The following is a 57,671-nucleotide window of genomic DNA, read 5'->3' on the forward strand; positions in this document are numbered from 1 at the left end:
TTATATTATCAACCATTAAACTATCATGATGGCTAGATATATATTTTTATTGTATAAACAGGACTAAAACACATATTTATTAAGGTATTTTTAAATGAAAAAGAATTTTATTTTGGCTTCTTTAGTGACAATATTAGGGATTTTTAGTAGTTTCAGTGCGTTATCTTATGATGGAACAATTAGATTCCAAGGTTCTATTATTAATGAAGGATGTACAATAGATACCAAGGATGTTGTAGTAAACTTCGGTAAATTGTCGAAAAAATCATTTGGAACTAATACCGGTATAGTTGGTATAAGTAAAGATTTTTCTATCTCCTTATCATCCTGTAATAAAACAGGAGATTTAGGTATCTACTTTAATGGTGAACCTGATATTCATAATAGAAATGTTTACAGTTCAGGAGTTGCCGGCGTAGGTATTCAAATACTCAAGGCAAGTGATAAAACCAACATAAAACCGAGAGAAAATACCGCTGGAATTGCAACAATAGCAAGTAACAACGCTACTATGAATTTCATAGCAGAGCTGATTTCAACACAGGATGCAGCTTCAATTGGTAATGGTAAGATAGATAAAACATTCAATTTCACAATCATATATCCATAATAATCGAATAAACATCTTTAATATAATTATATATTTTTATAACCAAAGGAGTAAAAATGCTTCGCTTTATTACTCCCTTTTTGCTTGTCTTTTTTATGGGACAAGTACAAGCAGGGATTACTTTAGGCGGCACTCGCCTGATCTATAACGGCTCACAAAAAGAAGCCACAATTTCCATCACCAATTCGGATACAGACAGACCTTATCTCGTACAGTCGTGGGTAGATAATATCGATAACCGTCAAAATAAAGTACCGTTCGTTATTACACCACCATTGTTTAAAATGTCGAAAGAGAGCGAACACCAGATTCGAGTTTCATATATCGGTAATCAACTGCCAGCAGATCGGGAATCGATATTTCTACTCAATGTCAATGCGATTCCGGCAATTGAAAAAAATGACAATAGCAAGATGATCATCACGATAAAAAACATTATCAAATTGATTTATCGTCCATCAGGGCTATCTGATAACGATGCTAATGATGCCATTAATCGTTTGGAAGCATCACGTAATGCCAATGGTGTTCAACTAACTAACCCCACGGCTTATTACATTAATCTTAATGAGATGAAAATTGACGGAACATTAATACCTAGACCCGGATTTATTCCCCCTTTTAGTCAAAAGGTATTTTCAGCCAAAAATGGCATAAAAAACGTGACTCTGACTGCTATCAACGATTACGGTGGCACAACAGAAGAGCGCCAGTTTAATTTCTGATAATATTGTCTGATGAGTGTATTGTGAAAAGAATAATCAGTTTTGCTTTAATGATTTGTTGTTTATCGTTGCCAGCATATGCAGATCTGTATTTCGATATCAATGCATTACAATTATCAGACGAAGACAGAGAAAATATTAATCTGGAGAGCCTGGCAAAAACAGATTCCCAAATTCCAGGTGTCTATAAAGTTAACGTTATCGTCAATAAAAAGGATATTGGCATCAAAAGCCTATCCTTTATTGACTGCGGTGAGAAACTTTGCCCTGAATTATCTATCAGTTTACTGAAAGAAATCGGGGTAAAAATAGCAAGCTTCCCAGAATTAGCATCCCTTGCTGAACAAGAAATCATTTCTCAACCTGAGAAATATATTAAACAGGCGTCAGCAGAACTGGATTTAAGTGCTCTCACGCTGATGTTGAATTTCCCGCAAGCTGCCATGCAATCGCAAATCAGGGGGGATATCTCTCCTGATCAGTGGGATGATGGTTTGCCTATGTTTTTCACCAATTATCATCTAACAGGAATGCAATCCTGGAATAAAAATCAAAGTGAGCAGAATCAATATCTGAATTTACGTAGTGGCTTTAATTTAGGTCCGTGGCGAATTCGTCATAATAGTTACTACAACCATACGGGTACGACATCTGAATGGAAATCGCTTAAAGCCTATGCTGAACGGGATATTCGTCCATTAAGATCTCGACTGGTATTAGGAGAAACATCCACCGATAGCATGGTATTCGATAGTTTCACTTTTAATGGCGTTAAATTGATGTCCGATAGCCAAATGTTGCCAGATAGCCAGCAAGGGTTTGCACCTGTCGTCCGCGGTATTGCCATGACTCACGCAAGAATAGAAGTGCGCCAGAAAGATAATATTATTTATCAGACTTTTGTTCCACCCGGTGCCTTTGAAATTACCGATATTTATCCCAGTAACCTGAATGGTGATCTGGAAATATCTATTTATGAGGAAAATGGCAATGTCAGAAAATTTACCCAACCTTTTGCTGCCTCACCATTAATGATCCGTGCTGGTCAAATGAAATATTTTGCTAATATTGGTAAATTCAGCGGCGGCAAACAAGCCAGTAAGAAAAGATTTATTCAGACAGAAGCTATTTACGGGTTATGGGATAGCACCACCATTTATGGTGGAGTTATTGTTTCTTCTGACTATCAAAGCCATGCATTAGGTTTAGGGCATAATCTGGGAAAAATTGGCGCAGTATCAATCGATGTCACCAATGCAGCAACCCATTTCCCAAACGGAGAAAAGAAAACCGGGCAATCTTATCAGATACGCTACAGTAAAGGTTTTACTGAAACCAATACAACGGTGACATTAGCGGGTTATCGCTACAATACCAATGGTTATTACAGCTTTAGCGATGCTAATAATAAGTACCAATTTACTGATAATAACAGAAATAGCGCGCCTAAAAACCGGATGCAAATAACGATGGGCCAAAGCTTAGGACAATATGGCAGTCTTTCATTATCGGCCTGGCAGCAAGATTACTGGCAAGATAAAACTAGTAAGAATCAGTCATATTCTATGTCCTATAATACCAATATTCATGATATCTCTTTATCATTGAGCTACAATTACCACCGTAATCGCTCAAGCATTAATAACGATCAAGTGTTTTCATTCAATATCAGTATTCCTCTGGATAAATGGCTGCCATCAAACAATCACAGTGCATCGGTAGATTATGATACCTCTTATAACACCCGCGGTAGCAGCCAGCATTCAATGACATTATCCGGCTCCTTACTGGAACAACAGAATCTGAACTATACCATTTCTCAAAATTACAGCTACGAAAAATCAGAGAAAGAAAAAGAATCAGGTAATGCCGCCAGTTTATATTACAGAGGCTCATATGGTTCAATGAATGTGGGCTACACCACTGATCATAGAAAAAATCATCGGGTTAATTATGGATTAGAAGGAGCGATTATTGCCCATCCCTATGGCGTTACCCTGGCGCAAAATATTAGCGAAAGCGGCGCCAGCGCCTTAATTCGTGCCCCTGGGGCAACCAATGCCAAAGTACTGAATAATACATCTATCAGTACAGATTGGCGAGGATATACCGTTGTGCCTTATATATCGCAATATCGGGAAAATATGTTATCTCTTGATACCAATACATTCGGTGATGACGTAGATATTGATAATCCAACCACTAAGGTCATTCCAACCAAAGGGGCATTGGTGCTGGCGGATTATTCTATTCGTGTTGGTCATCGAGTATTTTTAACTTTACAACATCACGGTAAGAAACTCCCATTCGGTACAGTAATTACGGGCCCAAATGGTGTTAATGGTATGGTGAATGAAAGGGGAGAAGTTTTCCTGAGTGGTGTGAGTGATACAGTAAAATTAACAGCCGATTTAGGCGATAAACAAAGCTGTCATACTCAACTCGATAGTAAATTATATCAAAAAATTAATGGTATTATTCTGGCTTCATTGCGTTGTCAGTAATTAAAATAGTATTTATCCAGGAAAAGTATGAAAAATAAATTAATTATATTAACACTATTATTATTAACACTATTCAGTATTACAAAATCAATTGCCTCATGTGAATTAAACCCAGATTTTAAAGCGATTGATTTAAATGTTGATATAAATAAAATCATCAACTCCTCCAATAATCATAGAGCCTATATTCTTATCGCGCAATATGGACCAATGGAGCTAGCCAGTAACATAAACAGTAAAAAAACCTTTAAAGCTGACTCAACTATTGCTAATTGTGACAATAATGAAGCTGTATATTTTAAAACAGCATCAGATAAAATAGCATCTGCTAATAATCCTAACGATAGCGGCATAATAAGAACAAGTGCAAATAATATATATTATTACATAAAATACCTTGGAAATGGAAAAAGTAATCCTGAAAATAAGAAATTAAGTTTAAAGGATATAGGTGAAGTACAGGTGTACCTTTACCAAAGCGGAGATTTAACACCAGGAGATAAATTAAAAAAAGGATTAATTTCATCTTTATCAACATATGATGGTAAAGAGTTAATAAGAATCAAATATAACAAAGAAAATGTCATCGAAAATACAAGTTGTATGACATCAACGCCATACCAAAAACTGGTTTTAGGCCGTCATAAACCTTCTGATTTTAATGGAAAATGGCAAGCAGCAAGAAAAATCTCTTCCTTTAATATATCGATTGAATGCAAAAATAATATTCTTCCTACCATAGTTTTTTCAGGAGAAACTATTGACGAAGTGGATGAAAAAGATAAGGGTAGTGTTATTAGATTAAACAAATACGGTTCAGGAAAAGAAGCTAAAGGCGTTGGTGTTCAAATGATCCATAAAGGAATACCTGTTGCTATGCGAAAACCGATTACAGTCACGCCTTCCGGTAGGATCGGGGTTTATTCTATTCCCCTCTCCGCTCATTACTATCAAACTGGTGATACCATAACAGGTGGAACCGCTAATGCATCAGTACAATTTACAATTGAATACAAATAGCTTTACAAACTATCCAATTTAACTTAAATTATTAACATCACACTAACATGAGAAAAAAGAGAAATTTTCCTCCGTGATGTTAATAATACAGCAGAATTAAAACCTGATTTAAACGATAAATAAATCTGCCATATTAATCTCACTAATAAATTATACCCAAAAGATAATGGCACTACTCTCACTTCATTATGTTATTAATAATGGTGTTATTAGTAAATTGCATTGTCAGCAATTAAGAATAAATCTCAACAGGCATAGATATGAAATCTTATTTACGGTTATTAATTTTTGCTGTTTTACTTTTCAATATCAATAAAATACATGCTGCTTGTGTTTTAGAATCCACAACGAGTAACGGCACTGTCTTTTTTGATTTAAATTCACTTAAATTAAACTTAAATACATCAAACACTAAAAGTATTCATGTCGCCAGATTCAGTGCCGAACAATTAGCTAGCAGTATGGGGCTCAATATAAATGACCCTATTTTTTCATGTGATGACAACGGATATTTGGTTTTTGGTGAAAGTATCTATCTTGGCATGTCAGGTAATACGGAGCATGGGACAGGAAAGTTAACAACAGGTATAGAGAATCTCTATTTATATTTTGTTGCTCCTACCGGGAACCTAAATAATATGAGATATCCCACAACAAATGGCAGAACTTATATATATTACCCGCCAGAAAAGAAAAAAATCACTTGGAAAGATATCGGTGATATTGATGTTTATCTCTATAAAGAAGGTGAAATTAAATCAGGAAAATCATTGCATGCTGGAATAATTGCCATATTACAAACATCGAACGGCATCCGCCTAATAACAATAAGAAACAAAACAAGATATCATGTTACTGCTCAAGGTTGCATGGCTCTATCTGGCGATCAAACCGTTAGATTTCATGATGTTTACAGTTCTGCGTTTAAAGGAATAGGAACAACCGCGGGTCATGCTGATTTTAATATCGGCGTTGAATGTACAGAAAAAATCAAACCGACAATTACATTTTCAGCAAGAACAATCAATGGCACGCCAGAGAGTATTATTCAATTAGACAGAGCTAATACAACAAATACAGCTAAAGGGGTTGGTGTGCAAATCTTATATATGGGAACTCCCGTTCCTATTGGAAAACCATTTGTTGTAGGTTATTCTGACAGAAATTCTCGTTATAATTTACCTTTCACTGCCCGCTATTACCAGACCGATGATCGAATAATAGGTGGAAAAGCTAACGCAATAGCACATTTTACCGTTCAATATGAGTGATATTAAGTATAAACTATATATACCCGTTATCTTTCAAGTTGCCTCTTTGTTGGCTGCACTCGTTCACCCCGGTCACATAGTTCGCTATGCTCCCGGGGATTCTCTCCCTTGCCGTCGCGATGCATCTTGAAATCCATAGGATATAGTATTTTCTTACCTGGATAATCAACATGGAACAAACAGTTATACACACCAAACAAGCACCGCTGCCAAAAGATGGCAGTAGATTTATCACCCAAATCGAGTATGGAACGGTTGTTAAACACCCTCAAGTGCATTTCTGGCAAGCTCGCTTTGAACTTTCATATTATCACGATGAATTGTTCAATCAATTAAATCTCCCCTTCCCTGACACATTAGCTAAAGCCGTCAAGAAACGGCGAGCTGAATATCTGACAGCACGTTATTGCGCCAGACAACTTTTAGCGCAATTAGGGCAACCTGAATTTAATTTGATCTCTGGTAATGATCGCGCTCCAATTTGGCCGCAAGGTATTTGCGGTTCTGTTTCTCATTCAACTTATTGTGCAATTGTGCTGGCTGCGCCGCAAATTAATAACAGATTAATTGGTGTCGATGTAGAAGCTATCGTTGATCGTCAAAATATAGATGAAATCACAAAAATGATTGTGAATGACAGGGAAATTCAACTTCTGAAACATTGTCATTTACCATTTGAACAAGCGTTTACTCTTGCCTTTTCAGTAAAAGAGAGTTTGTATAAAGCGCTTTATCCACAAGTAAAACGATTCTTTGGTTTTGAAGCGGCTGAAATTACTGCCCTATCCCTCGAAAATAATGAAATAACGTTGGTGTTGCGGGAAACTCTCACCGATCATTACCCAACAGGCACAATATTTCGTGGGCAATTTATTATCTACCCACAGGAAATATTAACGCTAATTATTCAATAGCTAAAACTGATAATTGCTGATTTTGCTCAGCAATTTCACTATTATTCATTACCATCATTTTCAATAAAAACTCTATTTATTTAATATCCTTTTCTGTATTTATCAGCGAGTTATTGCCCACAGCAATTAATTCTTCCAGCAAAGCTGAAAGTTGAACTAGCTTTTCCGGCGAAAAGGCTTTTTCAATAGCCTGATATCCCTGCTCTACCTGCTCTTTCGCCTTGTCATAAAGTTTCTGACCATCCGGTGTTAAAGAAACATAAAGTTTGCGCTGGTCATTCATCGGTTTAAGACGAAAGATCAAGCCATCACGCTCCATGCGAGTCAATATCCCAGTCAAACTTGGGCGAAGAATACAGGTCTGGCAAGATAAATCATAAAAATCAATCGACCGATTATCAGACAGTACACGGATAATACGCCACTGCTGTTCAGTCAAATTATGACTCTTAAGGATTGGGCGAAAAAAACCCATCGCGGTTTCTCGCGCCTGAAGTAGTGCAATTGTCAGAGATTCATGCATGGGTAATTAAGGCTCTTATCTTAGAGCCTATCCCATTAGGCTATTTTATTTGCCATTGTTTGCAATAAATATGTTCATTCATAAGAATGGTCTGCAACAATAACGCCTATTGGGGTAGGCAGTTAATCACTGATTTACTCTCTGTCGAGAGTGCTATCTCACTCTATAACCACAATAAAAAGACTAGCACGTCCCCCAATCAACCACAAAGAAAAAATCATAAAAATATTAATAAGTAAATAAAAATAAACTCTGAAAATCAAGTTAATAAAAGGTTAATGCAGAAGCAATCGCTTTATCCAAAAAAATATTAATTAATTGATTAATAAAGATAAAAAATAAATTTAGTAGAGATATTGTTACTGAGATCACAATTAAAATTAACAAACACATTAACATATTGCAACAATGCGCCTTGTAGTTTATTAATATATTAATAAATGCATCTTAAAACCACCCGTTTAAGTTCATGAGGAATCGTTAATGAAAGGCACTGTCTTCGCCGTAGCCCTCAACCATCAGAGCCAGGTAGATTTCTGGCACAACTCATTTCAGCAAGCACCTTATAACACTTTACCTAAAACACCAGTGTGGTTTATTAAACCACGGAATACCGTTATCACCTCCGGTGAAGCGATTCCCCACCCTGTCGGTGAAGAGGTTCAAAGCGGTGCGACGCTGGCATTAATAATAGGTAAAACCGCCCGCAAAGTTGCTATTGAAAACGCAGCCGAATATATCGCAGGTTATGCATTAGCGAATGAAGTCAGCCTGCCTGAAACCGCTTTCTATCGTCCAGCAATAAAAGCTAAGTGTCGTGATGGTTTTTGCCCTATAGGCCAAATGACCAATCCTGAATCAATTGATGCGTTAGATATTATTACCGAAATCAATGGTCAGGAGGTCGATCGCTGGTCAACAGCCGATCTGGTGCGTTCAGCCACAGAATTAGTTGCAGCATTAAGTGATTTCGCCACCCTTAAAGAGGGAGATGTGATCCTGCTTGGGACTCCACACCAACGTGTTGCTATCAAACCAGACGACAAAGTTGTTATTCGGGCAGCAGGTTTCCCATCACTGGAAAATCAGGTTGTGCAAGCGGGAGAAGAAGCATGAAACACGCAAGAGTTCACTATCAAGGTTGCGATTTAATCGTTACTGTCGACGAACAGGAAAATGTCTGCCTGCCAGATGGCAGTAAAGTCAGCGGCGAATCCGTTCAATGGTTGCCGCCCGCAAACGGCACCCTGTTTGCCCTCGGCTTGAATTACGCTGATCACGCCACTGAGCTGGAATTTAAGCCCCCCGAAGAACCTTTAGTTTTTATCAAAGCCGCTAATACGCTAACCGGTCATCGTCAGGTTTCTGTTCGTCCTGATAATGTGGAATACATGCATTATGAAGCTGAGCTGGTTGTTATCATCGGCAAAACCGCCCATAAGGTCACCAAAGAACACGCGATGGATTACGTTGCCGGCTACACCGTTTGTAACGATTACGCAATCCGTGACTATCTGGAAAATTATTATCGCCCTAACCTTCGGGTAAAAAGCCGCGATACATTAACCCCCATCGGTCCGTGGTTCGTTGATAAAGAAGATGTATCCGATCCGCATAATCTGACATTAAGCACCTGGGTTAATGGCGAATTACGTCAACGTGGCACAACCGCTGATCTGATCTTCAATATTCCATTCTTGATCGCTTATCTGAGCGACTTTATGACGCTGCAACCGGGAGACATGATCGCCACCGGCACGCCAAAAGGATTATCCGATGTGGTACCGGGTGATGAAGTTATTGTTGAAGTTGAAGGCGTTGGGCGTCTGGTTAACCGTATTGTCAGCCAGCAAGAGTATGAGGAGAGTCTGTAATGACCATAATTAACCATTGGATCAACGGCAAAAACGTCAGCAGTAAAACCTATTTTGAAACTACCAATCCTGCTACCGGCGAAGTGCTGGCTGAAGTCGCTTCCGGCGGGCAAGAAGAGATTGATCAAGCCGTCGCCGCCGCAAAGGCAGCCTTCCCTAAATGGGCCGATCTGCCGATGAAAGAGCGTGCACGTCTGATGCGCCGTTTGGGTGAGTTGATCGATGAGAATGTGCCTGAAATCGCCGCAATGGAAACCAAAGATACCGGTCTGCCCATTCATCAAACACAAAATGTTCTGATCCCACGCGCTTCTCACAACTTCAACTTCTTTGCTGAAATTTGTCAGCAAATGAACGGCCATACCTATCCCGTTGATGACAAGATGCTCAACTATACGCTGGTGCAACCCGTTGGCGTTTGTGCGCTGATTTCTCCGTGGAACGTGCCATTTATGACTGCTACCTGGAAAGTCGCACCCTGTCTGGCGCTAGGTAACACCGCAGTGCTAAAAATGTCAGAACTTTCCCCATTAACGGCAAACCGTTTAGGAGAATTGGCTTTGGAAGCCGGTATCCCTGCCGGTGTGCTGAATGTGGTTCAGGGATATGGCGCTACCGCGGGTGACGCGCTGGTGAAACATCACGATGTACGCGCGGTTTCGTTTACCGGCGGCACCGTAACTGGTCGTCAGATTATAAAAAATGCCGGCCTGAAAAAATATTCAATGGAACTAGGAGGGAAATCTCCGGTTCTGATCTTCGAAGATGCGGATATTGAACGTGCTCTGGATGCCGCCCTGTTCACCATTTTCTCTATCAACGGTGAACGTTGCACCGCAGGTTCACGTATTTTTATTCAGGAAAGCATCTATCCTGAGTTTATTAAACGTTTTGCTGAACGGGCTAATCGTTTACGGGTTGGTGATCCACAAGATCCAAATACTCAGATCGGCGCACTTATCAGCAAGCCGCATTGGGAGAAAGTCTCCGGTTACATCCGTCTGGGAGTAGAAGAAGGCGCAACCCTGCTGGCCGGAGGCCCGGATAAACCGATTGATTTGCCGGCACACCTAAAAGAGGGCAATTTCCTGCGCCCAACGGTGCTGGCGGATGTTGATAACCGGATGCGGATTGCTCAAGAGGAAATCTTCGGCCCTGTCGCCTGCCTGCTGCCATTCAAAGATGAAGCAGAAGGTCTGCGTCTGGCAAATGACGTGGAGTATGGTCTGGCTTCTTACATCTGGACGCAGGATGTCAGCAAAGTCCTACGTCTGGCCCGTAATATTGAAGCCGGCATGGTATTCGTCAACACCCAAAACGTCCGTGACCTGCGTCAGCCATTCGGCGGCGTGAAAGCCTCCGGCACCGGCCGCGAAGGCGGCGAATACAGTTTTGAAGTGTTTGCTGAGATGAAAAACGTTTGTATCTCGATGGGGGATCATCCAATCCCGCGTTGGGGGATATAACCGTTTCATCAGCGTTAACCACGGCGAATTTCGGTTCGCCGTCCTGATATCAAATGAGGATTTTATGGGTAAGTTAGCGTTAGCAGCCAAAATTACACATGTGCCATCCATGTATCTGTCTGAGCTACCGGGGAAGCATCACGGTTGTCGTCAGGGAGCTATTGATGGTCACAAAGAGATCAGTCGCCGTTGCCGTGAAATGGGGGTCGATACCATCATTGTGTTTGATACGCACTGGCTGGTGAACAGCGCCTATCACATCAATTGCGCCGACCATTTCTCCGGCATTTACACCAGTAATGAATTACCCCACTTCATCCGGGATATGAGTTATGAATATGACGGCAATCCCGAATTAGGGCAAATAATCGCAGAAGAGGCGCGCAATCTCGGCGTGCGTGCTCAGGCGCATGAAATCCCGAGCCTGAAACTGGAGTATGGCACGCTGGTGCCGATGCGTTACATGAACAGCGACCGACATTTTAAAGTCGTCTCTGTCTCCGCATTCTGTACGGTCCACGCTTTTGAAGATAGTCGTCGTCTTGGGGAAGCGATTCTGAAAGCGATTGAGAAATATGATGGCACCGTTGCAGTACTCGCCAGCGGTTCCCTTTCTCACCGTTTTATTGATGATCAACGCGCCGAAGAGGGTATGAATAGCTACACCCGAGAATTCGACGAACAGATGGATCATCGGGTGGTTCAGCTCTGGAAAGAGGGCAAATTCAAAGAGTTTTGCAAGATGCTGCCGGAATATGCAGATTATTGTTATGGCGAAGGCAATATGCACGACACCGTGATGCTATTAGGTCTACTCGGTTGGGATAAATATGACGGTAAAGTGGAATTTCTGACTGAACTGTTTGCCAGTTCCGGCACCGGACAAGTCAACGCCGTATTCCCGCTGCCTGACTACATCGCCAATAAACCCGCTATCGCCTGATTAGGAGCAACCTATGCCACATTTTTATGCTGAATGTACAGAAAATATCCGTGAACAAGCCAACTTGCCAGGATTGTTTGCCAAAGTGAATCAGGCGCTGGCGGATACTGGCATTTTCCCATTAGGCGGCATACGCAGCCGCGCCATCTGGCTGGATACCTGGCAAATGGCCGATGGTCAACATGATTACGCCTTTGTCCATATGACCCTAAAAATCGGCGCAGGACGCAGCCTTGAAAGCCGCCAACAGGTTGGTGAGATACTGTTTCCCCTGATCAAACAACATTTTGCTTCGCTGATGGCGCAACGTTACCTTGCTCTCTCTTTTACAATGGAAGAATTAGATCCGGTATTGAACTACAAACAAAACAACGTCCACGCCCTGTTTCGTAAGGAGTAGTGATGCCGAAGCCTTTTCATCAGCATCCTCCTCGTTGGTTAATCCCTTTATTAGGCGCATTGGTGGCCTTCGGGCCTCTGTCGATTGATATGTACCTGCCAGCCTTGCCGGAAATGGCAAGGCAATTACAGGCAACACAAGGGCAGATGCAACATACCTTAGGCGTATTTTTCGCCGGCTTCTGTATTGGCATGCTGTTATACGGCCCACTGAGCGACCATTTAGGACGAAGAAAACTGCTACTCAGCGGTATCGCATTATTTGTCGTTGCCAGTGCGTTGTGCACATTGGCGACACAAGTTGAACACCTGATTTTACTGCGCGCATTACAGGCATTCGGCAGCGGCGCCGCCGTGGTCATGGGCCGAGCGATCGCCCGTGATATTTATGGTCCACAGCAATTACCACGCGTGCTATCACTCATGACTTTAGTGACCATGATAGCGCCGCTTATCGCCCCATTACTTGGCGGCTTACTGTTAACCTATTTCAATTGGCAGGCCATATTTACGCTATTGAGCCTGTTTGGTTGTATCAGTGGAATATTATTACTATTTTTATTGCCAGAAACGCTACCTGCTCAGAGTAACAATGGAAAACTTATCACCGCTTTTAAAAATTACGGCAAGTTACTGACTGACGGCGAAGCTATGGCAACTATCGGCACATTGGCATTCACTTGTGCCGCCATGTTCGCATTTATCAGTGGTTCCCCCTTCGTTTATATCAATTACTTTCAGGTTCCGGCGAATTACTACGGCTTACTGTTCGCCTGTAATGCGCTAGGCATGATGGCAATCGTGCTGCTCAATGTCCGTTTACTAAAAGTCTACGATCTTTCTCGTCTGTTATTTATCCAAACCAGTGCTCAACTACTGTTTGGCATCTTACTGGTTATCTTTTATCAGCAAAGTCTGACTGTGATCGTCATTTTAGTCGTACTGTTTATCTCGCTAGTTAATGCCATTGGCACTAACAGCCTCTCTTTATTACTTCAACATCGCGGTCAACTTGCCGGTAGCGCCAGCGCACTCGCTATTTCCGCGCAATTCGCTATGGCGGCGCTCGCCAGTGTCGCCGTCTCTTTACTACAAGATGAAACCCCTTTTGCTATGGCCCTTGTGATGGCAGTTTGCGCTGGATTGTGTTGGCTATGCCAACAGCTAGCCACTTTCTACCAGCGAAAACCACTCACCCAAGCGTCTTCAGGAGAAAAAAATTATGACAAATAATGTAAATACAGAATTTAATGTAAATAGAGAATTATTACGTCAACAAGCTTATATCAACGGACAGTGGGTTGATGCCGACAACCAAGCAACTTTTAAGGTGACTAACCCGGCAAATGGTGAAGTTATCGCACACGTCAGTAATATGGGCGCCGCTGAAACAGAACGCGCAATTGCCGCCGCTCAACAAGCCTTGCCTGCCTGGAGAGCAATGACAGCCAAACAACGCAGCCAGATTCTGCAACGTTGGTTTCAGTTAATGATGGCAAATCAACAGGTACTGGCTGAATTGTTGAGCCGGGAGCAAGGGAAATCGCACGCAGAAGCAATGGGCGAGATCGCTTATGGCGCCAGCTTTATCGAGTGGTTTGCGGAAGAAGGTAAACGCACCTACGGCGAAACTATTCCAAGCCCGATGCCCGGCCGACGGATCGTCACGATCAAACAACCTATCGGCGTTGTGGCCGCCATCACACCGTGGAACTTCCCCAATGCCATGATCACCCGCAAGGTTGGCCCTGCTCTGGCCGCTGGCTGTACGGTGATCCTAAAACCGGCCTCAGAAACCCCGCTTTCCGCTCTGGCTCTGGCCGCGCTGGCGGAACAAGCTGGCGTTCCTGCTGGCGTATTCAATGTAGTGACAGGCGTCGACGCGAAAACCATCGGCGGAGTGCTGACCCAAAGTCCGATTATCCGCAAACTCTCTTTTACTGGTTCAACCGGTATCGGCAAGCTATTGATGGCGCAAAGCGCCGACACCGTGAAAAAGCTATCGCTGGAATTGGGCGGCAATGCGCCATTTATCGTTTTTGATGATGCCGATATTGATGCCGCGGTACAGGGGGCGTTAATAGCTAAATTCCGCAACAGCGGCCAAACCTGCGTTTGCGCTAACCGAATTTTGGTGCAGGAAACCATTTATGACACCTTCGCCGAACGTCTGGCGCAAGCCGTTAATCAATTACAGGTTGGCCCGGCTAGCGATGCCAAATCACAACAAGGCCCGCTGATCAATCAAGCCGCCGTCGATAAAGTAGAAGAACATATCAGTGACGCCATTTCCCACGGCGCACGCATATTAGCAGGAGGTAAACCACACGCTCTGGGCGGTCTGTTCTTCGAACCTACCGTACTGGCTGATGTCAATGAATCCATGCTTATCTCCCAAGAAGAAACATTCGGGCCTATTGCGCCGCTCTTCAAATTCCGTGATGAGGCAGAAGCCATCCGTCTGGCAAATGATACTGAATTTGGTCTGGCGGCTTATTTTTACTCCCGCGATATTGGTCGGATCTACCGTGTGGCCGAAGCACTGGAAAGCGGCATGGTCGGGATCAATGAAGGTTTGATTTCTAATGAAGTTGCCCCATTCGGCGGCATTAAACAATCGGGCCTGGGACGTGAAGGTTCACGTTACGGCATCGAAGATTATCTGGAAGTGAAATACCTCTGCTTTGGCGGCATCGAGGACACAGGAGTTTAACTGCATGTTACAGAAAGAAGTCGTATCACAGGTTGCGCATCGTCTGCATCAGGCAGAAAAAAGCCGTGAACAAATACGCCAGATCTCACTGGATTACCCTGAAATCACCATTGATGATGCTTACGCTATTCAGCGTCACTGGGTGGAATTGAAAATTGCCGAAGGTCGTGTCCTCAAAGGCCATAAAATTGGCCTGACCTCAAAGGCCATGCAAGCCAGTTCACAAATCAGTGAGCCGGATTACGGCGCTCTGCTGGACGATATGTTTTTTCCTGATGGCAGTGATATTCCATGCGATCGCTTTATTGTGCCTCGTATTGAGGTCGAACTGGCATTTATCCTGGCAAAACCTTTACGTGGCCCGAACTGCACACTGTTTGATGTTTACAATGCGACCGATTACATCATTCCAGCGTTGGAATTGATCGATGCCCGTTGCCATAACATCGATCCGGAAACCAAGCGTCCACGCAAAGTGTTCGATACGATTTCTGACAATGCCGCCAACGGCGGCGTCATTATGGGCGGCCGCCCAATTAAACCCGATCAGTTTGATCTGCGCTGGATCAGCGCCCTGCTCTACCGCAATGGCGTGATTGAAGAATCCGGCGTCGCGGCTGCGGTACTTAATCATCCGGCTAACGGTGTCGCATGGTTAGCCAACAAACTGGCCCCACATGGCGTTCAGCTTGAAGCGGGACAAATCATTCTCAGTGGATCTTTTACCCGCCCGGTTCCAGCCAATAAAGGGGATACCTTCCATGTGGATTACGGCCCCATCGGCGCTATCAGTTGCCGTTTTGTTTAAGGAGAAAAAATATGGATCGGTTAACCAACACATTTAAACAAGCGTTAAAAGCAGGCCGCCCACAAATCGGCCTATGGTTGGGGCTTTGCAGCCCCTATAGTGCTGAATTAGTGGCTGGAGCCGGTTTCGACTGGCTACTTATTGATGGCGAACACGCACCGAACGATGTTCAGACGATTTTAAGCCAATTGCAAGCCATCGCCCCTTACCCAAGCCATCCCATTGTGCGCCCGCCCTGGAATGATCTGGTCATCATCAAGCAGCTACTGGATATCGGCGCTCAAACGTTATTAATCCCCATGATACAAAACGCCGAGCAGGCGTATGAAGCTGTTCGCGCAACCCGTTATCCACCGGAGGGTATCCGTGGTGTAGGTAGCGCTCTGGCAAGAGCTTCCCACTGGAACAGAATCCCTGATTATCTGCATCGCGCCAACGATGAAATCTGCGTTCTGCTTCAAGTGGAAACCCGTGAAGCACTCCGTAACCTGCCGGAGATCCTCGAAGTAGACGGTGTGGATGGCGTCTTTATCGGCCCAGCGGATCTGAGCTCCGATATGGGCTTTATCAATAATCCGCACCATCCTGAAGTGAAAGCCGCAATTGAGCAGGCAATCGCTCAAATCAAAGCGGCGGGCAAAGCGCCGGGCATTCTGATGTCAGCACCCAATGTTGCTGAACATTACCTAAAACTCGGCGCCCTATTCGTTGCTGTCGGTATTGATACAACTTTACTGGCTCGGACCGCAGAAGCGCTGGCGGCACGATTTATTGCGGACAAAGAGTTGCCGGCAACACCTTCATCCGGTGTTTATTAATCTCAGCAATCACCATTTAACAACCGATTTATTCAACAAGCTTTTAATTTCCTAAACAACGTAATACACATAAAACAGTAATTAAGGAAAATGATAATGAGCGATTCATCAACTGCCGTACAACAGCCGGATCTTCCGGTCGGTCAACATAAACCGTTAACGGCACAACAGCAATCCGTCATTAACAAGCTATTCCGTCGCCTGATTATTTTCCTATTCGTCTTATTTGTATTTTCGTTTTTGGATCGAATTAATATCGGGTTTGCCGGCCTGACAATGGGTAAAGATCTTGGATTGAACGCCACAATGTTCGGTCTGGCAGCAACGCTGTTCTATGTCACTTATGTTATTTTCGGTATTCCTAGCAATATCATGCTCAGCATTGTCGGGGCGCGACGCTGGATAGCCGCGATCATGGCGCTCTGGGGGATTGCCTCCACCGCCACTATGTTCGCCACCGGACCAACCAGTCTGTATATCTTGCGGATGCTGGTCGGTATCGCCGAAGCAGGTTTCGTTCCGGGTATCCTGTTGTATCTGACTTACTGGTTTCCGGCTTACTATCGCGCCCGCGCCAATGCGCTGTTTATGGTGGCTATGCCGGTGACGATGGCGTTTGGTTCTCTGGCTTCCGGTTATATTCTGGAAATGGATGGCTTATTGAACCTTCACGGCTGGCAATGGTTATTTCTGCTGGAAGGTTTTCCTTCGGTATTATTGGGAATTGTCGTTTGGTTCTATCTTGATGATTCACCCAAACGCGCTAACTGGCTAACAGATGAAGACAAAAAATGCTTACAAGAGATGATGGATAACGACCAGTCTGTTCAAATTCAACCGGCAAGTTCATCAACTCATCAGGCAATACAAAAACACAGTATATGGAGTGAGATTTTCGCGCCGATCATGTTGATGTATATCCTGGCCTACTTCTGTCTAACCAATACGCTGAGTGCGATTAATATCTGGACGCCACAGATTGTGCAAAGCTTCAATCAAGGCAGCAGTAACATTATGATCGGCATTCTGACTGCCATTCCTCAATTTTGCACCATCATCGGGATGGTTTATTGGAGTCGCCGTTCAGACCGATTACAAGAACGTAAAATGCATACGGCTCTACCCTATTTGTTCGCCGCCGTGGGCTGGATATTAACCTCATTGACCAACCATAGCGTCATTCAGCTCATTGGAATTATTATGGCTTCAACCGGTTCATTTACCGCAATGGCGGTCTTCTGGACCACGCCGGATCAAGCTATTAGCTTACGGGCAAGAGCAATCGGCATTGCGGTTATTAGCGCTACAGGTAATATAGGTTCAGCCCTCAGTCCGTTGTTAATCGGCTGGCTGAAAGATCAAACAGGAAGCTTTAATACCGGTCTCTACTTCGTTGCCGGGTTACTGGTCATTGGCGCAGCCATTATCTGGCTAATTCCGATGAAACACGCTAGACAGAGAATAGCGCAGTAATTTCAATAAAAAGGAAAAACCATCATGACTGAGCCTATCATTGCCAATATTGATATCAGCAAGGATTATGATGAAACCCAAGGCACTAATGATGTGCATTATCAGACCTTTGGCCGGATGGCGGCATTTTTTGGTCGTAATATGCAAGCTCATCGTCACGATGGTTTCTTCCAACTTCATTTTTTGATCACCGGCCATATTGAATTACAGTTGGATGCTCAACATTATTCTGTACAAGCACCGCTGTTTATCCTGACTCCTCCCTCTGTTCCTCACGCTTTTTTCACTCAAGATGATAGTGACGGATATGTCCTTACCGTGCGGCAAGATCTGATATTACCGTTATTAGAATCCCTCTATCCGGCTAATAAAGATATTCTTGATATTCCGGCTATTTGCCTATCCGTTGCTGATAAACCGGAAGAGCTAGCCGCTTTTAATCACTATTGGGCGTTAATCGCCCGCGAATCATCTAACAACTTTATTGGTCGAGAGCAATCGCTGACATTTTTAGCGCAAGCCATATTTACCCTGTTATTGCGTAATATTCCTCTTGATGATCACCCGACAAATGGCGTGCGAGGAGAGATTAAATTATTTCAGCGCTTTAACCAATTAATAGATAATCATTATCATCATCATCTTTCCGTACCGGAATATGCCCATAAGTTAGGTATTACAGAATCGCGATTAAAAGATATGTGTCGTCGGTTTACCAATCGTCCGCCGAAGCGACTCATCTTCGATCGTCAACTGCGTGAAGCCAAACGACTATTATTATTCAGTGATTGCCCAGTATTTGAAGTTGCTTATCAGCTTGGATTTAAAGATCCCGCCTATTTTGCCCGCTTCTTTAATCGATTAGTCGGCAGCTCGCCTAGTTATTGGCGAGAAAGAAATATTCACGAAAAATAAATATCCATGCTAATTATACCAAGCCCGGCATTTTATTCTGCTTGTTCAGCAAATCTCGCGCTATTAATTCGTGCTAAACTTACTCATTTTTATTACGAAATCGCTTCCAAGAATTAAAATTCTGAATATACTGAGACTCTGTAACTCACTGGAACTTTTTGAAGGATAAATGATGGCAACTGGAGTGCCGATATAAATAAATTTATTTAAGAAAAGGAAACACAACACATGCAAGGCCCTCACTATACGGCAGATAAATTCAGATCCCCACGTTTTGGCGTCACCGATTTCATACGTTATAAATGGCGATCCAGCAATCTACATGGTGTAAATGGTCAACATTATTTATGGGCGCACGGGATACTCCACGTACAATACAACAAGAAATTAATAACAAAATCTGCTCACCGAGAAAAAACACCTGTTTTATTATTTGCAGGATTAAAACCAAGACAACGCATTTAATCATGAGAATTTCAGAATGAGCAAATCAGCCATAGTTTTAAATATCACTTATGCTATCTTTTGTGCGTTATTTATATATATGATGTCATACTTAGAAGAAGAGCATTATATCGGTGGTCAGGATACAGATAATCTCTGTACTGTTTACAGAGAGCTGATAGATGATAATCGTGATGTATTTGCTCCAACATGTTTACTGATTATGTCTCCCCTAATTTATGTAACCGTGAAGAAAAGATTCAAATCCCTTTCTCTTAATGTCATTACATTTGCTTTGCTTGGATACTGGGTGTGGCGGTTCTTTGTCAGATTAATCGTATGCGTTTAGAATAGTTTCAAATATTCAGGTAACAGTTACTGGGCGTTACCTGAATGTCAATTCACGCTATGTCAACTCACACTATATCAATTCACACAATGTCAATTCACACTATGCGATTATTACAAACATGCCATCTGGATAGTCGAGATATTTAAGTCCCTTTTAACACTTTGATGCCACATTTCTAAGTATTCTGGTTTTAAATATTTACTCTTCTTACAAATGTAAATTATCTTAAATTTATAAATTTTTAATTGCTTTTTGCACACACCCTACAGCAGGATAAAAAAAGCACATTAAGAGGAGCAACCAGTATGGCAAATATCATTTATTTAACATTAAAAGGCAAAAAACAGGGGCTGATCTCCACTGGCTGCGGTTCCTTAAACTCTATAGGAAATAATTACCAGCACGGCCATGAGAATGAGATTTTTATTTACTCTCTTCAACATTTAATGACGAGGGAACAACACGTATCCCATCATCCGGTTATGGTAGTAAAACCCGTCGATAAATCTTCGCCTTTACTGACGCGAAGCTTCGATGAAAATGAAGAGCTGGAATGCCTGTTTGAGAATTATCGAACATCACCAACCGGAGGATTAGAAAAAAATTATTCCATCAGGCTAGGCCACGCCTTTATCTCCAGCATAAAATGCCATTTTCCGCATTCCAGAGATAATAATGCCGGCGTACCACAAGAAATTATCTGCTTCACTTATAAAAATATCACGTGGAACAATCTGGCCTGCTCCACCGGTTCTTATAGCTTCTGGGATGACAGGGTTTATTGACGATGAATAATGCCGCTTATTTAACTGATACCCCTGTTGATTCAGAGTCTGAGAATGGGTTACGTATTGTTTTATCGCCTGTGCAACTGGCGGCGATCCTATCGGATAATACCATTACCGAGGAAGAGACCTGGAGTAACAGAATATTAGGAGGGGCGAGTTTGGCGGCAGGAGTCGTTGAACTGATTGGCGCTGGCGCTCTTTGTCTGGCGCCTGATCCTTCAACGCTAACTAAAGCTGCTTGCGTTATTATCGGTGCGCACAGTCTTGATGTAATGAATGCTTCTGCCAGTCAAATAATTACCGGCAGAGAAACCTCGACGGAAACTTATCAAGAGGCGGTAAATTTAGCAAAAGAATTTGGAGCTGATGATTACACCGCTTCTGAAATAGGGCTTACCGTCGATATCGCTGTGCCATTGTCATTTGCTTCAATGGCGGGCGCTGTTAGAGTTGCCTCTGTACGAGTAGGCCGAATTAAGTTAATTGAACATGAATCGCCTACAGGGTTAAAACCGGGTGGGCATACTTTGCTTAAACATGTTGGGTTATCTGAGCAGGAGTTGAGAGCGAGGTTTTTAATATCTAAAACAATGAAAGAATCAAGTTGTTTTTATGATATAAAAATAGCAGAGAAAGTGATTTCAAATACCATCAAAAATAATCAGGCAAAAATAATTAACTGGACGAAATATGCTTTTGGAGGTAGCAGGTTAACTATAGATGATGTTTCAAAAGTACCAGTTGGCATCGGCATTACCAAAGGTGTTGAAGGAGTAGACCAATTATATAAAGTGAGAGTTGTTTTATATTACTCTGAATTCAATGGTAAGCCGTACTATATATTAACCGCCTTTCCTAAATATTAATCATATATAAAGAGGGTCAATGCAATGAAAAGAAAAAAAGAAACACAACACTTAGATAATTTTATCGGGGCTTATTTTAACCAAGATTGTGACATATTTGGCGAAACAACAATAGATGAGGTAATAACTGAATATTTAAATAGCGAACCTCCCATATTTATGAAAGGATTAATAGAGGACATTGATTACTTTATTAGTAACTCAAAAGATGTAGAAAAAGATTTTGATAATTTGGGTCATGAATTCTATCCAGAGTTATGGGAAACTACTGCATTAGATTTTCTAAATCATGTATCCAAAAGAGTACGGAATTATCTAAAAAAGGAGGTTTAGCTTATGACCGGACAATATCCATTTCTAGATATTCTAATGCATGGCTACTTCAATCAGGACTTCGATATAATATCAGGCCCCGAGCTTGATGATGTTATCAATGATTTTCTTCATGTCGCAACTCAGGGAATGATAAAAGGGTTAATAGAAGAAATCAATGATCTTATTGACATTTCCGAAGATGTAGAGAGCACATTTGATTATCATTACCATGATGCTGACGTTCTCCCAGAATGGTGGGGACTCACAGCACTTGAATTTTTAGAACACGTATCAAAAAAAGCACAGGATTTTTTAAACGAACATACTGAACAAGATGAATAATTAAGGCATTCTGAATTTAACGGTAAACAATACTATATACTAAAAGCATGCCAAAAATTTAATTAAAATTTATGGAGAAGAAGATGGAACTAAATCGCTTAATGTTTGCTTATTTCAATCAAGACTATGACATAATATCTGGTCCTGAGCTTGATGATGTCATAAATGACTACCTTGAAACCACGAATGAAGCAATGAAGAAAGAGCTAATAGAGGAAATAGAGTCTCTTATCCATAATTCAGAAAATATAGAGAAAGACTTTCAAACTCTCTATTATAGTTCTAGCTTTTGCCCTAATTTATGGGAAACCACAGCATTTGAATTTCTACAATATGTATCAAAAAGAGCAAAAGATTATCTGGATAAAAATGAGTAATTAAACGTTTTTTCAGACAACAAACAAGGAAATTTAATCAATAAGAATAGCTTATATATTTCAAGAAATTCTATTGATTTTGATTACCAAGAGATCGCAATAATATGAAAGGCCCCAATTAAAATGACCGGACAATATCCATTTTTAGACATCTTAGTAGGCGCTTATTTTTGTCAAGATTATGACTTATTATATGGAGAAACTATGGATGAAGTCACAGATTGCTTTCTTAATATTGCAACTCAGGAAATGATAAAAAAATTAATAGAAGAGATTGATTCTTTTATTAGCACTTCAAAAGATATAGAAAAAGATTTTGACGCTCTCTATTATAGTGATTTCGACCCAGATTTTTGGGACACTGCTACAGCACTTGGTTTTTTGAACTATGTATCCAAAAGAGCACGCGATTATCTAAAAAAGGAAGTTTAGCTTATGAACAGACAATATCCACTTTTGGATAATTTAATGTACGCTTATTTTAATCAGGACTATGAAATAATATCTGGCCCTGAGCTTGATGATGTCATAGATGATTTTTTTAGTAACACAAGCAATGGAATTAAAAGAGAAGTCATAAAAGAAATTAATACTTTCATATGCAATTCCAAAGATATAGAGAAAGAATTTTACTTCATCTATTCTGATGCTGACGTTTTCCCCGAAATATGGAGTCTAACAGCACTTGAATTTCTAGAGCATGTATCAAAAAAGGCACAGGATTTTTTAAACGAACATACTGAACAAGATGAATAGTTAAAGTATTCTTAAATGAAACAATAAACAAAGAGGTTTAATTCAATGGAAAGAGAAATAGAAAGAAAATATATAGATGATTTAATGATTACCTATTTTCATCAAGATTATCAGTTATTCGGCGAAACAATAGATGAAATAGTAACTGACTATCTAAACCATCAATATCCAATAACTATACCCGTTATCTTTCAAGTTGCCTCTTTGTTGGCTGCACTCGCTCACCCCGGTCACATAGTTATCTATGCTCCCGGGGATTCGCTCCCTTGCCGTCGCGATGCACCTTGAAATCCATAGGGTATATAATAAGTTTAATAAGAGAAATTAATATTTTCATCCGTAATTCTGATGATGTAGAAAAAGACTTTCATAATTTTAATTACGATGAATTTGTTCCTGAATTATGGGAAACCACTGCGTTAGACTTTCTAAATCAGGTATCAAAATTAGCACAAGAATATTTGGATAAAGATAACTAATCATAGTCATTTTTAATGTGATAGTAAATAAAGAGGTAAAATATAATGGAAATGAGAGAAAAATTGCAGTACATAGATAAGCTTACAAATGCTATTGATAGGAACGATTTTGAATTATTTCACAACATACTCAATGAGTTGCAAGGAAATTATCTTAATGTCGCACCGCTAATGTTATTAGACAATATTAATCGTCTTATCTATGCCGCCCAAAATATAAAAGGATTTTTTAGTATCCGTCATTATGATATCGATGAACCAAAGTTATGTGAAACTATTTCCGCCGTATTAGAACATCTGAATCAGTCATCAAAAATAATGCAAAGTTATATAAACAAACAACATGAAAAGGACAAATAAATCAACTTTGTATCCATGAAATTTTCAAATAAAAAACGCTTTTGAAGGTGAAAAATCAATTATATATCACACTTCAAAAGCGTCATTTAATAATAACAGCCATCCATATATGGCCATAATAAAAAACACTACAGAATATTATTATGATTTTAATGACCAGCATCCATAAAACCAATTAAATAATTATATCATCATGACTTTAATTATAATATATGGCAGACTGTATGTGGATTTTCTAAATTATATAATCAAAAAAGTGGAATATTATTTAGATAATAGTAAACAAATAACGGCTCCAAGTGAGAAAACTATGCAGAAAATCACATTAATTACAGGCGGATCTCGCGGCATTGGTCGCGCAACCGCGCTTTATCTGGCAGAGAAAGGGCATCATATTGGTATTGGTTACCACTCTAATCAAGCTCAAGCGCTGGAAGTCACAGAAATTATCCATGAAATGGGCGGTAAAGCTATCGCCATTCAGGTCAATGTCGCTGATGAACAACAAGTTGTAGAACTCTTCCAAAGAATTGATAAAGAACTCGGATGTATAACCGGTTTGGTGAATAATGCCGGTATTCTCAAACCACAAGCATCAATTGAACAACTCACCGCTGACCGCCTGAATGATATTTTTGCCGTCAATGTTGTAGGCAGTTTTCTCTGTGCACGGGAAGCAGTTAAAAGAATGTCTTTCCGACATGGTGGACAAGGCGGCTCAATTGTCAATGTTTCATCCGCCGCATCCCGACTGGGATCGCCGCACGAATATATAGACTATGCCGCATCGAAAGGTGCAATCGATACTTTGACCATCGGTCTGTCTCTGGAAGTAGCCGATCAGGGAATCCGGGTAAATGCCGTTCGTCCCGGATTTATCTATACCAATATGCACGCCGATGGCGGCGAACCAAATCGCGTTGAGCGGGTGAAAAATTCCTTACCAATGAAACGCGGCGGGCAACCGAAAGAAGTTGCACAGGCTATATACTGGTTGCTATCGGATGAAGCTTCATACGTAACCGGGAATTTTATTGATCTGGCTGGAGGGAAATAGTACTTAAAAACAAGTATAGATTGAGCTGAATTTACCAATACATGGATAAAGAAACCAGAAAACAAAAGACGTCCTATATTTTCAATCACTCTGAATCAATATTTAGGATGTATTATTAATTAGTATGGGCTGATATATTGATAACAGAACTCATTGCTATTTTCTGAGAATAATATGCCAAAACGCCCATCTAACTGAATGCAGATAAATCTACAACGACCAAAATCCTTAATACAACCAAGAGGTAAGTTATGAAAAACACTGACCCAAAACTTTATCAACATACGCCCACAGTTAGCGTCTACGATAATCGTGGCCTTACCATCCGCAATATCGATTTTCACCGCACTGTTGCGGGAGGAGATACAGATATTCGTATTACCCGCCACCAATATGATGCCAGAGGACACCTGAGCCAAAGCATTGATCCGCGTTTGTACGACGCCAAACAGACCGATAATTCGATAAATCCCAACTTCCTCTGGCAATACAATCTGACCGGCGATACTTTGCGAACAGAAAGTGCCGATGCCGGCCGTATCGTTGCCCTCAATGATATTGAAGGCCGTCAGGTATTGATCGTAACTGCAACTGGCGTCACTCAGACTCGACAATATGAAGCTAACACTCTGCCCGGCCGCCTATTATCCGTAAGCGAACAAGCTCCCGAAGAAAAGGCGCCCCGTGTTACTGAATATCTTATTTGGGCAAGTAATACACAAGCGGAGAAAGATCATAATCTTGCCGGTCAGTACGTGCGCCACTACGACACAGCCGGGGTAACGCAACTGAAAAGCCTGTCATTGACTGAAAATATCTTATCTCAGTCCTGCAAGTTGTTGGCCGATGGTCAGGAAGCAGATTGGATGGGTAACGATGAAACCCTCTGGCAGACCAAATTCAATAACGAAACTTACACGACACAAAGCACCTTTGATGCTACTGGCGCGTTGCTGACTCAAACCGATGCAACAGGCAACATACAGCGTTTGGCTTACAATGTAGCCGGGCAGTTAAAAGGTAGCTGGCTGACATTGAAAAACCAAAGCGAGCAAGTCATTATCAAATCCCTGACCTACTCCGCCGCAGGCCAGAAACTGCTTGAAGAACACGGTAACGGCGTTATCACCGAATACCGCTATGAACCAGAAACCCTACGGTTGATTAGCACGACGACCCGCCGTCAATCAGATAACAAAGTGTTACAAGATCTACGCTATGAACATGATCCGGTCGGGAACATTATCAGTGTTCGTAATGATGCAGAAGCCACTCGTTTCTGGCGCAATCAGAAAATAGTCCCTGAAAACGTCTACACCTACGACTCCCTGTATCAGCTTATCAATGCAACAGGCCGCGAGATGGCTAATATCGGCCAGCAAAACAACCAACTTCCTTCACTAATCATCCCTCTGCCTACTGATGATAGCTCATATACCAACTATACTCGCAACTATAATTACGATCGCGGCGGCAATCTGGTGCAAATCCGGCACAGTTCACCCGCTACCCAAAATAACTACACCACAGATATAACCGTTTCCAATCGCAGTAATCGAGCAGTGTTGAGTTCACTTACCACAGATTCAACACAGGTAGATACGTTGTTTGATGCCGGTGGTCACCAAAGAAAACTACTACCGGGGCAAGATCTAAGCTGGAATGCCCGGGGCGAACTACAACAGGTAACGCCAGTGAGCCGCGAAAATGCCAGTGATCGGGAGTGGTATCGTTATGGCAACGACGGCATGCGGCAGTTAAAAGTCAGTGAACAACAGGCAGGCAACAATACTCAGCAACAACGAGTCACTTATCTTCCCGGATTGGAACTACGTACAACGCAAAGTGGAACCACGATATCGGAAGACCTGCATGTTATTACCGTGGGGGCAGCAGGTCACGCACAGGTACGGGTTCTCCATTGGGAAACCACGCCACCAGCCGGTATCAGCAATAATCAGCTCCGTTATAGCTATGATAATTTGATTGGTTCCAGTCAACTTGAACTGGATAATGAAGGACAAATTATCAGTCAGGAAGAGTATTATCCATTTGGCGGTACAGCGTTATGGGCAGCAAGAAACCAAATAGAAGCCAGCTATAAAATCCTCCGTTATTCAGGTAAAGAACGAGATGCTACCGGACTCTACTATTACGGCTATCGTTATTATCAACCGTGGGTGGGTAGATGGTTAAGCGCCGATCCGGCGGGAACAGTTGATGGACTTAATTTATATCGAATGGTGAAAAATAATCCGTCAACACTCATTGATATTTCTGGACTTAATTCTGAAACTCACAAGATTTTCGGGTTTAATATACAAATAGATAACCCAGAAGAAGAATGGGAATCAACACAAATAAGAGTCAAAAACAAATTCTTAAATTTCGGCTCTGTAGATACTTTAACAGCAGAAAGAAAATATGGGCTCAATGTACCAGAAGAATTATTCGATAGACAGATTGAAAAAGATGAATCGATATTAACTTTCAAAAAAAACCTACCCATAAGCTGTATTAGCAGCACAGAGTATACCCTTGATATCTTATATAACAAAAATGAAACTAAACCATTCCCCTACGAAAGTGAAGCAACAATTGGAGCAGATCTGGGAGTAATAATGTCCGTAGAATTTGGAAATAAATCAATTGAAAACGCATCAGACATAGATTTAAAAGAAGACGTTCTACCATTAAGAAAATCCACGGATAAAACAGTCCTGCCAGATTTAAAACAAGGGTTAATGATAGCGGAGAAAGTAACAAGTAAAGGGAAAGCGTATCCTTTTCATTTTGGCGCCGCAATAGCTGTTGTATACGATAAGGAGAAAAAAGTAGCCGCTTCAATTTTGACAGATCTATCTGAGCCTGAAAGAGAGGAAGGAGCTCATTTACAAAGCTCACAAACGGTAAACGCAATGTTTATCAAAAACGTAAATGAATTTCGAGGCGATGATTATCCAGAAAGTAAATATAGTATCGGATTAGTTAAAGCTGAAAAACGTCAGCCGGTAGTAACCAAAAAGCGGGCACTCCCAGAAGATGCCCCGTCATCATCCAGAAATAAAAAATTGCATGTACATTAATCTCTGTGCCTTAATCAAAGGTTCTGTACATAAGCTCGTATAACTATTATCTCACTAAAGGTGGCCGTGCAAACGGTCACCAAACTCAATAATAAAACCATCACGAATCTGATTAACCCAACCAATTAAAAATAGATTTTGAAATAACAGTCACAAAAATATCGCCTGGATCACACTTTAAATAACAAAACCGCCTTCCCAACGAAAAGTACCAGCGAACCTTCCGAAAATCTATTCAAGAAACGCCGTTCTAAAGCTTCAATTAAGAAACACAAAACAAACATTAAATTAACATTTCCGTGCCAATATTGATTATATTATACCCTATGGATTTCAAGATGCATCGCGACGGCAAGGGAGCGAATCCCCGGGAGCATAGAAAACTATGTGACCGGGGTGAGTGAGCGCAGCCAACAAAGAGGCAACTTGAAAGATGACGGGTATATATCAAGACAGGCGCTTTTTATGACGACTGTGAGGTAGACATGAAACCAGAAGATTTTCGCGCCGACAAAAAACGTCCTTTCACCGGTGAAGAGTACCTGAAAAGCCTTCAAGATGGCCGCGAAATTTACATTTATGGCGAACGCGTAAAAGATGTCACTACACATCCCGCATTCCGCAATTCTGCTGCTTCAATCGGTCAGTTGTACGATGCCCTGCACGCCCCGGAAACCCATGACGCCCTGTGCTGGAATACCGATACCGGCAATGGCGGGTACACTCACAAATTCTTCCGCTTTGCTACCAGTGCGGATGATCTGCGCCAACAACGTGATGCTATCGCTGAATGGTCACGTCAAACTTATGGCTGGATGGGCCGTTCACCTGACTATAAAGCGGCTTTCGGCAACGTACTCGGCGCATTCCCTGAATATTATGGTCAATTCGCGGATAACGCCCGTACCTGGTATAAACGTATTCAAGAAACGGGCGTTTACTTTAACCATGCCATTGTCAATCCACCTATCGATCGCCATAAACCCGCCGATCAGACACGTGATGTCTATATTAAACTAGAAAAAGAAACGGATGCCGGTATTATCGTCAGCGGCGCAAAAGTGGTAGCAACTAACTCAGCCCTGACTCACTATAACTTTATCGGTTTTGGTTCCGCGCAAGTCATGGGAGATAACCCTGATTTTGCCTTGATGTTTGTCGCCCCAATGGATGCGGAAGGCGTAAAATTGATCTCCCGCGGCTCCTATGAATTGGTGGCAGGCGCAACAGGTTCCCCATTCGATTATCCCTTATCCAGCCGTTTTGATGAAAACGATGCGATTCTGGTGATGGATAAAGTACTTATCCCTTGGGAAAATGTCCTGATTTATCGTGATTTTGACCGCGCGCGTAATTGGGCAATTCAAGCGGGTTTCACCAGCCTGTTCCCATTACAAGCTTGTGTACGGCTAGCGGTGAAGCTGGATTTCATTACCGCCCTGTTACAAAGGAGCCTGGAGTGTACCGGTGTAATCGAATTCCGTGGCGTTCAGGCTAACTTGGGTGAAGTGGTTGCCTGGCGTAATCTGTTTTGGTCACTGAGCGATGCGATGTGGGCAGAAGCCAAACCGTGGAAAGGCGGCGCTTATCTGCCGGATACTCAGGCAATACAAACTTATCGCGTTATGGCGCCAACAGCCTACACTAAGATTAAGAATATTATTGAAAGTAACGTCACCAGTGGCCTAATTTATCTACCATCCAGTGTACGTGATATGAATAACCCAGAAATTGATAAATATCTGGCCCGGTATGTTCGGGGTTCTAACGGTATCGATCACGTTGAACGTATCAAGATTTTAAAACTGATGTGGGACGCCATTGGCAGTGAATTTGGCGGTCGTCACGAGTTGTACGAAATCAACTATGCCGGTAGCCAAGATGAAATTCGGATGCAATGTCTGCGCCATGCTCATGGCTCTGGCAATATGAAAAAAATGATGGATATGGTTGATCGCTGCCTTGCCGATTATGATCAACATGGCTGGCGCAGACCACATTTATACAATAATAGCGATATTAACCAGTTAGATAAGCTGCTGAAATAATCGGTAGCAGGAGGCCAATATGTCTGTAGAAAATGAACATCGCCAGCACTTCAGAGATGCGATGGCGAGTCTGTCAGCAGCGGTGAATATCGTCACCACCGATGGCCATGCCGGATGCTGTGGTATCACTGCCACAGCGGTATGCTCAATCACCGATACGCCACCCACGCTGATGGTATGCATTAACCGCAGCAGTGCTATGAATACCGTTTTTCAGGAAAATGGCCGCCTGTGCGTAAACATTTTAAACCACGAACAAGAATTGATGGCACGCCACTTTGCCGGTATGACCGGCGTCAGCATGGAAGAACGTTTTCGCTGGAATATCTGGCAGACAGGGCCATTAGGCCAACCGGTGTTAACCGGCACCCTTGCAAGCCTTGAAGGTGAAATCGAACAGGTGCAAGAAGTGGGGACGCATAACGTGTATCTGGTTCAGATTAAACATATCACGGTGAGCGAACAAGGCCACGGCCTCATCTATTTCAAGCGTAATTTCCGTCCAGTCATGTTGGAAATTGAAGCCGCCGCAGTTTAACTGCCTCTCTACTAGGTAGTGATTGTTCTTCCACTATTCGGGCCCTGAGCGGCCTGAATAGCATTTCTTTGTCAACACCTCTATTCAGCCCTTTTCCTAATCATTTTTGGCATTCACCTGATGAATATACTATTAAATTCAATACTAATATCTTTATGTTAGTGTGATCACTCACTAGGAACATATTTTAACCATATAATAATCTACTGCCCTCCGATCACTTGAATAAAGTACATAAAAAAACCACTTTAGCGACAGATCATGTCACTGAATGTCACTGTACATTTCCAAGTGTATTTCAATCAATAATGACCAATCAGAGGCAATTAACTATGAATAAACCCGTATCCATCGGTTTATTACAACAACCCAAGCCGTTCTTTATGATTTTCTTCGTCGAGCTTTGGGAACGATTCGGCTACTACGGCGTACAAGGCGTTCTCGCTGTCTATTTTGTTCAAAAATTGGGATTTTCCCAGGAACAAGCGTTTATTACCTTCGGTGCATTTGCCGCGTTGGTTTTTGGTTTGATTTCTATTGGCGGCTATATAGGCGACCACTTACTGGGAACTAAACGAACCATTGTGTTAGGCGCCATTGTGCTGGCAATCGGCTACTTTATGACTGGCCTTTCTATCCTACACCCTGATTTAATTTTCTACGCATTGGGAACCATCGCCGTTGGTAACGGCCTGTTCAAAGCCAACCCAGCCAGCCTACTGTCTAAATGCTATCCCCCCAAAGATCCTCGTCTGGATGGGGCTTTTACACTATTTTATATGTCAATCAACCTCGGCTCGCTGTTCTCACTCGCTCTCGCTCCCGTTGTTGCGGAAAAATTTAGTTATGCCGTTACCTACAATATTTGTGGTATTGGTCTGATTATCGCGTTGTTAGTCTATATTTTTTGTCGCAATACCGTCCGTAATATTGGTTCTGAACCCGACCATCGACCAATCAACTATAAAAACCTATTTCTGGTAGTGGCAGGAAGCGTTGCAATGGTTTACGTCTGCGCATGGCTGATGCACAACGTGAAAATAGCGAATATTATGCTGATTACCCTCTCTGTCATCGTGGTGTTTATCTTCTTCCGGGAAGCATTTAAACAGGATAAAGCAGGCCGTAACAAAATGTTTGTTGCTTTCATTTTGATGCTGCAAGCGATTGTGTTCTTCATCCTGTATGCCCAAATGCCAACTTCGCTAAACTTCTTCGCCATCCATAACGTTCACCATCAGTTGCTTGGTTTTAATATCAATCCGGTCAGTTTCCAGGCCCTTAACCCATTCTGGATCGTTGTTGCCAGCCCGATACTCGCCGTACTATACACTCACTGGGGCGCTAAAGGTAAGGACCTGACCATGCCAGCCAAATTTGCGGTTGGTATGTTCCTGTGCTCTTTAGGTTTCCTCACTGCCGCCGCTGCCGGTTTGTGGTTTGCAGATGAACAAGGTTTGACCTCTGCTTGGTTTATTGTTCTGATTTATCTCTTCCAAGGCGTCGGAGAATTGATGATCAGCGCATTGGGCCTGGCAATGATTGCAGCCCTTGTTCCTCAGTACCTGATGGGTTTTATTCTGGGGATGTGGTATTTAACTCAAGCAACTTCCTCCTTACTCGGCGGCTATGTCGCAGCCCTGACGGCCGCACCGAAAGGTATTACTGACCCATTGCAAACATTACCAGTCTATACCAGCGTATTCGGCAAAATTGGGATTGCCACCTTTATCGTCGCTATCATCATGGCGGTCACCGTGCCGTGGCTGAACCGTATGATGAATGAAAAACAAAAAATATGATTTGATCTAAAATAAAAAAACCTCGCCACAGGAGGAAATACCGCTCATGTAACCTGCTCCCACAACTCAATCACCAGTGATAGTGGGGGCTTCTTATGACCTCGATTAGCCGTCGCTAATCGCTTCCGTGTCAGCGGGATCTGGCAAACCGATAGCCTGCCTAGCCAGCAGTTGATACAGGAAGTGGAAAACAGAGAAGATTAAAAGGACAAAAAACATTATTACATTCTCCCTTTCCAATCGTTTGCTTCACTCATCACAAAATATTAATCATCTTACTTTTCATAAAACACCATTCAAAACAATATTAAATTGCCTTCAAAACTAGTCATATGGAATCCCTCACCGGCATTTTTGTAATAAGCAAGGAATTCCATTAGTCAAATATGAACATCTAGAATTTAGTAGCTTTGAACATTACGAAAGGCGGGTAATATCGTAGACTTTCAGTATCCTTTGAAACACCAGCGTCACTGTGTTCAAAAAGCTCAATAGTTTTGAACCCGGCCTCGTTCAAAGTTTTGTAATATGTCTCTTTATGCCAATGCGTATCTGAAATCTTAAAAATACTTCCATTTGGCATATCTAAATACACTGGCTTGCTTTCCCCATCACTATATTTTTTATTTAGATCACCGCTCATAAAAGAACTGAACTTAATCCCAACGGAGTCCGGATTGGTATCCAATACGTAAAAAATGCCGCCAGGTTTTAATGTCCTGTGAACTTCCTTAGCGATTTTCAAAAGATCAGACTTTTTACTGTTAGTAACGAACACGTAACAGCATATAGCTGCGTCGAAAGTATTATCATCGAAGTTAAGGACATCAGTTGTGATTTGATGATAAAAACTATTGCCACGATTGATGTTGCTGGAGGCTTTGTCCACCATAGTTTGTGAAATATCCACTCCCGTTACCATCTTTATGCCTCCAGCAATTAGCCGACGTGACACTTTCCCACCACCACAACCATAATCAAGAACCGATACGTTTTGTCCCAAACTCTCCTTAAGGTTCTCAATCAACGGCGTGTACCCAAGTCTTTCTTCCAAATAATCATCATATTGATCGAATAAGTTTGAAGCCTCTTCATTCATCCAGTCAGTATTCATTTGTCATCTCATATTCATTTATGTGTAGTAATAACCCAAAAAGGTCTAGATTTACCTATTTCAGCCCATTCATATTGAATTCAGTCACAATATTCTCTTTTTTACAGGAGGTTTATCGCATATATAACCAATCAACTTCAACCCTGCATCTTCAAGTTAATTAGGTATATTACCACTCCAAAAATAGTTTAAAAAAAACAATAACTATATTCATTAAAAATCATTACTTCATATAGAATGATATATAGTCGAGATAATTACTATACCCGTCATCTTTCAAGTTGCCTCTTTGTTGGCTGCACTCGCTCACCCCGGTCACATAGTTTGCCATGCTCCCGGGGATTCACTCCTTTGCCGTCGCGATGCATCTTGAAATCCATAGGGTATATAATAATAACCAAAAAAATTTCCTACAGCCTTCATTGCTTCAAACCCAAAAGAAAAAATGTTCATTGAATGCTATCTGACAATTGCTTAGAACAGGCCAGAAAACAGTCGAAATAATATCTTTTCTAATTTTCCTCTTCGCTTATCACAAAATATTAATCATTTTACTTTTCATAAAACACCATTAAAAATAACAGTAATTATTTCATAATTTTATCACTCAAAAAGTAATTATTATAAGTGTGATTATAAATTTTGTTATTGCATTGCCGCAGTAATTTAAATAAATAATATATAATAACGTCATGAAATAATTAATGTGAGAATAATACCATTTTATCTATCCACTATTTTCAACTTATTTCAGTCCGTTATCAGACATCATATTTGCTGCCTTATTCTAATGAATATCAATAACTTTTCTATTGTATTCATAATACGCAAGGCAGCATAAATGTTTTATTTACTTAACATTTAAAAGGAATAATCATGAGCACACTCACCCCCGAATTGACACAACAGGCACAAAAAGCTAACCGACTGCATGAAGCGAGTATCCTCAAACGTGCTAATCCCCAACTACAAAATGCAATACATCTTGCTATTACAGAGCCCCATGCTGACCAGCAAGGTTATAACAGTAAATTCGGTGGCCGCGCTAGCCAGTATGTCGCCCCCGGCTCAGTTGCTTCTATGTTCTCTCCCGCCGCTTATCTGACTGAACTTTATCGGCAGGCGCGCGGTTTACATGCAGATAATTCCGATTATCATTTGGATAAACGCCGCCCTGATTTAAAATTACTGACACTCAGCCAGCAAAATATGGATGATGAAGTTTCTACACTTTCTCTATCTAATAAGGTGTTGCTGGAGGGGATTAAGACGCTGAACGGGCTGGAAGGCCATACTAATGTGATGCAAGAGCTATCAACCTTTCGCCCTGCTGGTTCAATGCCATATCACGATGCTTATGAAAATATATGCAAAGTTATTCAATTACAGGCTCCGACATTCGACCAATTTAATCCATCTCCAGAAACAGATATCACCAAACTGAAATATCAAGCTTCCCTGTTGGGTATGAATATTTCCATCTCGCCTGAACTATTTAATATCCTAACAGAGCAGATTACAGATGATGATGAAGAGATTAAAAGGCTCTATAAAAAAAACTTTGACGATATTCAGCCTTCTTTAATGGCAACGCTAGAATATCTAAAAAGCTATTATAATTTGACTGATGAGGAAGTTAACCAATTTATTGACCAACGAAATATTAGGCTAATACATAAGGAAATGAATGACGAATATGGTAGCCAACAACCAGCTCAATATTATCTACTCAGGCTTAATAAGATTATTCTTCTGTCACGAGCCACAGAAATGGCACCAGAAATCCTTAAAAATATTGCTTTTAGTAGCACTTATCAGGCAATATCCCAACCTATAGAAGTCATTCTGGAATATGCCCCTACTATATACGATGAACTGAATGACATACCAAACATCAACCCAGAGATATTAAAGAAAATCTTTCGCGTTAAATACTATATGCAGCGTTACAATATTGATGCTGAAACTGCATTGATCCTGTGTAATGCGCCAATTTCACAAAATTATTATAGCCGTAGTTCCGATCAATTTAGTCGTTTATTTAATACCCCACCATTGAATGGTCAGGATTTTCACGTTTGGGATGAAGAGATTAATTTAAGCCCAAACAATACAGATAGCTGGCAAAAACAAGTGCTTAAACGGGCTTTTAATGTCGATGATATTTCACTTTATCAATTACTAAAGATGACTCATCGTAATAATGACAATGGAAAAATAATCAATAATTTAACTAATATTTCTTATCTCTATTTAGCCAAATTACTGGCGGATATCCATCAGTTAACTGTTAATGAACTGCATTTACTGTTGGTTGCCATAGGTGAAGGATCAACCAGTTTATCTGGGGTCAGTGATGACGATCTGTCTGTTCTGATTGACAAACTTTATAGCGTTACCCAGTGGTTGCATACACAGAAATGGAATATGTACCAATTGTTTATGATGACCACCACCAGCTATAACAAAACCCTGACGCCAGAAATCCAGAACCTGCTAGATACCGTCTACAATGGTTTGCAAGGCTTCAACAGCGAAGATGAGACAAATCTTCTGTTGAAAATGTCTCCTTATATCGCCGCCGCTCTGCAATTGCCGTCTGAAAATGCAGCTTATTATGTACTCATCTGGGCAGATAAACTCAAACCCGGTGCTGGTGCAATGACCGCAACAAAATTCTGGGGATGGTTACAAGCTTTACATAATCCAGAACAATCAACCACTGTAACAGAAGAACAAGCAGTCCAATATTGCCAGTGTCTGGCACAACTGGCGCTGATTTATCATTCCATCGGCCTTAGTGAAAACACCTTACGTCTGTTTGTCACACAACCGCAACTCTTTGGTCTTACCGCAGGAACAACGTCAACACACAATGCATTATCACTGATAAAGCTGACGCATTTTACTAACTGGGTTAGCTCTCTGGGTGAAAAAGCCTCTTCTGCATTGGCCGAATTTGAAAAAGGAACATTAGAAGCCAAACAGCTGGCTGATGCCATGAATCTTGATAAAAATCTACTGGAGCAAGCCAAGACTCAAGCCAAAGTTAATTTCTCCAACTGGACATCTATCGACATCATCCTGCAATGGATTAATATCGCGCGTCAATTGAACGTTTCTCCGCAAAGCGTTTCAGATCTGGTGAAATTATTAACCACAGCCCTCTCCCAGACCTATGACAAATGGGAAAACGTCGCTGCGACATTAACCGCAGGACTAGACACCCAAAAGGCCGATGCCCTGCATATTTTTCTGGATGAGTCTCGTAGCGCCGCATTGAGTAAATACTATATCGGTCAAGTTGCCAGTCAAAATCCAGCGATTAAAAACCGTGATGATCTGTACCAGTATTTATTGATTGATAACCAAGTTTCCGCCGCCATCAAAACCACGCCGATTGCAGAAGCTATCGCCAGCATCCAACTGTATGTCAACCGGGCATTGAAAAAGATGGAAAGTGATGCAGTCACAAGTGTCATCTGCCATCCGTTTTTTACCCATTGGGATAAATACAACAAACGCTACAGCACTTGGGCCGGAATCTCTCAGCTCGTTTACTACCCTGAAAATTACATCGATCCGACGATACGTATCGGGCGAACAAAAATGATGGATACGTTGCTGCAATCCATCAGCCAGAGTCAATTAAATACCGACACGGTAGAAGACGCCTTTATGTCTTATTTGACGTCGTTCGAACAGGTGGCTAATCTGGAAGTCGTCAGCGCCTATCATGATAATGCCAATAGCAATCAGGGATTAACCTATTTTATCGGGTACAGTAAAACCGAAGTTAATCAATATTACTGGCGTAACGTGGATCACAATAAATTCAGCGACGGTAAATTCCCTGCCAATGCCTGGAGTGAATGGCACAAAATTGATTGTCCAATAAATCCCTATCAGAGCACTATTCGCCCAGTAATTTTCCAATCCCGCCTGTATTTAATTTGGCTGGAACAGAAGAAAGTCTCTAAACAGGCAGATAATAATCAAACTGTCGAAGATTATTATTATGAACTAAAACTAGCACATATCCGTTATGACGGAACCTGGAACACACCAATCAGCTTTGATGTGAATGACAGAATCCCCGAAGTTTTGAAAATGTCTAAATCGAAGTTATTAGAGATATCGAAGCTATTAGAACAATTGAAAAAATACCAAAAGCAATTAGAAGATAAACTGAAAGAACAGCAGGAATTTGTAGAGAAAATAAAACCACTCTTACCACTGAATCCAATAAGTCCACCAATGCCTATAGAGCCACAAGGATCATTGCAACTATTGCCACCGCTAATAGAACAACGGAAAAAACAACTAGCACAATGGGAGAAAGAATTGAATGAACAGGGGCAATCAACGACAGAGATAAGCGTAAGGGAAAAACAGTTGGAATTAAATGAACAGGATATACAGAAGCAACAAAATTTACTGAAACAGCAACTAGGGTTCTATTGTACAAATCACCAAGACAATAAATTGTTAGTCATGTTTTATCAAAAAAATGATAAACTGGATAAATATACAGAATATGCGCCAATAAAAGGGCTATATATTTCTTCAAATATATTACCTGAAGATATAAATCTCGGAGATTACATACCTAACATTCGTAACCAGTTTGATGTCGATATTGGAGTCAACAGTATCATTAAGGTGAATAACCGGTATGAAATCTCTTCACCAGTAGAAATAGGTGACAATAATATCCTGACCCTTCACAATGATATAAACGGGGCGCAATATATGCAATGGGGAGCCTATCGTATCCGCCTTAATACGCTGTTCGCCCGTAAATTAATTAGCCGCGCCACGGCCGGGATCGATACTATTTTAAGTATGGAAACACAGAAATTGCCAGAACCTCAGTTAGGAAAAGGATTTTTTGCTAATTTTACTCTTCCTAAATATGATAAAAACGTACATGGCAATGAGCGTTGGTTTAAAATTCATATAAGAAATGACAACAGATTGATGAATCAATACCACAAGGGAACACTAGCTGATAGCGAAACCAACGTCACTCTTTTTATTCCTTGGGCTAATACACAAAAACTCGTCGAAATAGCAGTAGAATATGAAGGGAAATTTCATCAGGATCAACAAAGATGGGAAACCGCTTTATTTAATTTTGATGAAAATAATAAGAAATTTGTGTTGGTTAATGATGTTGATAATAAAGAAGTTGTGATAAACGATATTGACGCGATCGTCAATAAATATAAAGGTTTTCTTGATATTTCTATTCTTATCGATCAAAACACAGAACCCATGGATTTCAACGGAGCTAATAGCCTCTATTTTTGGGAATTGTTCTATTATGCTCCGATGTTAATTGCTCAGCGCCTAATACACGAACAAAACTTCGATGAAGCTAATCGCTGGCTGAAATATATCTGGAATCCGTCCGGTCATATTAAACATGGTCAGATTCAGCATTACCACTGGAATGTCCGCCCATTATTGGAAGATACCAGTTGGAACGATGATCCACTCAATTCCGTCGATCCCGATGCTATAGCGCAATATGATCCCATGCACTATAAAGTCGTTACTTTTATGCGCACCCTTGATCTGTTGCTGGACCGTGGAGATTATGCCTATCGTCAGTTAGAACGAGACACGCTCAATGAAGCCAAGATGTGGTATATGCAAGCACTGCATCTGTTAGGCGATAAACCTCATCTATCGTTCAGTTCAGAGTGGAGCAAACCGAGTTTAGGCGACGCTGCCAGAACGGAAAAACAAGAGCAACACGCCCAAGCAATGGCCGCTCTGCGACAAGGTGATGTTAGTCGGCACAGCAACCCAACAGATCATTTCTTGCCACAGGTCAATGAAGTGATGCAAAACTACTGGCAAAAATTGGAACAACGGCTGTACAACCTGCGTCATAACCTCTCTATTGACGGCCAACCGCTACATCTGCCTATTTACGCTACACCGGCAGATCCAAAAGCATTACTTAGCGCCGCTGTCGCCAGCTCCCAAGGTGGAGTAGCTCTCTCACAGCCATTTATGTCACTGTGGCGTTTCCCACACATGCTGGAAAACGCGCGTGGTATGGTCAGTCAGCTCACTCAATTCGGCTCCACGTTACAAAATATTATCGAACGTCAGGATGCGGAAGCTTTAAACACGCTCTTGCAGAATCAAGCAGCAGAACTGATATTGACTCATCTCAACATACAGGACAAAACCATCGCAGAGTTGGATGCGGAAAAAACCGTACTGGAAAAATCCAAAGCCGGGGCGCAATCACGCTTTGACAGCTACAAAAAGTTATACGACGAAAATATCAATGCGGGTGAAAACCGGGCTATGGCATTGCATGCCTCCGTTGCCGGCCTCAGCTCTGCCCTGCAAGCATCACGTCTGGCGGGCGCTGCGCTTGATCTGGCGCCCAACATTTTCGGTTTTGCTGATGGCGGTAGCCGTTGGGGAGCGATTGCCGAAGCGACAGGTAATGTTATGGAATTCTCCGCCAGTGTGATGAACACCGAAGCGGATAAAATCAGCCAGTCTGAAGCCTATCGCCGTCGCCGTCAGGAATGGGAAATCCAGCGTAATAATGCCGAAGCAGAGATAAAACAAATCAATGCTCAACTTCAATCGCTGGCAGTACGCCGTGAAGCCGCGGTATTGCAGAAAGCCAGCCTAAAAACCCAACAGGAACAGACTCATGCTCAATTGACTTTCCTGCAACGTAAATTCAGTAATCAAGCGTTGTACTACTGGCTACGCGGTCGGCTAGCTGCTATTTACTTCCAATTTTACGATTTGGCCGTAGCGCGTTGTCTGATGGCTGAAATGGCTTATCGTTGGGAGACTAATGACACCACAGCAAGCTTTATCAAACCCGGCTCCTGGCAAGGAGCCCATGCGGGTTTACTGGCTGGCGAAACTTTGATGCTGAATCTGGCACAAATGGAAGATGCCCATTTGAGGTGGGATCAACGCGCTCTGGAAGTAGAACGGACCATTTCATTGACGCAACACTATGAAGCACTGCCAGAAAAATCGTTTAATTTAGCCACACGGATTTCTACCTTGCTAGCAGGTAGTACAACTACCCCTGTTAAAAACCATCCCGTTACATTAGAAAACGACCAACTCAGTGCCAAAATCTCTCTGTCAGGTCTGTCATTAGATAATGACTACCCAGATGGCAACGGCGTAGGCAACATTCGACGCATTAAACAAATCAGTGTCACCTTGCCAGCCCTGTTAGGGCCATATCAGGATGTACAAGCCATTCTGTCCTACGGAGGAAATGAAATCGGATTAGCTGAAAGCTGTAAATCACTGGCAATCTCTCATGGGATCAATGACAGTGGTCAATTCCAGTTGGATTTTAACAACAGTAAATTCTTGCCGTTTGAAGGGATAGCGATTAACGATACTGGCACATTGACACTCAGTTTCCCCAATGCGACTGGCAAACAGCAAACCACGTTGCAGACACTGAGTGATATCATTCTGCATATTCGCTACACCATCCGCCAATAACCACCTCAATTAAATACCAAAAACAGGCTCCTAAACGGGGCCTGAACTTTTCACGAATATATACCACTCACAGTCTGCTCTCTTAACCTGTCTGGCGCTCGTTATAACAGAGATATTTCCTTTTCTCGTGAGTTCCATTGCCTACTATAAAACATCAACCCTCTTCTTTTTCATAACATGCAATATGTAACAAATGCAATTATTTCATTTGTTTATTGTTAACCAATTATATTACTTATGATGTAATTATAAATTTTGTTATTGCATCACAATAGCCATTTAAATAAATAATAACGTTACGAAATAGTTGATAGTTAAATGGTGTTTTTTATTTAGCCGTTATTTTCAACCTAATTTCAGACTGTTATCAGACGTTACCTGTGTTGCCTTTGTTTTGATGGATATATACCCAATGGATTTCAAGATGCATCGCGACGGCAAGGGAGCGAATCCCCGGGAGCATAGATAACTATGTGACCGGGGTGAGCGAGTGCAGCCAACAAAGAAGCAACTTGAAAGATGACGGGTATAAGTAACCTTATTTATATCCACGGTACTCAGGCCAGCATAAATGTTTTATTGAACTAACATTTAAAAGGAATAAACATGAACACATCCACAACCAATATCAATGACATTTTGAAACGTAAAGGTTTTAATTCAAAAACTGATATTTGCCATCTCTCTTTTGAAGAGCTTCGCAGAAAAGTGAAGGACGAACTATCGTGGTCACAGACCCAAAGCTTATATCTTGAAGCACAACAAGAACAAAAGAAAAATCTCCTGCATGAAGCCCGCATTCTGAAACGCGCCAATCCTCATTTACAAAGTGCGGTCCATCTTGCCCTGACAACACCTCATGCCGACCAGCAAGGTTATAATAGCAGATTTGGCAATCGCGCCAGCAAATATACAGCCCCTGACGCTATTTCTTCTATGTTTTCTCCCGCGGCTTATCTGGCTGAACTTTATCGTCAGGCACGGAATTTACATGATGAAAATTCTATTTATCATTTGGATACACGGCGTCCGGATCTCAAGTCATTGATGCTTAGCCAGAAAAATATGGATACGGAGATTTCCACACTTTCTCTGTCTAATAACATATTGCTAGCGGGGATTAAAACTCAGCCTGATTTGAACAGCCACACTAAAGTAATGAAAGCGTTATCCAATTTCCGCGTTTCTAGTATGATGCCATATCACGATGCTTATGAAAGTGTACGTAAGATTATTCAATTACAGGCTCCGGTGTTTGAACACGTTAGTACATCACCAGAAACGACTATTGATGAATTAAAGTATCAAACTTCTCTGTTGGAGATTAATGCTTCTGTCTCGCCTGAATTATTTACTATTCTGACAGAAGAGATTGGAGCAGAAAACACCGCAAAAGACCTTTATGAGAAGAATTTTGGTAGAATTAAACCTTCTCTTAAAATTGAACCTTCTCTGATAATAGAGCCGAATTATCTGAAAAGTTATTATAATTTATCTGATAAAGAATTTAACCAATTTCATTTTATTGATCAGGAAATTAATTTTGGTCAACAGAAATACAATGAAAATCAGCAAATCGCTAAGGCAATCAACAGCAACAATTCGGTCGATGTTTATCAGATTACTTGGGAATACACCTCCAACAACCATAAGATAGAAGATATCAAATTATCCCCTCTCGGAGATAATAAATTTAACTTAAGTTTAAAACCAAAAGAAAACATAATACCTGGTACTAATGTATTAATTACATCAAACGGAAAAACGTTAGGAAATAGTTCAATTCAGGCAAACGAAAAATTCTCATGTGATATCACGTTAGAAACTATTTTCGCGTCGTTAATTAATCAAACTAGATCACAAAATACAGTAACAATTAGTCTAGAGTTGATAAATAATCGAGATAAACAACCAGATAAAGTAACCTTTACTATTAAAAACTATGATTACTTTCCTCTATTAAAACTTAATAAGTTTATTCGTCTATTCAAAGCTATAAACTTATCACCAACGGTATTAAGTAGAATCCTCCGCAGCATCAGTACAGAATTCAATATCAATAAAGAAATATTACAAAAAATCTTTCGTGTTAAATACTATATGCAACGTTATGGTATTGATGCTGAGACTGCACTAATACTGTGCAAAGCACCCATTTCAGAAAATTCTTCTCATCCCAATCTAACCAAATTACTGGCAGATATCCATCAGTTAACTATTGATGAATTAGGGGTACTACTAATTGCCATAGATGAAGGAAAAACCAATTTATCTGAGATTACTCATGACAATTTGGCTGTTCTAATTAGCAAACTCTATACCGTTACCCGTTGGCTGCATACACGGAAGTGGAGTGTGTATCAGTTATTTGCGATGACCACCACTGACTATAACAAAACTCTAGTCCCGGAAATACACAACTTACTCGATAATGTATATAACGGCCTGCAAGACTTTGACAAGAAAAAGGTAAAAACCAAAGAAGAGCTGTTAAAAGCCATATCTCCTTATATCGCCCCCGCTTTGCAATTACCATCTGAACATGCGGCATATTCCATACTCACCTGGGCAGATAAACTGGAACCCGGCACAGGAAAAATGACAGCGGAAAAATTATGGAACTGGTTGCGGAAAAACCCCGTTACAGCTCAACCTGAATTCCAAAAACAAGCTGAACCTGTGGTCCAGTATTGCCAGTGTCTAGCACAACTGGCACTGATTTATCGTTCCACCGGCCTTAACGAAAGCACCTTACGTCTGTTTGTGACAAAACCTCAACTTTTCAGCATGACAGAGATAACAGCACCAACACATCATTCCCTGATAACACTAACGCGTTTTACTGACTGGGTTAACTCACTAGGAGAAAACGCCTCTTCTATACTGACCGAGTTTGAAAAAGGAACATTAACAACAGAACTACTGGCTAACGCCATGAATCTCGATAACAATCTACTGGAGCAAGCCAAGACTCAAGCAGGAGCTCATTTTCCCAACTGGTCATCTATCGACGCCATCCGGCAATGGATTAATATCTCACGTCAATTGAACATCTCTCCACAAGACGTTTCTGCGCTGGATAAAATGCTGGTCACAGAATCGCCCTCTAATGACTACTCCCAATGGAAAAACGTCGCTGAGATATTAACCGCCGGGCTGGACACCCAAAAGACCAATGCTCTACATGCGTTTCTGGATGAGTCTCGCAGCGCTGCATTGAGTGAATACTATATTTATATGCGTAACCAAATTAGAAAAGATATAGTCATTAAAAACCGTGACGATCTATATCAATACCTATTGATCGATAATCAGGTTTCCGCCGCCATTAAAACCACGGAGATTGCGGAAGCTATCGCCAGTATCCAACTGTATATTAACCGCGCGTTGAAAAATATGGAGGGAGATACTGTCACAAGCGTCACCAGCCGCTCATTCTTCACCAACTGGGATAAATACAATAAACGCTACAGCACTTGGGCCGGTATGGCTAAACTCCTTTACTATCCAGAGAATTACATCGATCCGACACTACGTATTGGGCAGACAAAAATGATGGATACGCTGCTGCAATCCATCAGCCAAAGCCAATTAAATATCGATACCGTAGAAGATGCCTTTAAATCTTATCTGACATCATTCGAACAAGTGGCTAATCTGGAAATCCTCAGTGCTTACCATGACAACATTAATAATGATCAAGGATTAACTTACTTTATCGGACGTAGTAAAACAGAAGTGAATCAATATTATTGGCGCAGTGTGGATCACAATAAATTCAGCGACGGAAAATTCCCTGCTAATGCCTGGAGTGAGTGGCACAAAATTGACTGCCCAATTAACCCTTACGAAGACACTATTCGCCCGGTAATTTTCCAATCCCGCCTGTATCTTATCTGGCTGGAGCAGAAAAAGACGGCTAAACAGGAAGGTGACAAAACCACCTCGGGTTATTATTATGAACTGAAACTAGCGCATATTCGTTATGACGGTACCTGGAATACACCAGTCACTATTAATGTAAAAAAAGAAATATCCGATTTAAGTCTGGGAAATAAGGCTCCTGGACTTTACTGCTCAAGCTTTCAAGGGAAAGATAAATTGCTGGTGATGTTTTATCAAAAAAAGAATCAATTAGATGAATACACAAACACAGCACCAATAAAAGGACTATATATCACTTCCAATATGTCTCCTAAGGAAATGATACCTGAAAGTTACAGACCTAATGTTCATAAACAGTTTGATACCAATAGTATTATAAGAGTCAATAATCGCTATGCAGAAAGCTACGAAATCCCTTCATCAGTAAACACTAATAACAGTTATGATTGGGGAGAGGGCTACCTGAGTATGGTATATGGTGGGAGTATTCTGATTACCCGAGACAAAAGCAATAGCTCAAAAATAAAAATCTCACCAAAGTTAAGAATTATTCATAATGGACTTGTAGGCCGACAACGCAACCAATGCAATCTGATGAAGAAATACGGCAAACTCGGTGATAAATTTATTATTTATACCACGCTAGGTATTAACCCGAATAATTTATCAAATAAAAAATTCATCTACCCTGTTTATCAATACGAAGGAAATACCAGTCAGCTTAGTCAAGGAAGACTCCTGTTTTATCGGGATAGCTCCACTAACTTTGTAAGAGCCTGGTTCCCTGCTACTGGATCACAACAAGCACAAGAAATATCCACAGATAATATCAATGGTAATGATGGCTATATCACCCATTCGCTTACAGACGAAGGATTATTCAGAAAATATTTCTATATGGATGACCACGGCGGAATTGATACCGATGTTTCTGGGCCAATAAACATCAACACAGCCATTCTCCCGGAAAAAGTTCAGGTAAAAGTGAATTCTGGCAGTCAGAGTAATCAGCAGAACACTTTTACAGCTAAAACACACGGTTCTAATAAACCATTACCCAGCTTCGAAGAGATGATTTATCAGTTCAAGCCTCTCGAAATAGACGTTTCGAATCTGAATTTTATTAATAATTCAGCGAGTGTTGATATCACCTTTACCGCATTTGCTGAGAAATCTGACGGTGACAAGAATGATCGTAATCTAGGCGAAGAACATTTCAACATTCGTGTTATCAAAAAGGCGAATATTAATGATGTCCTGACCCTGCACCATGATGCAAACGGAGCACAATATATGCAATGGGGAGTTTATCGTACTCGCCTTAATACACTGTTTGCCCGTAAATTAATTAGCCGCGCCAACGCCGGGATAGATACTATTTTGAGCATGGAAACCCAGAATATTCAGGAACCTAAATTAGGGGAAAATTCCCCTGATGCTACGGAACCAATGGACTTCAACGGCGCCAACAGTCTCTATTTCTGGGAACTGTTCTACTATACCCCAATGCTGATCGCTCAGCGTTTGCTGCACGAGCAAAACTTCGATGAGGCTAACCGTTGGCTGAAATATGTCTGGAACCCATCCGGTTATATTGTCAATGGTCAAATGCAACATTACCGCTGGAATGTCCGCCCATTACAAGAAGACACTAGTTGGAACGATGATCCGTTGGATTCATTTGATCCCGATGCCATAGCTCAACATGATCCCATGCACTACAAAGTCTCCACCTTTATGCGCGCCCTTGATCTGTTGATCGAACAGGGAGATTACGCTTATCGTCAATTGGAACGAGACACACTCGCCGAAGCCAAAATGTGGTATATGCAGGCACTACATTTATTGGGCGATAAACCTCATTTACCACTCAGTTCAACATGGAGTAATCCAGAGCTAGAAGAGGCCGCAGCTCTTGAAAAACAACAGGCACATGCCAAAGAAATAACAGATTTACGACAAGGCCAGCCTGCAAGTGGAAACAAAACAGATCTTTTCCTGCCTCAAGTCAACGAAGTGATGCTGAGCTACTGGCAGAAACTAGAACAACGGTTGTATAACCTGCGCCATAACCTCTCTATTGACGGTCAACCTTTACATCTGCCTATTTTCGCAGCACCGGCAGATCCAAAAGCGTTGCTCAGCGCCGCTGTCGCCAGTTCACAAGGAGGAAGTAATCTTCCGTCAGAATTCATATCAGTGTGGCGTTTCCCTCATATGCTGGAAAACGCCCGTAGTATGGTCAGTCAGCTAACCCAATTCGGCTCCACGTTGCAAAATATTATCGAACGTCAGGATGCAGAAGCATTAAACACTCTGTTGCAGAATCAGGCAGCAGAACTGATATTGACCAATCTCAGCATACAGGACAAAACCATCCAAGAGCTGGATGCTGAAAAAACCGTACTGGAAAAAACCCGCTCTGGAGCCCAGTCGCGTTTTGATAGCTACAGCAAATTCTACGATGAAGACATCAACGCAGGCGAAAAACAGGCAATGGCGTTGCGTGCTTCCGTCGCTGGCATCTCTACTGCCCTTCAAGCATCTCATCTGGCGGGCGCAGCACTTGATCTGGCGCCTAACATCTTCGGCTTCGCTGATGGTGGTAGCCATTGGGGGGCGATCGCCCAAGCTACAGGTAATGTCATGGAATTCTCCGCCAGTGTCATGAACACCGAAGCGGATAAAATTAGCCAATCTGAAGCCTACCGCCGCCGCCGTCAGGAATGGGAAATACAGCGCAATAATGCGGAAGCCGAGTTGAAACAAATCGACGCTCAACTTGGTTCGCTGGCAGTGCGCCGTGAAGCCGCAGTATTGCAGAAAACCAGCCTGAAAACCCAACAAGAGCAGACTCATGCACAACTGACCTTCCTGCAACATAAGTTCAGTAATCAGGCGCTGTACAACTGGCTGCGTGGTCGATTGTCCGCCATTTACTTCCAGTTCTATGATTTAACGGTAGCTCGCTGTTTGATGGCGGAAATGGCCTATCGTTGGGAGACTAACGATGCCGCAGCACGCTTTATCAAGCCCGGCGCCTGGCAGGGAACCCATGCGGGTTTGCTTGCGGGTGAAACCTTAATGCTGAATCTGGCGCAAATGGAAGATGCTCACCTGAAACAGGAACAACGCGTACTGGAGGTAGAACGTACCGTTTCATTAGTAGATGTTTATACGGAGCCTAGTCAAGATAGAATTGATTTAGCAGCTAAAATCACCGACTTATTCAAAAACAGTAAAGATAATTCGGACAATAACAATAATGGCATCCGTCTCAATGACGATAAATTGGTAGCCACAGTCAATCTTGCCAGTTTGAACATTCGGGAAGATTACCCGGCATCTGTTGGCGAAACCCGACGCATCAAGCAGATCAGTGTCACCCTGCCGACACTGCTAGGACCCTATCAGGATGTGCAAGCGATTCTGTCTTACAGCGGAAAAGCCGCTGGATTGGCTGAAAGTTGCAAATCATTAGCGGTTTCTCATGGGATGAATGACAGCGGTCAGTTCCAACTGGATTTCAACGATGGCAAATTCCTGCCGTTTGAAGGAATCGAAATCGATGAAGGTACGCTGACATTGAGCTTCCCAAATGCAATTAGTAAAGAAGACAAAAAAGACGAAAAAGGCAAACAACAAGCCATGCTGGAGAGTCTGAACGACATCATTCTGCATATTCGCTACACCATTCGCCAATAACGATTTTAATTAAGTGCTAAAACAGGCCCCTAAGCGGGGCCTGCAAGGAGTCTTTCATGCAAAATTCACAAGATTTCAGTATTACAGAACTATCATTGCCCAAAGGCGGGGGCGCTATCACGGGGATGGGGGAAGCGTTAACCCCCACCGGACCGGATGGGATGGCCGCGCTGTCTCTGCCGTTGCCTATTTCTGCCGGGCGCGGTTATGCTCCATCACTCGCCTTAAACTACAACAGCGGCGCCGGTAACAGTCCATTTGGTTTGGGTTGGGATTGCAACGTTATGACCATCCGCCGCCGCACCCATTTTGGCGTTCCCCATTATGATGAAACCGATACCTTTCTGGGGCCAGAAGGCGAAGTATTGGTGGTAGCGGATCACCCTCGTGATGAATCAACATTACAAGGTATCAACCTGGGCGCTACCTTTACCGTTACCGGATACCGTTCCCGTCTGGAAAGTCATTTCAGCCGATTGGAATATTGGCAACCCAAGGCAACACCCAAGACAACAGACAAAACAGATTTTTGGCTGATATATAGCCCAGATGGACAAGTACATTTACTGGGTAAATCACCTCTAGCGCGGATCAGCAACCCATCCAAAACTACACAAACAGCGCAATGGCTGTTGGAAGCCTCAGTGTCACCACACGGTGAACAAATTTATTATCAATATTATGCCGAAGATGATACAGGTTGCGAAACTGATGAAATTACGCTCCATCCACAGGCCACCGCGCAACGTTACTTACACATCGTGTATTACGGCAACCGGACAGCCAGCGAAACGTTACCCGGTCTGGATGACAGCGCCCCATCACAAGCAGACTGGTTGTTCTATCTGGTATTTGATTACGGCGAACGCAGTAACAATCTGAAAACGCCGCCAGCATTTTCGACTACAGGTAGCTGGCTTTGTCGCCAGGACCGTTTTTCCCGTTATGAATATGGTTTTGAGATTCGTACCCGCCGCTTATGCCGTCAAGTATTGATGTACCATCACCTACAAGCACTGGATAGCGAGATAAAAGAACACAACGGACCAACGCTGGTTTCACGCCTGATATTCAATTATGACGAAAGCGCAATCGCCAGCACACTGGTATTCGTTCGCCGAGCAGGACACGAGCAAGACGGTATCGCTATCACCCTGCCGCCATTAGAATTGGCGTATCAGGATTTTTCACCGCAACATAACGCTCGCTGGCAACCGATGGATGTGCTGGCAAACTTCAATGCTATTCAGCGCTGGCAACTAGTTGATCTAAAAGGCGAAGGATTCCCCTGTCTGCTATATCAAGATAAAGGCGCCTGGTGGTACCGCTCTGCACAACGTCTTGGCGATATGGGCTCAGATGCCGTCACTTGGGAAAAAATGCAACCTTTGTCGGTTATCCCTTCCTTACAAAGTAACGCCTCGCTGGTGGATATCAATGGAGACGGCCAACTTGACTGGGTTATCACCGGACCGGGATTACGGGGATATCATAGTCAGCATCCAGATGGCAGTTGGACACGCTTTACCCCACTCAACGTTTTGCCAGTGGAATATACTCATCCACGCGCACAACTCGCCGATTTAATGGGAGCCGGGCTTTCTGATTTAGTACTGATCGGCCCTAAGAGTGTACGTTTATATGCCAATACCCGCGACGGCTTTGCCAAAGGAAAAGATGTAGTTCAATCCGGTGATATCACACTGCCAGTACCGGGCGCCGATCCGCGTAAGTTGGTGGCGTTTAGTGACGTACTGGGTTCCGGTCAGGCACATCTGGTTGAAGTAAGCGCGACTAAAGTCACCTGCTGGCCTAATCTGGGGCACGGATGTTTTGGTCAACCTATTACCCTTCCGGGATTTAGCCAACCAGAAGCGACGTTTAATCCTGCTCAAGTTTATCTGGCCGATCTGGATGGCAGCGGCCCAACTGACCTGATTTATGTTCACACAGATCGTCTGGATATCTTCCTGAATAAAAGCGGCAACGGCTTCGCCGAACCAGTAACACTCCCCTTCCCAGCCGGAGTGCGTTTTGATCATACCTGTCAGTTACAAGTGGCCGATGTACAAGGGTTAGGCGTCGCCAGCCTGATATTAAGTGTGCCGCATATGACTCCCCATCACTGGCGCTGTGATCTGACCAACGCAAAACCGTGGTTACTCAGTGAAATGAACAACAATATGGGGGCCCATCACACCCTGCGTTACCGCAGTTCCGCCCAGTTCTGGCTGGATGAAAAAGCCACGGCGCTGTCTGCCGGACAAATACCAGTTTGTTATCTACCCTTCCCGGTACACACCCTATGGCAAACGGAAATAGAGGATGAAATCAGCGGCAACAAATTAGTCACAATACTACGTTATGCACATGGCGCCTGGGATGGACGTGAGCGGGAATTTCGCGGATTTGGTTATGTTGAACAGAAAGACAGCCATCAACTGACCCAAGGCAAAGCGCCAGAATTCACACCACCTGCGCTGACCAAAAACTGGTATGCCACCGGAATACCCATGATAGATAACACATTATCGACAGAGTATTGGCGTGGTGATAATCAGGCTTTTGCCGATTTTTCACCACGCTTTACGACCTGGCAAAATGATCAAGATATTCTGCTCACACCGGAAAATGATAATAGTCAGTACTGGCTAAACCGGGCACTGAAAGGTCAACTACTACGCAGTGAACTGTACGGCGAGGATGGCAGTACACAGGAAAAAACTCCCTACACAGTCACTGAATTTCGCCCACAGGTACGTCGGTTACAGCATACCGATAGCCGATACCCTGTGCTTTGGTCATCTATAGTTGAAAGCCGCAACTATCATTACGAACGTATCGCCAGCGATCCGCAATGCAGCCAAGAGATTACGCTATCCAGCGATCTATTCGGTCAACCGTTAAAACAGGTTTCGGTACAGTATCCACGCCGCCAGCAACCGGCAATCAGTCCGTATCCTGATACGTTACCTAATGCTTTATTTACTAACAGCTATGATGACCAGCAACACAAATTACGGCTCACCTATCAACAGTTCAGTTGGCATCATCTGACCGACAATACCGTGCGGGTATTAGGATTACCGGATAGTACCCGCAGCGATATCTTCACTTACAATGCTGTACCTCCCGGAGGTTTAAATCTGGAAATCCTGAGTGATGAAAATGGTTTGATTGCGGATAATAAACTGCGTGAATACCTCGGCCAGCAAAAAACCGTTTATACCAATGGACAAAATGCAGCGCCATCACAAACGCCAACACGGCAAGCGCTGATTGCCTTCACCGAGACAACAGTATTTAGTCAATCCACACTCTCAGCGTTTGATGGGAGTATCCCATCTGCTGAATTGTCAACCAAGCTGGAACAAGCCGGATACCAGCAAACAGATTATCTATTCCCGCGCACTGGAGAAGATAAAGTCTGGGCAGCTCGTCATGGCTATACTGATTACGGCACAGCCGAGCAGTTCTGGCGCCCGCAAAAACAGAGCAACACCCAACTCACGGGCAAAATCACGCTCACTTGGGATGCAAACTATTGCGTTGTCACACAAACCCGGGATGCTGCTGGACTAACAACCTCAGCCAGATATGACTGGCGTTTTCTGACTCCTGTGCAACTCACGGATATCAATGACAATCAGCACCTTATCACGCTGGACGCACTGGGCCGGCCAATCACACTGCGCTTTTGGGGAACTGAGAACGGCAAAATGACCGGTTACTCCTCACCGGAAAAAGTATCTTTTTCTCCACCATCCGATGTGGGCGCCGCTATTAAAGATATTAATGATATTAAGAAGTTAAAAAAACCGCTCCCTGTAGCACAGTGTCAGGTTTACGCGCCTGAAAGCTGGATGCCAGTATTCAGTCAAGAAACCTTCAACACATTAACGCAGGAAGAGCAGCAGACGCTGCGTGATTTAAGGATCATCACAGAAGATTGGCGTATTTGCGCACTGGCTCGCCGCCGTTGGGTACAAAGTCAAAAATCCGGCACACCACTGGTTAAACTGTTAACCAACAACATCGGTTTACCTCCCCATAACCTCATGCTGACTACGGATCGTTATGACCACGATCCTGAGCAACAGATTCGTCAACAGGTAGTATTCAGTGATGGCTTTGGCCGTTTACTGCAAGCATCTGTACGACATGAAGCAGGTAAAGCCTGGCAACGCAATGAAAACGGTTCTCTAATTATAAATGCCAAGCACGCTGAGAATCGTTGGGCAGTGACTGGACGAACGGAGTATGACAATAAGGGACAACCGATCCGCACCTATCAACCCTATTTCCTCAATGATTGGCGATATGTCAGTAATGACAGTGCCCGGAAGGAAAAAGAAGCTTATGCAGATACCCATGTCTATGATCCCATTGGCCGAGAAATCAAGGTTACCACCGCAAAAGGTTGGTTCCGTCGAACCTTGTTTACTCCCTGGTTTACTGTCAATGAAGATGAAAATGACACAGCCGCTGAGGTGAAGGTAGAAAAAGGTAAAGATGGTAAAGACGGTAAAGATGTAATTTGATCAATCCCGCCCGGTTGAAGGGCGGGAAACATAACATAATATAGAGGTGAAACGTGTCATTCATAATGCCGTCAGATACTCAACTTATGAGTTGGTTGATCATTGGTTTTATTGCGGCCTGGGGCGGATTGGTAAGGTACCTCATTGATATACAAAACAAACAATGTAAATGGAATTGGATCAACGTACTCTGTCAACTCATCATCTCCTGTTTTACCGGTATATTAGGAGGACTGCTGAGTTTTGAAAGTGGCGGCAGCCCCTATATGACTTTTGCGATTGCCGGGCTATTTGGCACCACGGGAAGTTCCGGATTGAACTGGATCTGGCGTCGCCTTTTTATGCATTATCGCGATGATGGAGGAAAGCAATAAGACATTCCCACGGCCACAAAAACCATCTGTCTCCAGCAGTTAAACCGGTAAATTATCTACTACACTATCGTAAGAAAACGAATATATAGAAAAACTAACATGCAGACAAAAATTGCAATTGCAGAAAGGATTACACACAACGCCCCAACAACGAGGTAAATTATGAAAAACATCGATCCTAAACTTTATCAAAAGACCCCTGTCGTCAACGTCCACGATAACCGTGGCCTGACGATCCGTGACATCGCCTTTCACCGTACCACCGCAAACGGTGATACTGATATCTGTATTACTCACCATCAATATAACTCCCTCGGATACCTAAGCCAAAGCATCGATCCGCGTCTGTATGAAGCCAAACAAAAACCTAACTTTCTCTGGCAGTATGATTTGACCGGCAATATTTTGTGTACAGAAAGCGTCGATGCCGGTCGCACTGTCACCTTAAATGATATTGAAGGCAGGCTACTGCTGACAGTAACTGCAACAGGTGTCATACAAACCCGACAATATGAAACTTCTTCCCTGCCCGGTCGTCTGTTATCTGTTACCGAACAAATACCAGAAAAAACATCCCGTATCACCGAACGCCTGATTTGGGCTGGCAATAACGAAGCAGAGAAAAACCATAACCTTGCCGGCCAGTGCGTGCGCCACTATGACACGGCGGGAGTCACCCGATTAGAAAGTTTGTCACTGACCGGTACTGTTTTATCTCAATCCAGCCAACTATTGAGCGACACTCAAGAAGCTAGCTGGACAGGTGGTAATGAAACCGTCTGGCAAAACATGCTGGCTGATGACATCTACACAACCCTGAGCACCTTTGATGCCACCGGCGCTTTACTGACTCAGACCGATGCGAAAGGGAACATTCAACGTCTGGCCTATGATGTAGCCGGGCAGCTAAACGGGAGCTGGTTAACCTTAAAAGGCCAGACGGAACAAGTGATTATCAAATCCCTGACCTATTCCGCCGCCGGACAAAAATTACGCGAGGAACACGAAAATGGCATTATCACCGAATATCGTTATGAACCGGAAACCCAACGGCTTATCGGTATCAAAACCCGCCGTCCGTCAGACGCCAAAGTATTGCAAGACCTACGCTATCAATATGATCCGGTAGGCAATGTCATCAGTATCCGTAATGACGCAGAAGCCACCCGCTTCTGGCACAATCAGAAAGTGGCGCCGGAAAACACTTATACCTACGATTCCCTGTATCAGCTTATCAGCGCAACCGGGCGCGAGATGGCGAATATAGGTCAGCAAAGTAACCAACTTCCCTCCCTCACCCTACCTTCTGATAACAACACCTACACTAACTATACCCGCATTTATACTTATGACCGTGGCGGCAACCTGACTAAAATCCAGCACAGTTCACCGGCGACGCAAAACAATTACACCACAAATATCACGGTTTCTAACCGGAGCAATCGCGCAGTGCTCAGCACACTGACCGAAGATCCGGCGCAAGTAGATGCTTTATTTGATGCAGGCGGACATCAGAACGCGTTGATACCAGGACAAAACCTGAACTGGAATACACGCGGTGAACTACAACACGTGACATTGGTGAAACGGGACAAGAGCGCCAATGATGATCGGGAATGGTATCGCTATAGTAGTGACGGGAGAAGGATATTAAAAGTCAATGAACAACGGGCCAGCAGCAACACTCAAACACAGCGAATAACTTATTTACCGAGCTTAGAACTCCGTCTAACACAAAACAGCACGACCACAACCGAAGATTTGCAAGTTATCACGGTAGGAGAAGCAGGCCGGGCACAGGTACGAGTATTGCATTGGGATAGCGGTAAACCGGAAGATATCGACAATAATCAGTTGCGTTATAGCTACGATAATCTTATCGGCTCCAGTCAACTCGAATTAGACAGCAAAGGAGAGATTATTAGCGAGGAAGAGTACTATCCCTATGGCGGCACGGCATTATGGGCAACAAGGCGCAAAACAGAAGCCAGTTATAAAACCATCCGTTATTCAGGCAAAGAACGGGATGCCACCGGGCTATATTATTACGGTTACCGATATTATCAGCCTTGGGTAGGACGATGGTTAAGTGCCGATCCGGCGGGAACAATCGATGGACTGAATTTATATCGGATGGTGAGGAATAATCCAATTAAATATCATGATACTGATGGTAGAGCCCCTGAAATTAAAGATGTCGAACACACTGTTATATATGGTTTCAGTCATCACCGCGGTTCAGAAATAGGAAAAGCATTAGCGGCTAAGAAGAATCCGGTTACCATTGATGAATATAATGCCGGACTTGGTATTATGGGTGAATTGAGTCTGTCTGATTATTTTAGAATTTCTCAAGATCTTAAAGAGGACAGTCTACCTAAATTGAATAAGGAAAATATAAGAACTAACTCACTTAAATATCTGGATGCAATGAGTATAGAAGAGAAATCTGCTCCTGATGAAATTAAGCAGGAAGCTTATGAACAACAATATGCTTACACTGCATCATGGGGTTTTCATATGATAGAAAATAAAGAAAAATTAGATATTCAGAGTAAAGTAAAGAATCTTATACCTAAAAAGAGTCTTTTTAGCGGATTTTCCGGCAAAGAACGATACCAGAAATTAGATGCGTTCATTTTAAAGAATAGCGATGGCAACGGTTTTCCTATTCAAAGACAGAGAGATATATTAACGAAATTTTCTTCCGCAGGAAGTGCGGGAGAACTTGAAAGCACCTTATCAACCGAAGACCAATCATGGCTAAAAAATACTATTGCCACGGCATTCTTTAGACAAACAAGTAAATTAGGTATGGATTGGTTTATAAAACAACTAGCATCACCTGATTTCAGATTTGTTATGGCTGGATATAACGGTGAAAAATTGACTATCGAGCAATTAAAATCAGACCAACCCTGGAAAACAGGAAAAAGAAGAAAAGAAGGTCCTAATGAATATGCCGAAGCAATCACTTTCTCTGAAATTCGTCACGCCTATAGAAAGGGATACAACAATAAAATAAACTTTATCCAGAAATAATTAATAACAAGCCATGAGAGAATATTTACCTCATGGCTTGATTATTTTCAACATTAAATAATTAAAGCAATATCTAACCAATTAAAATAACAATACCTTATTTATCATATTAAAATATCAAATCAGAAATTAATGAATTTAAAGGTTCTTTATATTTATTTCTGAGAGCATAAGCACAATACCTTACCGATGGTGCTGGACGTGATTCAAAATTCAGAAATGCTATACCTTTATCAATATGGGTAGAATAGCGCATTTCATTGGGCGTCATTAAACTTATCGCGACACCCGCTTTTATCAGATCCAATCTATTAGTAAAATCAGGGACCGTCAATAACGCTAAATTCTGGTATTCAGGAAAATAATTCAATGGCATAAAATTATCGCATTGTTTTAAAAAAGCACTATTATGCTGAACCAAAGGAAAACTAGATATTATTTCATCCGCATGACTTTCTGGTTCTAAAATATCGTTAGATATCGCCAAAGACAGTATTTGATAAGCACCATCTATCCTGATGATATCATCATTATCTGGATAACATTCAGTCGTCACATAAACCGTAATATCTCCTTTCATTAAGGAAGAAAATACCGAATCTTGCCTTATTAAATCATCAATTAGAAAATTGTTGATTATACAAATATCGCGATAATGATAACGTTGCACCGCTCTTTTTACGACCGTAGATATTTTATTAACATATTCTCCACTTGTGCCAATAACCAGTTTGTCTCTGTTTGATAATTTATAATTTCTACGACAATTCCAGTTATCCTCAACTTTCAAGATCCTTTCATAACACGGCAGCAACTCTTGATATAGTGCCTTGCCCTCTTCTGTGAGCTTGGTTTTTCCCGGTAGCCGCTCAAATAATTGGCACCCCACACGCTGTTCTAGTTGATATA

At 42.2% G+C, this 57,671-nt stretch carries 40 protein-coding genes (1 of these 40 running past the window's edge); 37 read left to right on the forward strand and 3 right to left on the reverse strand.

Translation table 11 applies throughout. From position 1 onward, the window contains the following. The first annotated feature begins 94 nt into the window (after nt 1-94). From V2H77_RS16185 to V2H77_RS16210, 6 genes are all read left to right on the forward strand, one after another. Nucleotides 95-610 (forward strand): fimbrial protein, encoded by a 516-nt coding sequence (locus V2H77_RS16185; RefSeq protein WP_341499630.1) that lies wholly within the window; start codon nt 95-97, stop codon nt 608-610. Between the two features lie 56 nt (nt 611-666). Beyond that, nucleotides 667-1,335, forward strand: coding sequence for a fimbrial biogenesis chaperone (locus tag V2H77_RS16190; protein ID WP_341499631.1), 669 nt, complete (start codon nt 667-669; stop codon nt 1,333-1,335). A gap of 23 nt (nt 1,336-1,358) precedes the next feature. After that, nucleotides 1,359-3,839: a fimbria/pilus outer membrane usher protein gene (locus tag V2H77_RS16195; protein WP_341499632.1), complete on the forward strand. Its 2,481-nt coding sequence runs from the start codon at nt 1,359-1,361 to the stop codon at nt 3,837-3,839. Between the two features lie 27 nt (nt 3,840-3,866). Further along, entirely contained in the window at nt 3,867-4,859 is a 993-nt protein-coding gene (locus tag V2H77_RS16200; RefSeq protein ID WP_341499633.1) for a fimbrial protein, read from the forward strand. A 260-nt stretch (nt 4,860-5,119) separates the two neighbouring features. Continuing rightward, entirely contained in the window at nt 5,120-6,130 is a 1,011-nt protein-coding gene (locus V2H77_RS16205) for a fimbrial protein (RefSeq protein ID WP_341499634.1), read from the forward strand. 170 nt (nt 6,131-6,300) lie between these two features. After that, complete coding sequence (locus V2H77_RS16210) at nt 6,301-7,044, forward strand: 4'-phosphopantetheinyl transferase family protein (RefSeq protein ID WP_341499635.1); 744 nt, start codon at nt 6,301-6,303, stop codon at nt 7,042-7,044. A gap of 76 nt (nt 7,045-7,120) precedes the next feature. Here V2H77_RS16210 and hpaR read toward each other — a convergent pair whose 3' ends face one another. Further along, nucleotides 7,121-7,567, reverse strand: coding sequence for a homoprotocatechuate degradation operon regulator HpaR (gene hpaR, locus V2H77_RS16215; protein ID WP_049583181.1), 447 nt, complete (start codon nt 7,565-7,567; stop codon nt 7,121-7,123). 483 nt (nt 7,568-8,050) lie between these two features. On the opposite strand from hpaR, the gene V2H77_RS16220 reads away from it, so the two are divergent. From V2H77_RS16220 to dtpB, 26 genes are all read left to right on the forward strand, one after another. After that, a complete protein-coding gene (locus V2H77_RS16220) occupies nt 8,051-8,683 on the forward strand; it encodes a fumarylacetoacetate hydrolase family protein (RefSeq protein WP_341499636.1) in 633 nt (210 codons plus the stop codon). Continuing rightward, on the forward strand, nt 8,680-9,441 hold the full coding sequence (locus V2H77_RS16225; RefSeq protein ID WP_341499637.1) for a fumarylacetoacetate hydrolase family protein: 762 nt from the start codon (nt 8,680-8,682) through the stop codon (nt 9,439-9,441). The genes V2H77_RS16220 and V2H77_RS16225 overlap by 4 nt, the downstream gene beginning before the upstream one ends. Further along, complete coding sequence (gene hpaE / locus V2H77_RS16230; RefSeq protein WP_265380403.1) at nt 9,441-10,907, forward strand: 5-carboxymethyl-2-hydroxymuconate semialdehyde dehydrogenase; 1,467 nt, start codon at nt 9,441-9,443, stop codon at nt 10,905-10,907. Before V2H77_RS16225 ends, hpaE begins: the two co-directional genes overlap by 1 nt. A 64-nt stretch (nt 10,908-10,971) precedes the next feature. Beyond that, complete coding sequence (hpaD, locus tag V2H77_RS16235; RefSeq protein ID WP_088374659.1) at nt 10,972-11,850, forward strand: 3,4-dihydroxyphenylacetate 2,3-dioxygenase; 879 nt, start codon at nt 10,972-10,974, stop codon at nt 11,848-11,850. 13 nt (nt 11,851-11,863) lie between these two features. After that, on the forward strand, nt 11,864-12,250 hold the full coding sequence (locus tag V2H77_RS16240) for a 5-carboxymethyl-2-hydroxymuconate Delta-isomerase (RefSeq protein WP_341499638.1): 387 nt from the start codon (nt 11,864-11,866) through the stop codon (nt 12,248-12,250). Nucleotides 12,251-12,252: 2 nt separating this feature from the next. Then, complete coding sequence (locus tag V2H77_RS16245) at nt 12,253-13,482, forward strand: Bcr/CflA family multidrug efflux MFS transporter (protein WP_341499639.1); 1,230 nt, start codon at nt 12,253-12,255, stop codon at nt 13,480-13,482. Beyond that, on the forward strand, nt 13,472-14,962 hold the full coding sequence (locus tag V2H77_RS16250; protein WP_341499640.1) for an NAD-dependent succinate-semialdehyde dehydrogenase: 1,491 nt from the start codon (nt 13,472-13,474) through the stop codon (nt 14,960-14,962). The genes V2H77_RS16245 and V2H77_RS16250 overlap by 11 nt, the downstream gene beginning before the upstream one ends. A 4-nt stretch (nt 14,963-14,966) precedes the next feature. Continuing rightward, nucleotides 14,967-15,770, forward strand: a complete 804-nt coding sequence (gene hpaH, locus V2H77_RS16255; protein WP_214054350.1) for a 2-oxo-hept-4-ene-1,7-dioate hydratase — start codon at nt 14,967-14,969, stop codon at nt 15,768-15,770. Between the two features lie 11 nt (nt 15,771-15,781). Then, nucleotides 15,782-16,588 (forward strand): 4-hydroxy-2-oxoheptanedioate aldolase, encoded by an 807-nt coding sequence (hpaI, locus tag V2H77_RS16260; RefSeq protein WP_341499641.1) that lies wholly within the window; start codon nt 15,782-15,784, stop codon nt 16,586-16,588. Nucleotides 16,589-16,684: 96 nt separating this feature from the next. Continuing rightward, nucleotides 16,685-18,061: a 4-hydroxyphenylacetate permease gene (hpaX, locus tag V2H77_RS16265; RefSeq protein WP_341499642.1), complete on the forward strand. Its 1,377-nt coding sequence runs from the start codon at nt 16,685-16,687 to the stop codon at nt 18,059-18,061. 24 nt (nt 18,062-18,085) lie between these two features. Beyond that, entirely contained in the window at nt 18,086-18,976 is an 891-nt protein-coding gene (hpaA, locus tag V2H77_RS16270) for a 4-hydroxyphenylacetate catabolism regulatory protein HpaA (RefSeq protein ID WP_341499643.1), read from the forward strand. Between the two features lie 481 nt (nt 18,977-19,457). After that, nucleotides 19,458-19,769: a YjeO family protein gene (locus V2H77_RS16275; protein ID WP_265381229.1), complete on the forward strand. Its 312-nt coding sequence runs from the start codon at nt 19,458-19,460 to the stop codon at nt 19,767-19,769. 308 nt (nt 19,770-20,077) lie between these two features. Then, entirely contained in the window at nt 20,078-20,557 is a 480-nt protein-coding gene (locus V2H77_RS16280; protein ID WP_265381230.1) for an Hcp family type VI secretion system effector, read from the forward strand. 2 nt (nt 20,558-20,559) lie between these two features. Continuing rightward, nucleotides 20,560-21,426, forward strand: coding sequence for an RNase A-like domain-containing protein (locus V2H77_RS16285; RefSeq protein WP_341499644.1), 867 nt, complete (start codon nt 20,560-20,562; stop codon nt 21,424-21,426). Between the two features lie 24 nt (nt 21,427-21,450). Continuing rightward, entirely contained in the window at nt 21,451-21,759 is a 309-nt protein-coding gene (locus V2H77_RS16290; RefSeq protein ID WP_341499645.1) for a contact-dependent growth inhibition system immunity protein, read from the forward strand. 3 nt (nt 21,760-21,762) lie between these two features. Further along, on the forward strand, nt 21,763-22,083 hold the full coding sequence (locus tag V2H77_RS16295) for a contact-dependent growth inhibition system immunity protein (RefSeq protein ID WP_341499646.1): 321 nt from the start codon (nt 21,763-21,765) through the stop codon (nt 22,081-22,083). Nucleotides 22,084-22,166: 83 nt separating this feature from the next. After that, nucleotides 22,167-22,460, forward strand: coding sequence for a contact-dependent growth inhibition system immunity protein (locus V2H77_RS16300; RefSeq protein WP_341499648.1), 294 nt, complete (start codon nt 22,167-22,169; stop codon nt 22,458-22,460). Nucleotides 22,461-22,583: 123 nt separating this feature from the next. Beyond that, nucleotides 22,584-22,892: a contact-dependent growth inhibition system immunity protein gene (locus tag V2H77_RS16305; protein ID WP_341499649.1), complete on the forward strand. Its 309-nt coding sequence runs from the start codon at nt 22,584-22,586 to the stop codon at nt 22,890-22,892. A gap of 3 nt (nt 22,893-22,895) precedes the next feature. Further along, nucleotides 22,896-23,216, forward strand: coding sequence for a contact-dependent growth inhibition system immunity protein (locus V2H77_RS16310; RefSeq protein WP_265514353.1), 321 nt, complete (start codon nt 22,896-22,898; stop codon nt 23,214-23,216). A 45-nt stretch (nt 23,217-23,261) separates the two neighbouring features. Further along, nucleotides 23,262-23,504, forward strand: coding sequence for a contact-dependent growth inhibition system immunity protein (locus V2H77_RS16315; RefSeq protein WP_132343769.1), 243 nt, complete (start codon nt 23,262-23,264; stop codon nt 23,502-23,504). Nucleotides 23,505-23,740: 236 nt separating this feature from the next. After that, a complete protein-coding gene (locus V2H77_RS16320; RefSeq protein ID WP_341499650.1) occupies nt 23,741-24,055 on the forward strand; it encodes a hypothetical protein in 315 nt (104 codons plus the stop codon). A gap of 310 nt (nt 24,056-24,365) precedes the next feature. Next, the gene (locus tag V2H77_RS16325) at nt 24,366-25,112 is read left to right on the forward strand and encodes an SDR family oxidoreductase (protein ID WP_341499651.1); all 747 of its coding nucleotides are present in this window, start codon (nt 24,366-24,368) and stop codon (nt 25,110-25,112) included. Nucleotides 25,113-25,363: 251 nt separating this feature from the next. Next, nucleotides 25,364-28,198, forward strand: a complete 2,835-nt coding sequence (locus V2H77_RS16330) for an RHS repeat domain-containing protein (protein WP_341499652.1) — start codon at nt 25,364-25,366, stop codon at nt 28,196-28,198. Nucleotides 28,199-28,683: 485 nt separating this feature from the next. Further along, entirely contained in the window at nt 28,684-30,246 is a 1,563-nt protein-coding gene (hpaB, locus tag V2H77_RS16335) for a 4-hydroxyphenylacetate 3-monooxygenase, oxygenase component (RefSeq protein WP_265381239.1), read from the forward strand. A gap of 19 nt (nt 30,247-30,265) precedes the next feature. Further along, entirely contained in the window at nt 30,266-30,784 is a 519-nt protein-coding gene (gene hpaC, locus V2H77_RS16340) for a 4-hydroxyphenylacetate 3-monooxygenase, reductase component (RefSeq protein ID WP_049583203.1), read from the forward strand. Between the two features lie 332 nt (nt 30,785-31,116). Beyond that, nucleotides 31,117-32,586 (forward strand): dipeptide/tripeptide permease DtpB, encoded by a 1,470-nt coding sequence (gene dtpB, locus V2H77_RS16345; RefSeq protein ID WP_341499653.1) that lies wholly within the window; start codon nt 31,117-31,119, stop codon nt 32,584-32,586. Between the two features lie 394 nt (nt 32,587-32,980). Here dtpB and V2H77_RS16350 read toward each other — a convergent pair whose 3' ends face one another. Beyond that, nucleotides 32,981-33,700, reverse strand: a complete 720-nt coding sequence (locus V2H77_RS16350; protein WP_341499654.1) for a class I SAM-dependent methyltransferase — start codon at nt 33,698-33,700, stop codon at nt 32,981-32,983. An 876-nt stretch (nt 33,701-34,576) separates the two neighbouring features. On the opposite strand from V2H77_RS16350, the gene V2H77_RS16355 reads away from it, so the two are divergent. The 5 genes from V2H77_RS16355 (at nt 34,577) to V2H77_RS16375 (ending at nt 56,762) form a co-directional block, all read left to right on the forward strand. Further along, nucleotides 34,577-41,215, forward strand: coding sequence for a Tc toxin subunit A-related protein (locus V2H77_RS16355; RefSeq protein WP_341499655.1), 6,639 nt, complete (start codon nt 34,577-34,579; stop codon nt 41,213-41,215). 606 nt (nt 41,216-41,821) lie between these two features. Then, the gene (locus tag V2H77_RS16360) at nt 41,822-48,805 is read left to right on the forward strand and encodes a Tc toxin subunit A-related protein (protein ID WP_341499656.1); all 6,984 of its coding nucleotides are present in this window, start codon (nt 41,822-41,824) and stop codon (nt 48,803-48,805) included. A 56-nt stretch (nt 48,806-48,861) separates the two neighbouring features. Next, nucleotides 48,862-53,346 carry a SpvB/TcaC N-terminal domain-containing protein gene (locus V2H77_RS16365; protein ID WP_341499657.1) on the forward strand — a complete coding sequence of 1,495 codons (4,485 nt, stop codon included), beginning with the start codon at nt 48,862-48,864 and terminating at the stop codon, nt 53,344-53,346. Nucleotides 53,347-53,411: 65 nt separating this feature from the next. Further along, nucleotides 53,412-53,720, forward strand: coding sequence for a phage holin family protein (locus tag V2H77_RS16370; RefSeq protein WP_074525063.1), 309 nt, complete (start codon nt 53,412-53,414; stop codon nt 53,718-53,720). Between the two features lie 162 nt (nt 53,721-53,882). After that, nucleotides 53,883-56,762, forward strand: a complete 2,880-nt coding sequence (locus tag V2H77_RS16375; RefSeq protein ID WP_341499658.1) for an RHS repeat domain-containing protein — start codon at nt 53,883-53,885, stop codon at nt 56,760-56,762. A 109-nt stretch (nt 56,763-56,871) separates the two neighbouring features. Here V2H77_RS16375 and V2H77_RS16380 read toward each other — a convergent pair whose 3' ends face one another. After that, a protein-coding gene (locus V2H77_RS16380; protein ID WP_341499659.1) for a helix-turn-helix domain-containing protein crosses the window boundary here: on the reverse strand, nt 56,872-57,671 show its 3' portion. The gene runs 133 nt beyond the window's last position; only the last 800 of its 933 coding nucleotides appear in the window; its start codon lies beyond the right edge, outside the window; its stop codon occupies nt 56,872-56,874.

The sequence above is a fragment of the Photorhabdus sp. P32 genome (assembly GCF_038085095.1).
In the GTDB taxonomy this organism is placed as follows: domain Bacteria; phylum Pseudomonadota; class Gammaproteobacteria; order Enterobacterales; family Enterobacteriaceae; genus Photorhabdus; species Photorhabdus luminescens.

What these genes read in the sequence shown, in the direction of transcription:
- V2H77_RS16315 (WP_132343769.1), top strand. Translation starts at nt 23,262, where the DNA reads ATGGAAAGAGAAATAGAAAGAAAATATATAGATGATTTAATGATTACC.
- V2H77_RS16185 (WP_341499630.1), top strand. Translation starts at nt 95, where the DNA reads ATGAAAAAGAATTTTATTTTGGCTTCTTTAGTGACAATATTAGGGATT.
- V2H77_RS16360 (WP_341499656.1), top strand. Translation starts at nt 41,822, where the DNA reads ATGAACACATCCACAACCAATATCAATGACATTTTGAAACGTAAAGGT.
- V2H77_RS16275 (WP_265381229.1), top strand. Translation starts at nt 19,458, where the DNA reads ATGAGCAAATCAGCCATAGTTTTAAATATCACTTATGCTATCTTTTGT.
- V2H77_RS16205 (WP_341499634.1), top strand. Translation starts at nt 5,120, where the DNA reads ATGAAATCTTATTTACGGTTATTAATTTTTGCTGTTTTACTTTTCAAT.
- V2H77_RS16310 (WP_265514353.1), top strand. Translation starts at nt 22,896, where the DNA reads ATGAACAGACAATATCCACTTTTGGATAATTTAATGTACGCTTATTTT.
- V2H77_RS16350 (WP_341499654.1), bottom strand. Translation starts at nt 33,700, where the DNA reads ATGAATACTGACTGGATGAATGAAGAGGCTTCAAACTTATTCGATCAA.
- V2H77_RS16220 (WP_341499636.1), top strand. Translation starts at nt 8,051, where the DNA reads ATGAAAGGCACTGTCTTCGCCGTAGCCCTCAACCATCAGAGCCAGGTA.
- hpaA (WP_341499643.1), top strand. Translation starts at nt 18,086, where the DNA reads ATGACTGAGCCTATCATTGCCAATATTGATATCAGCAAGGATTATGAT.
- V2H77_RS16290 (WP_341499645.1), top strand. Translation starts at nt 21,451, where the DNA reads ATGAAAAGAAAAAAAGAAACACAACACTTAGATAATTTTATCGGGGCT.
- hpaI (WP_341499641.1), top strand. Translation starts at nt 15,782, where the DNA reads ATGGATCGGTTAACCAACACATTTAAACAAGCGTTAAAAGCAGGCCGC.
- V2H77_RS16305 (WP_341499649.1), top strand. Translation starts at nt 22,584, where the DNA reads ATGACCGGACAATATCCATTTTTAGACATCTTAGTAGGCGCTTATTTT.
- V2H77_RS16355 (WP_341499655.1), top strand. Translation starts at nt 34,577, where the DNA reads ATGAGCACACTCACCCCCGAATTGACACAACAGGCACAAAAAGCTAAC.
- V2H77_RS16375 (WP_341499658.1), top strand. Translation starts at nt 53,883, where the DNA reads ATGAAAAACATCGATCCTAAACTTTATCAAAAGACCCCTGTCGTCAAC.
- V2H77_RS16190 (WP_341499631.1), top strand. Translation starts at nt 667, where the DNA reads ATGCTTCGCTTTATTACTCCCTTTTTGCTTGTCTTTTTTATGGGACAA.
- V2H77_RS16285 (WP_341499644.1), top strand. Translation starts at nt 20,560, where the DNA reads ATGAATAATGCCGCTTATTTAACTGATACCCCTGTTGATTCAGAGTCT.
- V2H77_RS16320 (WP_341499650.1), top strand. Translation starts at nt 23,741, where the DNA reads ATGGAAATGAGAGAAAAATTGCAGTACATAGATAAGCTTACAAATGCT.
- V2H77_RS16325 (WP_341499651.1), top strand. Translation starts at nt 24,366, where the DNA reads ATGCAGAAAATCACATTAATTACAGGCGGATCTCGCGGCATTGGTCGC.
- hpaE (WP_265380403.1), top strand. Translation starts at nt 9,441, where the DNA reads ATGACCATAATTAACCATTGGATCAACGGCAAAAACGTCAGCAGTAAA.
- V2H77_RS16365 (WP_341499657.1), top strand. Translation starts at nt 48,862, where the DNA reads ATGCAAAATTCACAAGATTTCAGTATTACAGAACTATCATTGCCCAAA.
- hpaD (WP_088374659.1), top strand. Translation starts at nt 10,972, where the DNA reads ATGGGTAAGTTAGCGTTAGCAGCCAAAATTACACATGTGCCATCCATG.
- V2H77_RS16280 (WP_265381230.1), top strand. Translation starts at nt 20,078, where the DNA reads ATGGCAAATATCATTTATTTAACATTAAAAGGCAAAAAACAGGGGCTG.
- V2H77_RS16225 (WP_341499637.1), top strand. Translation starts at nt 8,680, where the DNA reads ATGAAACACGCAAGAGTTCACTATCAAGGTTGCGATTTAATCGTTACT.
- V2H77_RS16240 (WP_341499638.1), top strand. Translation starts at nt 11,864, where the DNA reads ATGCCACATTTTTATGCTGAATGTACAGAAAATATCCGTGAACAAGCC.
- hpaB (WP_265381239.1), top strand. Translation starts at nt 28,684, where the DNA reads ATGAAACCAGAAGATTTTCGCGCCGACAAAAAACGTCCTTTCACCGGT.
- hpaX (WP_341499642.1), top strand. Translation starts at nt 16,685, where the DNA reads ATGAGCGATTCATCAACTGCCGTACAACAGCCGGATCTTCCGGTCGGT.
- V2H77_RS16330 (WP_341499652.1), top strand. Translation starts at nt 25,364, where the DNA reads ATGAAAAACACTGACCCAAAACTTTATCAACATACGCCCACAGTTAGC.
- V2H77_RS16200 (WP_341499633.1), top strand. Translation starts at nt 3,867, where the DNA reads ATGAAAAATAAATTAATTATATTAACACTATTATTATTAACACTATTC.
- V2H77_RS16295 (WP_341499646.1), top strand. Translation starts at nt 21,763, where the DNA reads ATGACCGGACAATATCCATTTCTAGATATTCTAATGCATGGCTACTTC.
- hpaR (WP_049583181.1), bottom strand. Translation starts at nt 7,567, where the DNA reads ATGCATGAATCTCTGACAATTGCACTACTTCAGGCGCGAGAAACCGCG.
- hpaC (WP_049583203.1), top strand. Translation starts at nt 30,266, where the DNA reads ATGTCTGTAGAAAATGAACATCGCCAGCACTTCAGAGATGCGATGGCG.
- V2H77_RS16370 (WP_074525063.1), top strand. Translation starts at nt 53,412, where the DNA reads ATGCCGTCAGATACTCAACTTATGAGTTGGTTGATCATTGGTTTTATT.
- dtpB (WP_341499653.1), top strand. Translation starts at nt 31,117, where the DNA reads ATGAATAAACCCGTATCCATCGGTTTATTACAACAACCCAAGCCGTTC.
- hpaH (WP_214054350.1), top strand. Translation starts at nt 14,967, where the DNA reads ATGTTACAGAAAGAAGTCGTATCACAGGTTGCGCATCGTCTGCATCAG.
- V2H77_RS16300 (WP_341499648.1), top strand. Translation starts at nt 22,167, where the DNA reads ATGGAACTAAATCGCTTAATGTTTGCTTATTTCAATCAAGACTATGAC.
- V2H77_RS16210 (WP_341499635.1), top strand. Translation starts at nt 6,301, where the DNA reads ATGGAACAAACAGTTATACACACCAAACAAGCACCGCTGCCAAAAGAT.
- V2H77_RS16250 (WP_341499640.1), top strand. Translation starts at nt 13,472, where the DNA reads ATGACAAATAATGTAAATACAGAATTTAATGTAAATAGAGAATTATTA.
- V2H77_RS16245 (WP_341499639.1), top strand. Translation starts at nt 12,253, where the DNA reads ATGCCGAAGCCTTTTCATCAGCATCCTCCTCGTTGGTTAATCCCTTTA.